A 57,671-nucleotide genomic window follows, 5' to 3' on the forward strand; every position below is an offset into this window, starting at 1 on the left:
CACCGAACATAGTGACGGCTCACAGTTTTCTGCAATGCGTTCCGCGACGACCAGCAGTTCGGGGGTGATTTCCGCAGGCTGCGGTTCAAGATCGTCATCAAGGATGAAATACGCCCATTGTTCGCCTGTGGTCGAGATCATCAACAAACGCAGCCCCGGCCACGCGCGTTTGGGATCGGCAGGGCGCAGGATGGTTAGCGGGTCTTCTACATCGGTGCCACCCCAGCCGGTGCCGGGGTCCGCGACTTGAAAATAGCGCCCGGGGGTCGACCGGCGCCCGTTGATGCGGATACCCGAAGGGGTCATATCCAGCCCCTTGCCGGCCTCATGCTCGCTGAGCACGCCGGTGATGTGGTCGTCGACAACCACGACTTCGTCCACGTGGCCGTACCATTGCTTGGCGAACATCCCAATGGTCGCTGATCCACAGCCAACGCGCATCAGTTTTTCAGGTACGCTGTTGATAACAGGCGCTTTCCCTGCCTCGACCATCATGTTTACGCCGCCGTCAATCGTCATCTCAACGGCCTCGCGATTGCACAGGCGTAGCAACGCATCACAGGTGACGCGGCCCTCTTTCTTGGACCCGCCCGTCAGATGTTCGACCCCGCCCAAGGACAGCATTTTCGACCCGTATTCAGAGGTCATGACATGGCCGATTGCTTCTCCATCGACCCGCACCACGGCGCGTTCGTCGCCAATGTGGCGGTCGGTGTCAATCTTCACCTTGACCCCGCAGTAGGAAAATATCCCTTCGGTCACGACGGTGACCATATCAACGCCCTCGACTTCTTGGCTGACGATAAAGGGGGCCGGCTTATAATCGGGGTAGGTTGTGCCCGCGCCAACGGCGGTCACAAAATCGCGACCGCCTTGGATAACATCGCCGTCCCAATCTTGGGCGTTATTGCCCTGATCCAGAAACGCGACGGCCTTGGCCCCCGACTGGATCACGGTCAGCGGATCAAGACGCACCAACTCGCCCGCATGATTGGCATAGCGGTCACAGGCACCGGATTTGCCTTCGGCGATAAAACACATCACCGGGCAGGCGTCGCAGCGGATTTTCGCGGGCTTGGGGTCGCGCAGATCGTCAGGCATGTCCGGCCTCCTGTAGGGCAGCACGCAGGCGCGTGGGGGTTGCGGGGGCGCGGGTCACTTTTGCGCCCGTCGCGTGATAGATCGCGTTGAATATCGCAGGGGCTGTCGGGATCAACACATGTTCGCCCAACCCTTTGGCCCCGTACGGACCATGGGCATCTGCAATTTCCAATATCAGGGTCTCAATCGGGGGAATATCGCCAATTGTGGGGATCAGATAGTCGTGCAGGTTCTCGGTGCGGCCGGGGATGTACTCCTCCATCAGCGCCATGCCCAGACCTTGGGCGATGCCACCTTGTACCTGTCCTTCGACCAGCAGGGGGTTGATCGCACGCCCCACGTCATGGGCGGCAACAAAGCGCAACGGTTTGCATAGACCCAAGGCTATATCGACCTCGACCACCACCAGATGCGCGGCATATCCGAATTGCGCATAGGGGATTCCCTGCCCGTTTTCATCCAGCGGTTTGATGGGTGGATCATAGGTTTCTTGGGCCATCAGCACATAGCCGTCTGCATTCGGCTCAAGCCGAGATAGATCAAGGGTCTGAACTTGACCTGTATCGGTCACGGTCACTTTGCCGTCTTCAAGCGTGATTGTTGCATCAGGCCCCACATTGGCTTGCAGCAATATCTTGCGGCGTAGCGCCTCGCCCGCTTTCAGGGAGGCATTGCCGGATACAAAGGTTTGCCGTGATGCGGATGTTTTGCCCGCATCTGGCGTAATATCGGTATCGGCACCCAGCACCGTCACCCCGTCAATCGACACGCCGAGCGCCTTGGCAAATATCTGCGGAATGACTGTGTTAGAGCCTTGGCCAATGTCCATCGCCCCTTGGTGCAGCACGACCGTGCCGTCAGGCCGTACCCCGGCCTTGATGGTTGAGGGGTTCGGGAGTGACGTATTCCCGCACCCGTACCACGCGCCGGCAATGCCGACGCCGCGTTTAAAATCACTATGTGTCGCATTGAATTCAGCGCATTCCGCTTTGGCCATTTCCCATGCCGGGCGCAGCGCCTCGAGGCAGGCTTTGATCCCGACACCTTGTTCGAACACCTGTCCGCAGACCGTGGGGACATTGTCGGCCAGTGCGTTTTTCAGGCGGAAATCCAACGCGTCGATCCCCAGCTTTTCAGCAAGCAGATCAAAGGCAGTTTCCTGCGCAATCGCCGATTGCGGCACGCCGAAACCGCGAAACGCGCCAGACGGTGGGCAATGCGTATGAACGGCCCGGCTGCGCGCGCGGTAATCGGTAATGTGGTAAGGGCCAGAGGCATGGACCGGTACACGGTTCGCAACCGTCGGGCCCCAACTGGCGTAAGCGCCAGTATTGAAATCGCCGTCAAACCGTAACCCGGACAAGGTGCCATCAGCCTTGGCACCAACCTTAATCTTGATCTGGGCGGGGTGGCGTTTAGTGGTCGATTGCATCGTTTCATTGCGGGTATAGGTCATGCGCACAGGCCGGCCGGTTTTCATCGCGGCAAGCGCAATAAACGGCTGCAAGGACACATCGATTTTCGACCCGAACCCGCCACCGACTGCGGTCGGGACAATACGGATATCGGCCATCGGCATGTTCATGACCGCGGCCAGTGTTTCGCGGTCCATCCCCGGTGCCTGGGTGCAGGCGTGAACATGCAGGCGGCCATCCACCATTTCGGCAAATCCTGCCTCGGGTTCGATATAGCCATGTTCGACAAAGCTGGTTTTATAGGACGCTTCGACAGTAACATCCGCCGTCTCAAGCGCCGCATCCGCATCGCCGCATTGTACAAAACCGCCGCACATAATGTTGCCTTTGCGGTCTTCAAACAGCAGCGGCGCGTCGGGTGCGATGGCATCATCAATGTCGGATAGCGTCGTTTGCGGGGTCCATTTTACGGGAAAGCTGGTTAGATCCAGCATCGCCATTGCATCCGCATCCCCCACCACGCAAGCGACCGCTTCGCCGCGGAAACGAATGTGGTTAACGGCGAACACAGGTTGGTCGATAAAACCCGGAATAACGCCAAATGCGTTCAGGCCCGGCACGTCTTTTGCTGTCAGAACAGTGTCTACACCGGGGTGATTGGCCTGCCACCCCGCAATATCGCCTAACGTAAAGCTGGCCGATGGATAGGGCGACCGGATCACTCGGGCGACCAGCGCACCGGCGGGGGCGACGTCATCGCCAAATCGCTCGGAACCGTTCACCTTGGCCAATCCATCAAAACGGCGCGCATTATGGCCAAGTTCGGTGGGTGCTTGAACCAGCTGATCGGCGGCATGGGTGCCCACAACGGCGTCGATAATCTTGCGATAGCCCGTACAGCGACACAAAACACCGCCAAGGGCGTCTTGGACCTGCGCATCGCTGGGCTGGGGCACGTCGCGCAGCAACGCCACGGCCGACACCATCATCCCCGGCGTGCAAATCCCGCATTGGGCCGCTTGATGGTGCTGAAAGCTTTCCATTAACGCTTGGGCATCCGGATCGGCTTTGACCAGTCCGGCGAGGGTTTCTACTTTGCGACCCGTCGCCTGTTGCGTGGCCATCAAGCAGGCGCAAACCGGCGCACCATCAACCAATACCGTGCACGCCCCGCAATCGCCCGCATTGCACCCGATCTTGACATCTTTGCGGTCCAGCCGTTCGCGCAACGAATGGGAAAGCCGTTCACCCGGTGTCGGATCGACTTGGACAATTTCACCGTTCAGCACGAACGAAGTCGCCATCGTGGCAGAGGATTTATCCATCATGCGTCCCCTTTCAGGGCAAGGGTAATGGCGCGGCGAATGACCTGTGTTGCTGCCGCTTGGCGATAGTCGGCAGTGGCGCGCACATCCGAAATGGGCGTGAGGCCATGGATCAGATCATCAGTGATCGCATGTGTCAGGCCCTTTGCTGGCAAGCCACGCAAAGCAGTTTCCAACGCCGTCAACCGTTGCGCCACGGGGGATGCTGCACCAATAGCAATGCGGATGTCAGCGACGACACCATCCTTAACCTGCAACACAACCGCCACCATGCAGATCGAGATGACCAGATATTTGCGCGCGCCCAGTTTGACGAAACTCCCCTTGGACCCGTCAGGCAGGTCGGGAATATGGACCGCTGTCAGGATTTCATCCGCAGCGCGGTCGGTTTTACGCACCCCTTGCAGGAAATCACATAGCGCAATCTCGCGCGTGCCTTGGCGCGAGGTCAGCTGGACCGAGGCGTCGAGGGTAAGCAGCGGCGGCACCCCATCGGCAGCGGGCGATGCGTTGCACAGATTGCCCGCAATCGTGCCTGTGTTCTGGATCTGGATCGAACCGACCTCGCGCGCGGCCAGTTTCAGCCCGTCAAATGCAGGGGGTAAGTCGGCCTTTATAATATCCGTCCAGGTGGTCGCCGCTCCGATGCGCCAACCGCTATCTGTTTTGGTCACGCCGCGCAGATCGGCCAGCCGCGAGATATCAACGAGCGTGCCGTCAAAATGACGGTCGCCTTGGGCCGGAAACCAATCGGTCCCCCCGGCGATGATCGACGCAGGCCCCGTGGTCAAAGCCGTCAGCGCATCCTCAAGGGTGGTCGCGGTGATATAGCTCATTGGGGCGTGCTCCTATCTGCCAAAAGTCGTTGGTATGCTAATAAGAATTCGATGCAGTGGATTCTGTCAAATCAATTCGCGCAGGCGCTAGCCGACAAAAGCCTTTTCGACCACAAAAGTGGCGGGCCGGTTGTTGGCACCTTCCTCAAGACCGAACCCTTCGAGCGCCAGCTTTGTATCGGCAAGCATTTCCATCGACCCGCAGATCATTCCGCGATCGGTTTCCGGGTTGATGGGCGGCACACCGAGATCGTCAAAGATTTTGCCCGACGCCATCAGATCGGTCTGGCGCCCCATACGCGGCCAATCTTCACGTGTCAGCGTGTCATATAGGGTCAGCCGTTGGGCAAATTCGCCAATCAACGGATCGCTTTTAAGCGTTTCGACCAGTTCGCGCGAATAGGTCAATTCGCCTGCGGTGCGGCAAGTGTGGCACAAAATCAGGTCATCGAATTTCTCGTATGTTTCAGGGTCGCGGATGATCGACGCAAAAGGTGCGACCCCGGTGCCCGTAGCGAACATCCACAGCCGCTTGCCGGGCAACAGGGCGTCATTCACCAAGGTACCCGTGGGTTTGCGCCGCATCAGGACCGTATCCCCAACCTGCAATTTTTGCAGATGTTCTGTCAGCGGGCCGTAGGGCACCTTGATCGAATAGAACTCCACCTCTTCATCCCATGAAGGTGAGGCGATGGAATAAGCCCTGAACACCGGCTTTTCGGCATTGGGTAGCCCGATCATCACAAACTCACCGGACCGAAAGCGAAAGCTGTCAGGGCGCGTGATACGAAAGCGGAACAGGCTGTCTGTGTAATGCTGCACCTGTGTCACTGTCTGTGCAAAGACGCCCGCAGGTATTGGGAACGGGGTGTCGAGTGTTGCTGCGATCTCCATCGGGGGGTCCTTTTTGCGATTTGTTATATTGTTTGTATACATATGATTATCTGTCAAGTGTTTCATCTTGATTGGTCTGATTTTTCTGTTAGCGTTCAAATGAAACCCAGCTGCTTGAAAGGCGACCCCAATGTCCGACACCCCCGCAAAGCTTGTGATCCGAAATATTGGCATGATCCTGTCTGGTAAGATGGAGGAACCCATCTTTGACGGGGATTGCGTGATCGCAATTGATGGCAAGATCACTGAATGGGGCAAGGAAACGGACATGGATTGCGAGGGGGCGACGACGTTGATCGACGCCCATGGCGCGACCCTTGCGCCGGGATTGATCGACAGCCATGTGCATCCTGTGGTGGGCGATTACACCCCGCGCCAGCAGCAGTTGGGCTGGATTGATTCGACCCTGCACGGCGGTGTGACAACGCTGATTTCAGCGGGCGAAGTCCACATGCCCGGGCGCCCTAACGATCCGGTTGGCACCGTCGCGATGGCGATTGCGGCGCAACGCTGGTACGAAAACTTCCGTCCTTCGGGCGTAAAGGTGCACGCGGGTGCCCCCCTGCTGCAACAAGGGCTGGAGGAGCATCATTTCAAACAAATGGGCGAAGCCGGTGTGGCGCTGATCGGCGAGGTCGGCCTGGGTACCGTCAAAGATGGTAAAACCGCGAACGAGATGGTCGGTTGGGCGCGCAAATACGGCATGCAAAGTACGATCCATACGGGCGGCCCGTCGATCCCGGGATCGGGTTTGATTGATGCTGATATGGTGTTGGAAACCGGTACGGATGTGGTTGGGCATATCAATGGCGGGCATACCGCCCTGCCCGATGATCAGATCATTTGCATCTGCGAAGGCTGCCAAGCCGCGCTTGAGATTGTGCATAACGGCAACGAACGCGCAGCTTTGCTGACGCTGAACACGGCGCGTGAATTGGGCAAGCTGGACCAACTGATATTAGGCACTGATGGGCCTGCAGGCTCTGGTGTGCAGCCCTTGGGCATCATGCGGATGGTGGCGCTGCTGTCGTCACTGGGCGATATCCCGGCTGAGATTGCGTTCTGCTTTGCCAATGGCAACACCGCACGGCAGCGCAAGCTGGACACCGGATTGATCGAGGCGGGCAAAGCCGCTGATTTCGTGATCATGGATCAGGCGCAACATGCGCCGGGCAAGAACCTGCTGGAATCAGTACAGCAAGGCAACCTGCCCGGTGTCGGCATGATGGTGATTGATGGCATCGTACGGAGCATGCGCAGCCGGAATACGCCGCCTGCCACACGTTTGCCCGAGCTGCTGAAAGGAACCGTAGGGGCGTAAGCGCCCCTAGCTGGCCCCCAGCAACCGCATCGCATTTTCCTTGAGGATCAGCGGGCGGACCTCGTCTTTGATCGCGATTTTCTCGAAATCCGCCAACCAGCGTTCGGGCGAGATCATCGGCCAGTCCGACCCGAACAACATCTTTTTCTTGAGGATCGAATTGGCGTAGCGCACCAGAATGTCGGGGAAATACTTCGGCGACCAACCGGACATGTCGATATAGACATTGGGCTTGTGCTGCGCGACCGATAGCGCCTCTTCCTGCCAAGGAAAGCTGGGATGCGCGAGGATGATTTTCAGGTCGGGGAAATCAACAGCAACATCGTCCATATACATCGGGTTTGAATATTTCAGCCGCATGCCGTTGCCACCGGGCATGCCCGACCCAACACCGGTTTGTCCGGTGTGAAACAGCGCGATACCGCCTTCTTCGGCGATGGCTTCGTACAGCGGATAGGCGATGCGATCATTGGGGAAAAACCCTTGCATCGTTGGGTGAAACTTGAACCCTTTGATGCCGAAATCTTTGATCAGGCGCCGTGCCTCGCGCACCCCCATCTTGCCCTTCCAAGGGTCGATCGACGCAAAGGGGATCAACACGTCGTCGTTTTCGGCAGCAATCGCTGCGACCTCTTCGTTTTTATAGCGGCGGTATCCTGTCTCGCGTTCTGCATCGACGGGAAAGATCACGGCTGCGATGTTTTGTTCACGGTAATGCGCTGCGGTTTCTTGTACCGTTGGCGGGTGTTTCCAAGGGGCACCGAAATAGCTGGCCATCGTTGACTGCAAATCGTCATAGCCGTCGTCAGAGTGACAACCACAGGGTTCTTCGGCGTGTGTGTGGAAATCGATGGCACGAATTTTGTCAAAGTCGATCATGAAGGTCGCTCCCTGCTTAGGCTTTGTGCAACTTTGGTACAAAATATATTGCTATTCAATAGAACAATTGTTCTATTCACCTAAATTGAATGTCCCAAGGATAATGCCTCTATGACCCACGCCGTTGCCAACCCCGATGTTCTGAATGTTGACCTGCAGGGTAACATCGCGGTGCTGACCATGACGCGCCCGGACAAGCGTAATGCGATGAATGATGATTTGCTTGGCGCGCTCAAGGCGTTTTTCATGGACCCGCCCAAGGACGCGCGCGCCGTGGTGCTGACCGGGACCGCCGGGCATTATTGTTCGGGGCTGGACCTTAGCGAACATGTCAAACGGTCGACCGAGGAAACGCTGTACCATTCGCGGGGCTGGCACGCTGTGATGGACATGATCCAGTTCGGCGGCTTGCCTGTTGTGTCCGCGATCTTTGGTGCAGCGATTGGCGGCGGGCTGGAACTGGCGACATCGACCCATGTGCGTATCGCCGAACCATCCACGATCTTTCAACTGCCCGAAGGGCGGCGGGGCATCTTTGTTGGGGGCGGCGCGACCGTCCGTGTGGGCCGTATTCTTGGTGCCGACCGGATGACCGAAATGATGCTGACAGGCCGCAAGTTCAACTCCGAACAAGGCGTTCAACTGGGACTGGCACATTATGCCGTTGGCGAAGGGGAATCGCTGGCGATGGCAATGGATCTGGCGGGCAAGATCGCGCGCAATGCACCGATGTCGAATTACATGATGATCAATTCGATCAGCCGGATCGATGATATGTCAAAGGCGGACGGGCTTTATGTCGAAAGCCTGAGCGCGGCGGTGTCGCAATCTGGCCCCGATGCCGACGAAGGGCTGCGCGCGTTCTTGGAAAAGCGGGCCCCGACATTCCGCTAGCAAATTACCGAAATGTCGCGCAACCTGCGACATTACATAAGCAGCGAAAAGCTGCATCATCAACTCTGGGAGGAAACGATGGATAGACGTTCTTTGATTAAAACCGTGGCAGCGGGTGTTTTCGCAAGCGGTATGTTTGCTGGCACGACCGCATCGGCTGAAACAACAACACTACGCCTGCACCAGTTCTTGCCGCCTGTCGCGACTGTGCCCAAGCATATTCTAAAGCCGTGGGCAGAACGCGTTGAAGCCGCATCCAATGGCACCCTGAAAATTGAACATTTCGATGCCATGTCGCTTGGTGGTCGCCCGCCGGAATTGATGGACCAGGCGATTGACGGTGTTGTCGATATGTCGATGACAGTGGTCGGATATACCCCCGGTCGCTATCCCAAGACCGAAGTGTTCGAACTGCCCTTTATGATGACCGATCCGGTCGCAACATCCGAGGCATTCTGGCAGTTGGTCGAGGATGATCTCCAAAACGGCGAATACAAGGACCTGAAAGTTCTCGGCGCATGGGTGCACGGCCCCGGTGTGATCCACACCAAAGACCCGGTGACCAAGCTGGAAGACCTTGCCGGCAAAAAGCTGCGTGGCCCGACACGGGTGATCAACGATATGCTCTCCGAGCTAGGTGCGACGCCGGTGGGCCTGCCCCTGCCCGGCATCCCCGAGGCCTTGTCCAAAGGTGTTGTCGAAGGCACCGTGATCCCATGGGAAGTTACCCCGTCGATCCGTCTGACCGAGCTGGTAACCAACCACACGGAATTCACCGGACCAGAATCGCTTTATACGGCGACAATCGTGCTGGTGATGAACAAGGATAAATACGAATCCCTGTCGGATGAGCAACGCGCCGCAATTGATCAGGAATCCGGTGTTGCACTGAGCAGATTTGCCGCTCAGGTGATGTTTGATTATGACGCGCCCGGTCGTGCGATTGCCGAGAAGAATGGCAATAACATCATTGAACTGGACGCAGCAGAAGTTGCCCGTTTCAAGGACGCTGCGCAGCCGGTGATCCAACGTTGGGTGGCCGAGGCTGAAGGCAAAGGCTTTGACGGGCAGGCGCTGATTGATCACGCCAAGGCATTGATCAAAGCAAAATCAGAAATGTGATAGTGCAGGGGCGGCCCATCTCGGGCCGCCTCATTCGGGCACGGTAATCAGTCTTCGACCAGCTTCAAAAGTATCGCATGCAGGCTGTCACGTTCAGCGTGGCTGATGTTGGCGAATATGCGATCTTCATGGGCAATAATTGCCGCACGCACCCTGTCATGCAGCTGATGCCCTTTTAGCGTGGCGCGCAGCGCATAGGCCCGCCTGTCAGACAGGGCACGTTCACGGCGGATCAAATCCAACCCTTCCAGTTCGTCTACGATAACCACCATCCCTGACCGTTCGATCGACAAGGCGGCGGCTACATCACTTTGGTTAATGTCAGGGTTTCCGATCACGACGGACAGCACAGACATACTGCGCTGGCTTAGATCAAAGCCCAACAGCAATTCACGCAGGTCCCGCTGGATTGTCACCCAACTGCGCTTGATCAGATATCCGGTGAAATCTGGTAGCGCGCTCTTACTGATCGGGGTCAACAGTTCGCCGTTTTGGGCAGTGCCCGTGGAAGTGCGCGCTTGTGTGGTCATTGCCTGCCTGCCTCATTATGTTCTGACACCGAACAGTATTCCGATCCGACGATTTTATGCAAGGCTGATGCAGGGGCTTGTTTGCGGTCGCCCCGCTATTGCATGATCGCTCAAACATCCGCACCGCCAAGGAACCACATGTCCCGTTTACCTGCCCCCGTCCTTCGCCATGTGACCGATCTGACCGTCACATTGGACCCGATCCGACACATGAACCATGGTCGCGCAGGGGTCCGCCGGATTATTCCGATTGTTGGCGGCACCGCAAAAGGGCCGGCAATCAATGGCAAAATCCTGAACGTCGGTGCTGATTGGCAGACACAATTTGCAAGCGGGTTGACCGAACTTGATACCCGCTATGCGATTGAAACCGACGATGGCGCAACGATTGAGATCAAGAATTATGGCTACCGGCACGGCCCTGCCGACGTGCTGGATGCGTTGGTGCGCGGCGAGGAAGTTCCCCCTGACGCCTATTATATGCGCACCCATGCGCGGCTTGAGACCGGCGATGACCGCTATGCTTGGGTGAACCATACCCTGTTTGTCGGAAATGGTGCGCGTCTGAACGGGCTGGTGCAAATGTCGCTCTTTGCGATTGATTGAGTTTACCGTCGAAATTCCCCGTCTGACGTAAAGAAGGGCTTTCTTTCTGGGGACAGGCATGTTCAATTTTGCCTCGTATTGCGCGGATCATAGCATGGGACGGGACCGAAACCCGCCAAATCCTGCCAATTGTCAGTTTGCGGAACTTCGTTCCGTTATGCGGTATTGGCAGATGAGGTTTTAACGCTTAGGCTACGCAAATCAGAGTCGCGGACAATCGTGGAGGAGCGTTCGCAAAGGCTTGTTTAGGGAGGGGTATATATGGCCGAGAAATCGGAAGGACTGCCAATGCGGGGTGGCCGTTTATGACGGGCATGACGATGGAAGAGGCCATTCGCCACACCGTTGCCACCAACCCGACATTCGAGGTTGTTGAGGCAAATGTACGCGGTGTTACATACCGCACCTTCAAGAATATTCCCGGTACTGTGGCCGCATTGGTACAGGCCAGCCGTGAACAACATGACAACGGTGCCGCTGAATTTCTGGTCTATCAGGAAGAACGCTGGACCTATGATGAATTCTGCGCGCAGGTTCATCAAATCTCTCGCGGGTTGCGCGACACGTTAGATATCCAAAAGGGCGACCGCGTTGGCATTGCCATGCGCAACTATCCCGAACTGCTGATGCTGACGCTGGCCATTGCGTCGGCGGGTGCCGTTGTGGTGTTCGTGAATGCGTGGTGGACCACCGAAGAACTGGATTATGCCCTGCAAGACAGCGGCGCGAAAACAATCTTTGCTGATGGGCCCCGATTGGAACGGATGCTGCCGCTCCAAGACAGCCTCGGCCTGCGTTTGATTGGTGTGCGTGATGGCGAGGGGATGACCGATCATTCCGTGACCGCGCTGGCCGCTGATATGCCGGATACTCCCATCGACGGTATCACTTTGGATACGGATGATGATTTTGCCGTGATGTATTCATCTGGCAGCACGGGCAAGCCCAAGGGCGTCGTGCAGACCCACCGCAGCGCAGTTAGTGCTGTGTTTACCTGGCTTATTCAGGCGGTCGCGGCTCCTTTGGTCAACCCGCCCCAACCCGGTGATCCCGAGCCACCCCGCCCCTCGGGGTTGGTGGTCACGCCGCTGTTCCACGTCACTGCCACGCATCCGTTGTTCCTGCTCAGCCTGCCAGCCGGGGCTAAAATCTCGTTGTTGCATAAATGGGATGCAGAGGAAGCCGTTCGCGTGATCAACCGCGAAAAAGTCACGCGTTTTCTGGGCGTGCCCACACAATCTGCCGATCTGCTAGAGGCGGCGAAACGGATGGGGGAAACTCTGCCAACGCTCACTTGGCTGGGTGCTGGTGGTGCCAAACGCCCCGCTGCCCAAGTTGCGCAGTTGCAAGGGCAGTTCCCTGCCGCTGAAATTGCCACCGGCTGGGGCATGACCGAAACCAACGCCCTTGGCATTGGCATGGTCGGCGAAGAATACAACAAACGTCCCGATGCGGCTGGCAAACTGCACCCGCCGCTGCAAGACGTGCGGTTTCTGGATGATAACGGCAACGATGTGCCCGTCGGCCAACTGGGTGAAATCACCGTCAAAAGCCCTGCCAACATGCGCTGTTACCTCAACAAACCAGAAGCCACCGCCGAGACGATGCAAGACGGCTGGCTGCGCACCGGTGATCTGGGTGTGATCGACGAAGAAGGGTTCATCACCATTCTGGACCGCAAGAAAAACATCATCATCCGCGGCGGTGAAAACATTGCTTGTCTGGATGTTGAAGGGGCCTTGCACACACATCCCGACGTGATTGAGGCATGCGCCTTTTCCGTGCCCGACGAACGGCTGGGTGAAGTCGTGGGTGCCGCGATTCAGATGCGCGACGGCAAGGTAATGAGCTGCGATGACATGGCCGCCCATCTGGACGGTCGCCTCGCCAAATTCAAAATACCGCAACAATTGTGGTGCCAAGACGGGCCTTTGACCCGTGGTGCCACCGATAAAATTGACCGCCGTGCGATCCGCGCCGCGTGTCTGGAACTTTAGGCCCTTGGGCCTTTGCTGAAAGGAAGACAGATGAACCACCCCTCAGACGAAGAAATCGGTGCCTATATTGGCGCTGCCGGTAAAGCCGCTTGGGAGGTTCCGGGCCTGCCCGCCGACACCAAACTGCGCGAGATTAAATCGGTGGGCATTATCGGTGCCGGCACCATGGGCGGCGGCATCGCGATGAACTTTGCCACAGCTGGCATTCCGGTGACCATCGTTGAAACCACCCAAGAAGCACTGGACCGTGGCCTGAAGGTCGTGCGCGGCAACTATCAGCGCAGCAGCGACAAGGGCCGTTTCCCCCAAGACGAAGTCGAAGCGCGGATGGACCGTTTCAACGGCCAGCTTGAAATCTCTGCCCTTGCCGATTGCGATCTTGTGATCGAAGCTGTGTTCGAAAACATGGAGCTGAAGCGCAAGATTTTTACCGAGCTTGACCGCGTGATGAAACCCGGTGCCATTCTGGCCACCAATACATCGGCGCTGAACATCGACGAAATCGCCGCGATGACCAAACGCCCCGAAGACGTGATCGGTCTGCACTTCTTTTCGCCTGCGAACGTGATGAAACTGCTCGAAATCGTGCGCGCCAAGCATACTGCAGATGATGTTGTTGCGACGTCGATGGACCTCGCGCAGAAGATCAACAAAATCGCGGCATTGGTTGGCGTTTGCCCCGGCTTTGTTGGCAACCGCATTCTGTTTGCCCGCCAAATTCAGGCGAACAAGCTGTTGGCCAAAGGGTTGATGCCTTGGGATGTTGATGCTGCGTTGAACTCATTCGGGTTCAAGATGGGGCCGTTCCAGATGTCAGATCTTGCAGGTCTGGATATCGGTTGGTCCAAAGGGGCCAAGACCGATAACCCGATCCGTGACGCGCTGTGCGAAATGGATCGTCGGGGCCAGAAAACCAAAGCCGGTTTTTACGACTATGACGAAGCCCGCCGCCCGATCCCGTCGGATGTGGTTGCAGACGTGATCAAAGACATCACCGGCGCTGAATCTTCGTCGATGTCTGCAGATGAAATCATCGAAATCTGCATCTATCCAATGATCAACGAGGCCGTCAAAATCCTCGAGGAAAACAAGGCACAGCGCCCGTCGGATATCGATGTGGTCTGGTTGAACGGCTATGGCTGGCCCGCCGACAAGGGCGGCCCGATGTTCTATGGTGACATGGTCGGCGCCCAAGCCGTGCTGGACGTGATGGAACGCTTGGGCGCAGAAGACCCCGCCTTTGCCCCCGCGCAGTTGCTGCGTGATCTGGCGACAAGCGGCGGAAAATTTACCGAGATTGATACCGGAGGGCTGAAAACATGAGCTATGAATTCATCAAGACCGAGAAAAAAGGTCATATCCTGATCGTCACCATGAACCGGCCCGAAGTGTACAACGCCGTTCATGCCGAAATGCACCAAGAGATGAGCGATTGCTGGGATGCTTTTGCCGCCGACCAAGACCTATGGGTCGCGGTTCTGACCGGTGCGGGCGACAAGGCGTTTACCGCAGGCAATGACCTCAAGGCGACGGCATCGGGCGGCTCAAAGAAAACGCTGGCCCCGACGGGTTTTGCCGGTCTGTCATCGCGCTTTGATCTGGAAAAGCCGATTATCGCGGCCGTGAACGGGTTCGCCATGGGCGGCGGTTTTGAAACGGCGCTGTCTTGCGACATTATCCTAGCCGCCGACACGGCCAAGTTCGCCCTGCCCGAAGTCAAAGTGGGCTTCTTCGCCTCTGCCTCGGGTGTGCAGCGTTTGTCGCGCTATATCGGGCGCCTTGCCGCGCAGGAACTGATGCTGACGGGCCGTACAATTGACGCCGCCGAAGCGTTGAAACTGGGGTGCTGCAACGAAGTGATGCCAGCCGATCAGCTGATGCCACGTGCGATGGAACTGGCGGAGCAGCTATGTTCTGTCTCGCCATCCTCGGTCAAAGCGACCAAGCGGATTTTGAACAGCATGAACGTGGCCGAAGGTCTGCCCGAAAGCCTTGAATACAGCCGTGTCGTCCAAGGCGATCTGGCGCAAACCGAAGACTTCAAAGAAGGCGTTCAGGCCTTTGTCGAGAAACGCAAGCCCAACTGGGTCAACAAATAATAATCGAAATTAACAGCCGGGAGGCACCGAATGTCACATAACGAAGCAATGGCCGGGATGAATAATCTGGAAATGTCCGAAAAGTCCAAGCCGCTTTTGGCCGCCGTGATCAAACATATCCGCGAAAACGTCGATCCGATTACAGAGGAATACTTCCGCTTGGGTGAAGGCCGCGCCGATCGCTGGTCCCATGCACCGGGCCAGCTTGAGCTGCTGGAAACGGCCAAGAAAAAGGCGCGCGAAAGCGGGCTGTGGAACTTCTTTTTGCCCAACGCCGAAACTGGCGAAGGTCTGTCGAACCTCGATTACGCTTACATCGCGGCTGAACTTGGCAAAAGCCCGTTGGCGTCTGAATCGCTGAACTGTTCGGCACCTGACACCGGCAACATGGAAGTGTTGGAGCGGATTGGCACGCAAGAACAAAAAGACACGTGGCTCAAGCCGCTGCTGGCGGGTGAAATCCGGTCGGCATTCGCGATGACCGAACCCGATATGGCGTCTTCGGATGCAAAAAACATCTCCACCTCGGCTGTGCTTGAGAACGGTGAATGGGTCATCAACGGCGAGAAATACTATATCTCGGGTGCCGGTGATCCGCGTTGTAAGATCATGATTACAATGGTTAAAACATCGCCAAACGCTGAACCTTTCCGTCAGCAGTCGCAGATCCTCGTGCCCATCGACACCCCCGGTGTCGAGATCATCGGCCCAATGCATGTGTTTGGTCACGACGATGCACCGCATGGTCACATGCACATCAAATTCACCAACGTCCGCGTACCCGAGGCGAACATGCTTTGGGGTGAAGGCAAAGGTTTTGAAATCTCTCAAGTGCGTCTTGGACCTGGCCGTATTCACCACTGCATGCGGTCCATCGGGGCGGCAGAAAAGGCGTTGGATCTGATGATCGAACGCGGTCTGAGCCGTGAAGCGTTTGGCAAAAAGATCATCGACCTTGGCAAGAACATGGAAACCATTTCCCGCGCCAAAATCGAGATCGAAGCCATGCGCCTGATGGTTCTCAAAGCGGCCAAGGCAATGGACGTTCTGGGCAACAAAGAGGCCCGCATCTGGGTGAGCATGATCAAGGCGATGGTGCCAGAAAAAGTTTGCAACATCATTGACCAAGCAATGCAGGTTCATGGTGCGACCGGTATTTCACAATGGTCGCCGCTGTCCGGCATGTACACGTCGCAGCGCACCTTGCGGTATGCAGATGGTCCCGATGAAGTACACCACCACGTTATCGCCCGGGCTGAGGTCAAGGATTACCAAGAATCGAACCTCCGCACATCCCGCGCCCGCGAAGAAATCGCGACAGGTCGGACACGGGGCGGCGTATGACCCTGTTTAATCTAACCGGAAAGGTGGCGCTGTTAACCGGTGCCTCCAAAGGCATGGGGCTGGCGATGGCCAAAGCCCTTGCCGAGCACGGGGCGACAGTTGTCATTTCGGCGCGTAAGCAGGATCAACTTGATGCTGCTGCCGCTGAAATCAACGCGCTTGGCAAAGGCAAAGCATTCGGCGTGGCGTGCAACGTGGGCTACAAGGAACAGCTGCAAGCATTGGTCGACAAAACCCATGAACTGGCGGGTAAAATCGACATCGTGATCGGGAATGCGGGCGTGAACCCCTATTACGGGCCAACGTCGGAAATCCCCGACGATGCCTATCAGAAAACCATGAACGCCAACGTGCAGTCCAACCTATGGCTGGCGCAGATGGTTGCCCCTGACATGGTCGAAAAAGGCGCGGGATCAATGGCCTTCACGTCCTCCATCGGGGCGTTCAAACCGTCGGTGATGCTGGGCACCTATGGCATGTCCAAGCTGGCCTTGATCGGGCTTGTGCGCAACCTCGCCGCTGAATTCGGGCCCAAAGGCATCCGCTTTAACGCGATTTGCCCCGGACTGGTGAAAACCGAATTCGCGCGCGAATTGTGGGACAATCCCGAAGTTGAGAACCGCATCAAAAACGAGATCCCGCTGCGCCGCTTGGGCGAGGCCGAAGATTTTGCGGGGCTTGCTGTATTCCTGGCCTCTGACGCCAGCCGTTACATGACCGGTCAGGCGCTGACCGTGTGTGGCGGATCAAACATGTGGACGTGAGGGGCTGATATGGAACTGAAGGATAAAATTATCGTCGTCACCGGTGCCGCCAGCGGTATCGGCAAGGCGATGGCAATTCGTTTCGCTGCCGAGGGTGCCAAGAAAGTCGTCTGCGTCGATCTGAACAAAGACGGCGCACAAGAGGTGGCGGACAGCATCGGCGGCGTAGCGTTCGGCGTCAATGTCGGTGTCGAGCAAGAGATCGCGGACATGATCGAAGCGGTCGAAACTGATATCGGCCCCATCGATTTGTTCTGCTCGAACGCGGGGATTTTGACGGCTGGCGGCATGGAAGTGTCCAATGACGATTGGCAGCGGATTTGGGATATCAACGTAATGTCCCATGTCTGGGCCGCGCGTCATCTGGTACCTCGCATGACCGAACGGGGCGGAGGCTATCTGCTGAACACCGCGTCGGCCGCAGGTCTGCTGAACCAGGTCGGATGTGCGCCATATGGTGTGACCAAACACGCGGCTGTTGCCTTGGCCGAATGGTTGGCGATGACGCACGGCGATGACGGGATCAAGGTTTCGGTGCTGTGCCCCCAAGCCGTGCGCAGTGAAATGACCCGTGGTCACGAGGAATCTGTAGCGGCTCTGGATGGCATGTTAGAGCCTGAACCCGTCGCAGAAGCCTGCGTCGAGACGATCCGGAATGAGACGTTCCTTGTGCTTCCACACCCGCAGGTGTTGGATTACATGCGCAAGAAAACCGACAATTATGATCGTTGGATTGGCGGGATGCGCAAGCTGAACCGTCAGTTCGGGGACATCCGCAACCCTAAGAAAGCGCCATCATGATCGGATACACAACAGTCGGCACGACCGATATGGAACGCGCCAAAAAGTTCTATTGCGATCTGTTCGACAGCAAAGGTGCCAAGGTTCTCGTCGATGCGGGACGTATTGCCATGATCGGCACCGGGCGCGGCACCCCGATGATCGCGGTTTGTGAGCCCTACAACAAAGAGGCCCCCACCCCCGGCAACGGTGTGATGGTGGCCTTTACCGCCGAGACAAAACCGGAAGTGGATGAAATCTATGCCCGCGCGATTGAGCTGGGGGCGACCTGCGACGGCCCTCCGGGGCAGCGGGTGCCGGACCGTTTTTATGGTGCGTATATCCGCGACCATGACGGCAACAAGCTGTGCTTTTTCAAGTTCGCCTGACCTAAGACGCTGCCGTCCGCATCATGCGGGCGGCAGATTATAGACGCGCCGCGCCGTACCCGAAAACAGCGCCGTCTTTTCCGCCTCGCTTAGATGCGCTGACATCTTCTTGAACGCATTCCAAATCACCGGATAGCTGACAGCGGTGCGGTCCACGGGAAAGTTGCTTTCGAACATGCAACGGCTTGGCCCGAATACTTCCAACATATGCGCATACCACTTGCCCTGCACGTCGACGATCTCGTCTGATGATGGCGGCAGATCGCGGTGCATATAACCAAACCCGTTGTCCGGCATGCACAGACCGCCCAGCTTAGCCATCACATTGGGGCATTCAGCCAGCTCGGCCATGTGGTCTTTCCACGCTTTGAAAATCTCGTCTCGCTTGCCCTCGAACCGGCCAACGCCCAAGGGTGTGCCAAAATGGTCAAGGATCAGCGTCGTGCCGGGGACAGCGCGGGCCAGATCAAGGAATTCCTGATGCTGGTGGTGATAGTGCCAACTGTCCAGCGTCAGCCCGCGTTCACCCAAGATCGCCGCGCCGCGTCTGAAATCAGGGTCGCCATATTGGTTCGGCACACCGCGCCACGGAATGGCAAGGCTGGCAGGTTCCGGATCGCGCGCCCCGGAATTTCGGATGCCTTTAAACAGACCCTGGCCTGCGTCCTCATGGGCATCCAATGCCTCGTGCAGCCGCGCGGGGTCGAGCACGAGTTCGGTCTGCCCGATTATACCTGCAATCTTGGCCTGCCCGACACCAGCAGTCGCCGCCATCTGCGTTACTTCGCGGGTTTCGGCGACCGATTGCATATGCGCGGGCGCGTCCAAATCCCAGTAGGACCGGCATTCGATATACATGGTCTGCACAACATTGTGGCCTGACCCCGTGTCACGCCACAACGCGTCCATCTCATAGATTGCAGGGTTTTCATCGGTTCCGTGCCGCCAAAGGTGGTGATGCGGATCGACGATTTCACGGTCAGGGTCGATGATAGGTTCCTTGACCAACCCCAGCCAATCGTCACGCAATTCGATACCGGGGTGCCATCCCGGATAGCGGCCACCGGTCTGGGTCATCAGGTCTCTTTCTTTTTATAGGGGCGCATCAGGCCTTCTTGGGCCGTGCTGGCCGCCAACTGGCCATTTTGATTGTAGATCAACCCGCGGTTAAAGCCGCGTGCTCCGCCCGTGAACGGCGCATCAAGTTCGTAAAGATGCCAGTCGGAAAAATCGATGGGCGCGTGAAACCACATGGCGTGGTCAAGGCTGGCGGTCATCACCTTGCCCTGAAACCACGTCAGCCCGTGCGGGCGCAACGAAGATCCCAGCAGGTTCATATCTGACGCATAAGCCAACAAACATTGCTGCATGATCGGGGACTGGCCTTTGGCCGCTTCCATACGGAACCAAAGATAGTTTTTATCGGATGTCTTTTCAGGCTCGAACAGATCGCGCGGATCGACTTCGCGGATTTCGATGGGGCGTTCGCGCAGAAAATCATCGCGGTGCTTTTCGGGGATTTTCTGAATATAAGGTTCACGCAGGTCTGGCCGATCCAGCCAATGTTCGGGGCCTTTCACATCGGGCATTTGATGCTGATAGTCCCAGCCATCTTCTTCCACATGAAAGGACGCAGACAGGTTGAAAATCTGTTTGCCGTGCTGGATCGCGACAACCCGCCGGGTGGTGAAACTGCCACCATCACGGGCCCGGTCGACCTGATAGATTACCGGAATAGACGGATCACCGGGGCGAATGAAATAGGCGTGCAGCGAATGGCACATCCGGTCGGGCACCGTGCGATAGGCGGCCATTAGCGCCTGCGCGATGACATGCCCGCCAAAGATACGCGTGGTGGTTTCGCCGCCCGACCCGATGCCGCGAAACAGATCGACCTCTAGCTGTTCAACGTCGAGCAGTTCAAGCAGTTGGCGGGCTACGTCTGTCATGGGTTAGTCCTTTTGGGTCGCCCGTTTTGCGGCATAGGCGATATAGAAATCAAAGCTGTCCGGGTTGGCCATTGAATCGCGGTTCACGACCTTTTCGGGATCTTGGCCAAGCAACAGCTTTTTCACCGGAACCTCAAGCTTTTTGCCCGAAAGGGTGCGGGGTACTTCTGCGACCTCGATAATCTCGTTCGGGATGAAACGAGCGGATACGTTCTTGCGAATTGCTGCGTTGATCTTGTCCTTGAGCGCATCATCCACCGCCACGCCTTGGGCAGGAACAACGAACAGCGGCATAAAGCTTTCGCGGCCCAAGAATTCGAGATCGACGACAAGGCTGTCCATCACCTCGTCCAGACCTTCGACGGCCTGATAGATTTCGGCACTGCCAAGGCGCAGACCCTTGCGGTTGATCGTAGCATCCGACCGGCCATAAATCACCGATCCGCCTTCGGCGTTAATCTCGATCCAGTCGCCGTGGCGCCAGATGCCGGGATAGGTATCAAAATAGCTGTCGTGCAGGCGGCTGCCATCGTCGTCACCCCAGAAGAACAACGGCATTGACGGCAGCGGTTCGGTACAAACCAGTTCGCCGACGACGCCGGTCAATTCATTGCCGTCTTCGTCATAGGCCCGCACCGCATTGCCAAGCGCGCGACACTGCATTTCGCCGGCGCGCACAGGCATGCCCGGATGGCCCAGAACAAACGCCCCCGCCAGATCGGTGCCGCCCGAAATCGGTGCAAGCCAGAGGTCTTCGTTAACGTCGCGGTAAATCCAGTCATAGGCATCAGAGCTAAGCGGCGACCCAGTGGAGCCAAGCGATTTCAGCGCGCTTAGATCAACGTCCTCTCGCGGCTTAATGCCCGCCTTCATGCAGCCGCTAAAGAACGCAGCCCCTGCGCCAAAGAAATCCAGCTTTTCATCCGCGACGAACCGCCAGATCACGCCCATATCAGGATGGTTCGGTGCCCCGTCGAACATCGCGACAGTGGTACCTTGGCCAAGCGCGGTGAACTGCGAATTCCACATGATCCAACCGGATGATGTGAGCCAGCAATAGCGCCCGCCGCGTTTGAAATCATGGTGCAGCGATTGCTTGGCCGATTCCAGAATGATGCCGCCATGACCATGCACGATCGGTTTCGGGTTGCCCGTGGTCCCCGACGAATAAACGATCCATAGTGGATGATCGAAGGGCACTTGGGTCGAGGTATAATCGACCTTGTCATGCAGCAAATCATCCCACGCGATATGCCCCGCTGGCAGGTCTCCGGCAAACGGTACGGTCACGCATTGGATCAGGCTGGGCAGTTCCGCTTCGATCCCCGCCAAAATCTCGCGGCGGTCGATGGTTTTGCCTGCGTGAACATAGCCGTCTTGGGCGATCAGCACTTTGGGTTCGATCTGTTTGAAGCGGTCAAGGATCGCAACATGGCCCATATCAGGTGCGCATAGGGACCAGATGGCACCGATGCTGGCCGTCGCAAGAAAGGCGATCATCGCGGTTTCGGTATTGGGGAGCACGGCAACCACGCGGTCGCCTTTTTCAACGCCCATGCCGCGCAGACGTGCCGCAACACTGGCCACCTGCGCCCGCAGATCGGACCACGACAGTACCTTGCGGCCAAAGGTTTCGGACTGCACGATCAGCGCATCGCCATCCGGCTGGCTGTCGACATGTTTCATGATCTGATCGGTGAAATTCAGCATCGCGCCGGGGCACCATTCGGCACCGGGCATCTGACGTTTCGCCATCACTTTGGTGTAGGGTGCGCTGGCCTGAACGTCGAAGAATTCCCAGATCGCACCCCAAAAGGCATCCAGATCATCGACGCTCCACCGCCACATGGCGTTGTAATCGTCAAAGCTGAGCCCCTTGGTATCTTTCAAGAACCTTTCGAACCCGGCCATGGTTGATGCGTCATAGCGGTCATTCGCTGGTTCCCACAAGATTTCGTTCATGTCATTGCTCCGTGGATCAGCGCCTTGAGTTGGGGGCGCGCAGGATAGGAACTGGACGGTGCCAGTTGCGTGAAAAAGACGACGGATAGATCCAGCACCGGATCGACCCAAAAGAAGGTTGAGGCCATTCCGCCCCAGCTGAAATCACCGACGCTGGACGGCACGCGCACGCGACCCGGGTCCAGCACAACGGCCCCGCCAAGGCCAAAGCCCATCCCTTCCATCGGTTGTTCGGCAAAGCTGGCCGGACCCATCGATGCGATATCGCCGGGCAAGTGGTTGCGCATCATAAAGTCGAGCGTTTTGGGCGAAATCAGCCCTGCCCCGCCGGTGCGCAGCATTTCGGTAAACTTGAGGTAATCATCAATTGTGCCAACCAATCCACCACCACCAGAATGCATTTGCGCATTCAGAAACGGAGATTCTTCGGGTCGGTCAACGCAACGCAACGTGGGCTCTGCCGGTTTCGCTTCGTTCATGGCATAGGCACTGCCGGCAAGCGGCGTATAGAGCGCGGCAAATCGGTCTTCGGTGCCTTTAGGTACAGAAAACCGTGTCTCGTCCATGTTCAATGGCCCAAGGATTTCATCAACCAAGAACTGTTCAAGCGTCTTGCCCGATACCACCTCGACCACGCGGCCCAGCACATCGATGCTGACCGAATATTCCCAGCGACTGCCGGGTTGGAACGCCAGCGGCAATTCAGCCAAGCGGTCGGTCATTTCGGACAATGATCCCTGATCGGCGCGGAACAGAATATCGTGCTCATCCATCGCTTTGGCCAACACCCCGGGGTTGAACGGATAGCTTAGGCCCGATGTGTGTGTCAGCAGGTGGTGCAATGTTGGCGTCTGGCAAGGTTCGGTCTGGTCAATGCTGGTTGCCCCCGGAACAAGGCAGCGCATATCGGAAAAGGCAGGGATGAAATCGGACAATGGCGCATCAAGGTGAAACAACCCGCGTTCGGCCAGCATCATAATCGCGACCGACGTGATCGGCTTGGTCATCGAATAGATGCGCGCAATCGTGTCGCGTTTAAACGGCTTACCTGTCTCGACGTCGCGCTGGCCGGTAGCGTTAAAATACACCTCGCGGCCTGCTTGCGCGACCAACACGGAACACCCCGCAAATCGGTTGCGCGCCACATAGCTGTCCATCCAGTCGCCAATGCGGCCCAATCTATTGCTATCAAAACCCATAAAAAATCCTCCTAGGGCGCATCAGCGCCTCAGGAGGATGAGGCCGCCAATAGCGACGTTTTTAAACTTAGCTGAATTGCGCCGAGGATCAGACCTCGAGCCATTCCTTGCGCACATCATCGCGGGCTTTGAGATCAGCAGGCGTGCCTTCGAACACCACCTGACCGTGGCCCATTACATAGACACGATCCGCGATATCCATGGCAATCGAAAGCTTTTGTTCGACCAGCAATGTTGAAATACCGCGGTTTGCGATTTCTTTCAGCACCTCGGCGACCTTTTGAACCATCTGTGGGGAAAGCCCCTCGGTCGGTTCGTCAATCATCACCAGATCAGGGTCGCCCATCAGGGTGCGGCACATGGTCAGCATCTGCTGTTCACCACCCGACAGAACTGACGCTTCGACGTCAGCCCGACGATCAAGGTTTTCAAACATCTCGAACATGGCCTGCATCGACCAGCGACCTGCGCCGTCCTTTTGGCCCGGTTTCAGGCCCAGCGTCAGGTTTTGCCGTGTGGTAAGGCCGGGAAAGATATCGCGGTTTTCAGGCACATAACCGATGCCCATGTTGGCGATTTGAAACGCCTTCTTACCAGCGATTTCCTGACCCTGAAACTTGACCGATCCTTGCGGTTCGACTTCGCCCATGATGGCTTTGCAGGTGGTGGAACGGCCCACCCCGTTGCGCCCCAAAAGGGCGACGATTTCGCCCTCTTTTACATTCAGGTTCACACCCTGAAGGATGTGAGATTTGCCATAGTAGGCATGCATATCGGTGACTTCGAGCATCATTAGTGTTCTGCCTCCAATGCGGCGCCTAAGTAGGCTTCTTGAACGCGTGCGTCTGCGCGCACGTCTGCGGGTGCCCCGGTGGCGATGATTTCGCCGTAAACCAGCACCGAAATACGGTCGGCCAGACCAAAGACAACGCCCATGTCATGTTCAACCATGATCAACGTCTTACCAGCCGTCACCTTGAGGATCAGATCGGTGATGTAATCCGTCTCGGTGTTGCTCATCCCCGCTGTGGGTTCATCAAGCATGATGACATCGGCACCGCCAGCAATGGTAATCCCGATCTCGAGCGCGCGCTGTTCAGCATAGGACAACGTCCCGGCTGGCAGGTTGCGCCGTTCCAGCAGGTTGATCTGATCCAAAATGGCCTCGGCCCCTTCGGTCAGGTCGCGCTTGCTGTTGACCAGATGCCAAAAGCTGTACTTGTACCCCTGCGCCCAAAGCAAAGCGCAGCGTACGTTTTCAAACACGGTCATCGCCGGAAAGATGTTCGTGATCTGGAAAGACCGGCTTAGGCCTTTGCGGTTGATCTGGAAGGGTTCCAGCCCCGCCAGATTTTCACCATGCAGCTTTACCGTCCCTGCCGTCGGTGCAAACCGCGCGGTGATCAGGTTGAACAGTGTCGATTTACCGGCCCCGTTCGGGCCGATGATGGCGTGACGTTCGGCCTTACCGATGCTCAGATCAATGCCGCGAATAATCTCGGCTTTGCCAAAGCTTTTCTTGAGGCCGGTTAGTTCAAGGGCTGGTGTGCTCATGACGCGCCTCCTGCTGTGTTTGCTTCGTTCCACGCTTCCTTGAGGGAGGGTGCTGTGACCTTGGCGATGCCAAGCCCGATCACCGTAACGGCCCCTGCAATGATCCATGGAAGAACTTCGTGGCTGTTAAATGTCGTCCAAAAGAGCGTCATTTCGACGTCACCGGTGGCTGCGTGCCTGAAATGGAATGTCATTTCAACCAAAGCCGCCAAGCCCAAAAGCCCAATCGCGCCCGGTAGCAACGTCTTGATATAAGGCATCACGAGACCACTGGCCTTGCCCAGCTTGAACGCGGGTACGTGCATCATGATCAGTCCGGCCAAACCGCCCGGAAAGAACATCACCGTCGCCACGAAAAGCGTACCTGCATAAAACGCCCACAGCTCTGTCGAGAGGCTGAGAACCGTCTGCAGCAAGGTAAAGGCAATCGCACCGATAATCGGCCCGAAGAAGAAGCCAACGCCCCCCAAGAAGGTCACCAACAAGATCACACCCGAGGATGCGGTGTTCAGGTTCTCTTCGGTCAGGATTTCATAGTTGATCGCGAACAGACCCCCTGCAATGCCGCAGAAAAAGCCGGACGCGATGAAGCTATAGTAGCGGACCCATCGAGCAGAATATCCCAAGAACTGTGCCCGTTCCGGGTTGTCGCGGACGGCGTTTGCCATACGGCCAACGGGTGTGCGGCTCCACAGGTACATAAGTGCTGCAGAAATCACGAGCCATGCGATGGTGAGGTAGTACACTTCGATCTGCTGAAGGAATTCGACACCAAAGAACGGTTGCGCGTAAGTACGGTCGCCGCTGATCCCTTCTTCGCCGCCAAAGAAGGCCACGATGATAACCGAACAGGCCGCGATCAGTTCACCCACACCCAGCGAGATCATGGCGAACACTGTGCCCGCCGACCGCGTTGAAAACGAGCCTACAATCATCGCAAGGCCCATGCCGAACAAACCACCAAAGACAGGCAGGATAACCAGTGGAATTGTCTCAAAGAAATCCGACATGTTCATGATGTGCATACAGGCAAACCCGCCCACACCCGCATAAACCGCGTGACCAAAGGACAACATGCCCCCCTGCCCCAGCAGCATATTATAGGCCAGCGCGAACACGATGGTGATCGACATCTGGTTCATAATTGTCAGCGTAGAGTTATTTGTGAAAAACATCGGCAAGAAGATCAGAACAACAGTCGCGATCACCCAAGGGGCCAGCGTCAGTGTCATGGAACCTGCCCGCATTCTTTCGGACGGGTTGGATGGATCAGTGGTAATCTGATCTTTCTCGCGCGCGCCTTCCGGAACGTCGTGTTTAGGATCTGAAACTGTCATGACTGGCGCTTTCCGAAAAGACCTGCTGGGCGGAAGATAAGGATCAGCACCATCAGGATATAAGGTAGGATGTCAGCGATCTGCGGGCTTGTGAGGCTCCAGAAATCGCGAAAGACGCTGTCGCTCAGGTTTTCGGGCGTCGAAATCCCGATAGAGTTCAGCACGTCTTCCATTTCGATATTATACGATTTGGCAAAGGTCGTGATCCAACCGATCAGAAGGGACGCCACCAAAGCCCCCCAAAGGGACCCAAGCCCGCCGATGACGATGGTCACAAACACGATAGACCCAAGCACAAAGGCCATCCCCGGGAAGGTACCCAGAACAGGGCCGGCAATGACACCCGCCAGACCGGCCAGCGCCGTCCCGACACCAAACACACCCATAAAGATAAGCGGTACGTTATGGCCCAACGCCTCGACCGTGCGGGGATAGCTAAGAGCGGCCTGAATGATCATACCGACGCGGGTCTTGGTCAGAATATAAAGCAGCCCGATAAAGATCGCGATCGAGGTGAAGATCATAAAGATTTTATACGCCGGGATGGAGTTCCCTGAGATCGCGAAGGCGGTAAAGTTCAGCACTTCGGGAACCGAATAGGCCATCTGGTTTTTGCCCCAGACGAATTGAACCATTTCTTCAATCAGCAGGGCCAGCCCGAAGGTAAAGATCAGTTCGGGTACGTGGCCATATTGGTGGACGCGGCGCAGGCCATAGCGTTCAACACCGGCACCCAGAACACCCACCACAATCGGAGCGATCAAAAGCCCCATCCAGAAGCCAAGCGCGAGGCTGATCTGATAGGCGAAATACGCGCCAAGCATGTAAAAGCTGGCATGGGCAAAGTTAAGAACACCCATCATCGAGAAAATTAGGGTCAGACCGGCGGAAAGCATAAACAAAAGCAATCCTGTAACCAGCCCGTCGATCAGATTGACGAGAATGAGGTCCATTAGGCCCCTCCAGTAGAGTGGTGGTAAATGTAAGAGAAAATCGGCCCGTCAGGATATACCAAACGGGCCGGGAAAACGCGGGTTAAGGGCGCTTCATCTCGCATGTTGTTGCGCTGTCCATCGACGCCATTTCAACCGTGGATTCCGTCACAACGCCGAAGCCGGAGTTGTCATAGTCGAAATCAAGGTTCTCATCGGTGTGAACCGCAACGTGCATGTCTTGGATCGCTTGGTGATCCTGTGGGCGCATAAAGATCTTGCCGCCCCACATGCTGTCATACTCCATACCTTCCAGCTGGCCCGCAACAGCTACAACATCAGTTGCAGTACCTGCGGCAGTGATCGCTTTGGAAAGCATGCCGATAACGTTGAAGATGCGGCTTTGGTCAATGTTGCCTTCGGGGTATTTCGCCTCGAACGCTTCATATGTTGCGCGTGCTTCGTCGGATGCGATTGGGTTGATACCACCTTGGGAAATCAAACGAATGCGACCCTTGCCGCTTTCACCAAACGCACCAGTGATGCCGGAACCAGCTGCATAGTAAGTATAGATCGGACCGTTAAAGCCGTTTTCAATGACAGACTTACCCAGACCCAGCATGTCTGCGCCCCAGTTACCTGTGATGACCGCGTCGGCACCCGAAGATACGATTTTGCGTGCGTAAGGGGTAAAGTCTTTAACCTTGCCGATCGGGTGCAGTTCGTCGCCAACGATCTCGATGTCCGGGCGTTTTTCACCCAAGAACTGGTTCGCGGCAGCCGAAACAGCTTTACCAAAGGAATAGTCCTGACCAATCAGGTAGACCTTCTTGATGCCTTCATCAGCAGCAATAACATCGGTCAACGCGTCCATTTTGATGTCGGCGTTGGCGTCAAAGCGGAAGTGCCAGAAGTTACACTTTTCGTTTGTCAGAGCCGGATCAACAGCAGCGTAGTTCAAGAACAGAACGCGGCTGTCTGGGTTGCGGCGGTTATGCTTGTCGACGGCTTCGGTCAGCGCGTTCGCAACACCCGAGGAGTTACCCTGTACGATGTAGTGGATGCCTTGGTCGATTGCGACCTGCAACTGGATCAGCGATTCTTTCGGGCTGATCTTGTTGTCAAAGGCGACGATTTCCACTTGTTGGCCATCCAATAGGCCGCCATTCGCATTGACCATGTAGTCAGCGGCGAATTCGAACTGGTGCAGACCGTTTGTGCCGGTGCTTGCGAACGGGCCAGACAATGGGTCAATGAATGCAATTTTGATGTTTTCGGCAAAGGCAGCGCTTGCGCCCAAGACCAAAGAAAGCGCAGATACAGCGCCCAGTTTAGTGATGTTTTTCATTTTAATCCTCCCAAGGACGGCCCGGCGCTTTGATGCTTTTTATAGAATGCCAAGCCTTGGCCGGAGCCTTGCATAATGGCTTCCTTTGTCAAGCGACTCTATTCAAAAGTTGCGGCCAGAAGGGGCAGTTTATGTCATATGTTGCGCAATAAAATCCTTGCTCAATTTATGATCAAATTCACCGTTGTCGCCCAGTTTTTACGCGGCAAAGTCGTTAAGCTTTTGTTATTTATATCGTTTCCGCTGTCCCCGAAATTTGAGGCTCTGCAAACAAATTGGACAGCATCCTGACAAATGTCCGCCTGACGGATGAGCGAACTTTTTTTGCACTAAGGTCACTTTTTTTCATTGGTACGAATTGGGCGCGGTCAAAACCGCTATGGTATTCGCAACATGACACAATTTTCGCCGAAAGCGCGAAACCGCGCCAGGTTTTTCCCTTGATTCTAGTATAGGATACCAACGCGATCAGGTCCGGTTAAATCCGGATGCTGATAGCCTCTGCCGCCTTGATCAGACGTTTTGCATAGACTGTCTCAAGCTGCTTCTTTTTGACGTGAAAAGCAGGTCCGCCGATGTTCAGGCCATAGACAAAAGATCCGTTAGGCGAAAACACGGGCACAGCGATCCCGTTCACATCCGGGCGCCAGTCCCCATAGCTTGAGCAGAACCCTTTTTCCGCGAATTCCGTCACCGCCGCTGCATAGCTTTCGCGCCCACGCGTTTCCAGTGCAGCATCGGTTTGGGCAGCGATCGCAAAGGCCCGTTCTCGCATGGTATCGTCCATACCCACCATAATGGCGCGGCCAATCGCGGAATCGAACAATGGCAAACGTGACCCGACGCGCATCTGTAATGCGACGTCTTCGCGGGATCGTTTGGTGCAAATATAAACGACGTCCAGCCGATACGGTTCACCAATAGCGACCGTGATATAAGAGTTTGTCCCGTCCCGCAGCGCCTTCATCTCGTCGGCGGCGCGGTCGCCAATTTCCATGCTCGACAACACGCCAAAGCCCAGTTGCAGCACCCCCGCACCCAAACGGTAGGTGCCCGTGCGCGGATCGGCGACCAGATAGTCAAGTTCGCACAATGTGTGGGTCAATCTGGACACCGTCGCCTTGGGCAATCCGGTGCGTTCGGAAAAGTCGGTATTTGTCAGCGCGGATTCATTTTGGCGAAAGCATCGCAATACATCGAGCCCGCGCGCCAAAGCCGTGACAAAGTTTCTATCCTTTGTCTCTGACGGGTCGGTTGCGAACTCGTGGTTTGCCATTTTACTTTCTTTCCAACGCTTTCAATCCATTAGCGGCAAAGACGGGCACGTAGGCACCTACCTTCATCGCGCGTTCAGGGTTTGACGCGTTGCCATCCAGCGCCCGTTTTAGCACGCCCTGAATGATGCCCGCCATGCGGAAAAAGCAAAACGCCAGATAGAAACCAAAGTTATCGATCCCGTCCAATCCCCGACGTTCACAATATTTGGCGATGAATTCCTCGTCCGTCGGCACGCCCAGTGCGCGGCGATCTGCGCCGCCAAAACCGCGCCCTTCGGTGCCTGCTGGCATTTGCCACTGCATGATAACGGCGGCAAGGTCGGCATAGGGATGGCCGATCGTGGACAGCTCCCAATCCAACACCGCCAGGCATTTGGTGCCGTCTTTCTCGAACATCATGTTGTCGATGCGGTAATCACCATGCACCAGCGTGCGCTGGCCGTCATCGGCTGGAATGCTGGCTGTCAGACGGTCGATCAGCTCGTTCATTGCGGGCTGGTCTTCGGTCTCGGACGCGCGGTATTGCTTGGTCCAGCGGGCGATCTGGCGCTCGTAATAGTTTCCAGGGGGGCCATAATCCGCCAGCCCGACAGCATTGATGTCGACATCATGCAGCGCCGCCAGAACACGGTTCATTTCATCCATGATCCCGGCGCGCACTTCGTTGGTTTCTTCCGGCATGCGGGGGTCCATGAAATTGCGCCCGTTGATGTGGTCCATGATATAGAATGCCGACCCGATCACATCGTCGTCTTCGCACAGCAAATGCATCTTTGACACGGGCACATCCGTATCCTGCAACGCTTTTTGGACGCGGAACTCGCGGTCAACTGCGTGGGCAGATTTCAGCAAAACCCCCGGTGGCTTGCGGCGCAGCACGAAATTGCGGCTAGGTGTCTTCAAAAGGAACGTCGGGTTGGACTGGCCAGCCTGAAACTTCGACACCTCAAGCGGGCCTTCAAAGCCTTCAAGGTGTTCTTCCAGATAGGCAATGACCTTTGGAATATCGAGCGTTTGTGTATCGGTACTCATGAGTTCATCCCTTAACTATAGGTCAGCATGCCAGCGGCGTCGCCGGACATCATATGTGGTGTCGCGTTGAATTCGTGCAGGAAAAACGCCGAGTTTGTGAAAACGAATTTGGTGATCGACGTATTCTTGATCTGCAGGTTCAGGGTCATCATCATCTTATCCGGCGCGGCCAGTGAGGCCGCCGTCAATTGCCCGATCACCCCGCCCGAACTGACAGCCAATACGCGGTCGGCCCCGGTCGCACAGGCGGCAAGCCGCGCCGCTTCGACGCGGCCGGTGAACGTGCCCCAACTTTCGGTGGGGTTTTCGATCTCGTCTGCCTGCCATTGAAATACTGTCTCGCGCAGGGTGCGGAAATGAACCTTGCGGTCACCTTTGACCAGATCCGGTACTTCGCCTTTGTAGCGGGCGTTCAACAGGTCCTGAAAGTCGTATTCGTTGAACCCTGCGTGTTCTTCGCCCGCCTCGAAACCCATCGAGGCAAGCGTTTCTTTTTGGCGGGTCAGGGTGCCGGTGATCGTGCGATCCGGCACCCATCCCATATCACGAAGGGCCTGACCAACCGCCGCAGATTGCCGGTGTCCAAGGTCCGACAACTTGTCATAGTTGTCAGCCCCGAAAGACGCCTGTCCGTGGCGGATGACCAAAAGCTCTCCCATAGCTGTTTACAGAACCTCGAACAGGCCAGCAGCACCCATGCCGCCGCCAACACACATGGTGCAGACAACGTATTTGGCACCGCGGCGCTTGCCTTCGATCAGCGCGTGGCCAACCATGCGTGCGCCCGACATGCCGTAGGGGTGACCGATCGAAATCGCGCCGCCGTTTACGTTCAGCAATTCGTCAGGGATGCCCAGCTTGTCGCGGCAATACAGAACTTGCGACGCAAAAGCTTCGTTCAGTTCCCACAGGCCGATGTCGCTCATCTTCAGGCCATGCGCTTCGAGCAGCTTTGGCACAGCGAAAACCGGACCGATGCCCATTTCGTCTGGCTCACAACCAGCGGCCATTACACCAACGTAACGACCCAGCGGGTTCAGACCCTGCTGTTCAGCCAGTTTGGCCTCCATGATCACCGAGGCAGACGAGCCGTCAGACAGCTGCGATGCGTTACCGGCGGTGATGAATTTGCCCTCTTTGACAACCAGACCGTCTTTGAACACGGGCTGCAAACCACCAAGGCTTTCTTTGGACGTGCCGGGGCGGTTGCCTTCATCCTTGGCCAACGTGACCTCGTGGGACGAGATTTCTTTTGTCTCGCGGTCTTGGGTCATCATCGTTGTGGTCATCGCGACGATTTCATCGTCGAACTTGCCAGCCTGTTGCGCCTGATGGGTCAGCTCTTGGCTGCGCGCGGCGTATTCGTCTTGGGCTTCACGGCTGATGCCGTAACGCGATGCAACGTTTTCAGCTGTCTCAAGCATGGTAACGTACAGGTCAGGCATGTTTTCCTTAAGGAAAGGGTCTGCCTTGACGCGCATTTCGGGCGTTTGCACCATGGAAATGCTTTCGACACCACCACCGATTACGATGTCCATACCGTCCATCACGACCTGCTTGGCGGCTGTGGCGATTGCCATCATGCCAGACGCACATTGACGGTCCAGGGACATACCACCGACCGTGACGGGCAGGCCTGCGCGCATGGCAGCCTGACGAGCGATGTTGCCCGCAGAATGACCCTGCTGCAATGCCGCGCCAAACACGCAATCGCTGATTTGGTCAGGGTCAACGCCTGCGCGCTCAACGGCGTGCTGGATGGCATGACCGCCAAGAGCCTGAGGTGTGGTGGCATTAAATGCACCGCGATAGGCTTTGCCAATCGGGGTACGGGCTGTGGATACGATTACTGCGTCACGCATGGTGATCTCCCTTTAAATTTAGTCTCTTAGCTCCAATCCAGATCAAGACCTTGGGCCTTGGCTGCATTGAGTGCGTATTTCTTGGTTTGGCTAAAGGCATCGGTCAGCTCTTGCTGGCCTGCCGCGTCGGTAATTTGGTCAAAGGCCGCTGCAACACCTTCGGGGGTGTTGTCATCTCCGGTCAGCGTCACGCCTTCGGTCTCGTAGACGCGCGTTTGGGCAAAGCTGCCCGCCCCCGCGCCAAGGATGACCCGGCTGGGGCCGTCTTCGCTGACCAGATACAGCAGGCCCGGAGTGATGGTTTCAGGTGCCAGCAAAGCCTGTGCCTGTTCGGGCAGCAGGTCGGCGGTCATGCGGGTTGCCGCAGTGGGTGCCAGCGTGTTGACGCGGATATTGTCGCGCGCGCCTTCCAGATGCAGCACGTTCATCAGCCCCATCATCGCCGCCTTGGCCGCACCATAGTTGGACTGGCCAAAGTTGCCATAAAGGCCCGACGCCGACGATGTCAGCACGATGCGTCCGTATTTCTGTTGGCGCATGATCGGCCAGCATGCGTGGGTCACATTGGCAGAGCCAATCAGATGCACGTCAATGACCTTGCGGAAATCAGACATCTCCATCTTGGAGAACGTCTTGTCGCGCAAGATACCAGCGTTGTTGACCACGATATCAATGCGGCCCCATGCTTCCATGACCTTGGCGACCATATCGGCCACGCCAACCTCGTCCGACACATCGCAACCATGTGCCATCGCCTCGCCACCCGCATCGCGGATTTCTTGTGCCACGGCTTCGGCGGCGGTGGATGATGCCCCCTGCCCGTCTGTTGTCACGCCAAGGTCGTTAACCATGACGCGCGCGCCACGTGCAGCCAGCCCCAAGGCGTGACTGCGGCCAAGACCGGTACCAGCGCCTGTGACAATCGCCACGCGGTTATCAAATCGGATGTCCATCATAGGCCCCTTAATGCAGCGCTTGTTCAAAAATGTTCGGCCCGCTCATCACGTTGATGCCACCGCTCACCGGAATAACGGCACCCGTGATATAGGCCCCGCCGATACCGCATAGAAACAGCATACAGCCCGCGATGTCAGTATCCGTACCCACGCGACGTAGCGGCACATCTTCGCCGACCTTGCTGCGCATACCTTCGTCATGGGTGGCAAAGGCGGTCATGCGCGACACGAACGGCCCCGGTGCCAAAGCGTTCACGGTGATCGCATCGCCGGCCAGTTCCTTGGCCAGAATTTTGCTCAGGTGGATCACGGCGGCCTTGGATGCGGAATAGCTGTAGGCACCGTCGCCCATCTCGCGTTCACCCATGACCGAGCCGACATTCACAACCCGCGCAGGGTCTTCGATGGTCGCGTGTTTCTTGAGCATTGGAAGCAGCTTTTGTGTCAGGTCGAACAGACCGGCCACATTGACGTTCATCACCTTTTCCCACGCCTTGAAGGGGAAATCGCCCAGCGGTGCCCCCCAAGTGATCCCCGCGTTGTTCATCAGGATATCAAGGCGATCAGTGCGCGCTTTCACCGCTTCCACCATCGCATCCACACCTTCTTCGGTGCCGACATCGCCAGCAAACCCGATGGCTTTGCCACTGGCACCCATCGCGTTCAGCTCTTTTGCAACAGCCTCGCAAGCGTCGCCTTTGCGGCTGGCGATCAGGACAGTCGCGCCTGCGCGGACCAGCGCTTCGGCAGCCATGCGGCCAATGCCTGTGGCACCGCCGGTGACTAGGGCGGTTTTACCCTCAAGCCCGAAAAGTGTATTGATATCCATAGTTTAAAATCCTCTGTGCTTGGCGACTTGGTTCGCGTGATAACCATAATCACCCAGCCATTCAGCGCCCACACGGGCGCGTTTCATATAAAATCCGATGTCATAAGCGTCGGTCATGCCGATACCCCCATGCATCTGAACACCCTCTTGCACCGCCAGTTGCGCCGTCGAAGTGGCACGTGCCTTGGCGAGTGAGACTGCCATGGTGGCGTTGTCAGGGTCTTCGTCCAGCATGCGGCCCGCGTTCATGATTGCTGATGCTGTCACTTCGATCTCGCACCACAGATGGGCGGCGCGGTGCTGCAAGGCTTGGAAGTTGCCAATGACAGTACCGAATTGCTTGCGCTCTTTCAGGTAAGCCACAGTCATCCCGAACGCACCAGCAGACAGCCCTGCCATCTCGGCGGCAAGCGCTGCCTGGCCTGCTTCTAGCGCGGGCTTCAACACGCTCATCGCGCTATCCACTTGACCCATGACATCCTCGCCTGTGGCTTCGACATTGTCGAAATCGATACGCGCGGAATCCCGTGCGTCGATCATGTTTTGTGCATTGCGGGTGATACCTGCGCGGTCGGCCGGAATATCGAACAGCGTCAGACCATCATCGGTCTTGGCCAACACCAGCAAACGACCTGCCAGCGCACCATCCACGACGAATGTTTTCTTACCACTCAGGCGGAAACCGTTGCCTTCGCGGGTTGCAACCATCGATGTTGCTTCGGGGTTGAACTTTGACGCTTCATCAACAGCAAGCGCATAGGTCACATCACCCGTGGCAATCGCGGCCAAAGCCTTTTGCGCGCGTGCATCGCTGACATTGCGCAGCGCCGTCGCGGCGATCACAGCGGTCGACAAAAACGGGCTGACGACCAAGGTCTTGCCCATTTCATGCGCCAGAACGCCTGCCGCGGCGTGGCCCATGTCGGACCCGCCAGCAGATTCAGGCACCAGCACACCGGCCCAGCCCATGTCAGCCATTTCTTTCCACATCTTCGCATCGTGGGTTTTTCCCGCGTCCCGCAGATCGCGGAACGCTTTGACAGGGGCGGATTTATCAAGGAAACCGCGCGCGGCGTCGGCCAGCATGGTTTCGTCTTCGGTCATTACCAGATTTGCCATGATTTATGCCCCCAGCCCAAGAACGCGGCGCGATACGATGCTTAGCATCACCTCGGATGTGCCGCCTTCGATAGAATTCGCTTTGGTACGCAACCAATCGGCTGGCCGGTTGCCCAAAGGCCCGTCCCATTCCAGCGCATCACTGCCGCCCGCAGCCATCAGCAATTCATGGCGCTGTTTGTTCAGCTCGGTGCCCATGTATTTCAACATCGCGGACGCATCACCTGCGCCAGTTCCCGCTTCGGCCTGATCCTTGTAGCGTTCGAGTGTCAGCCCAATCGCCAGCGCATCCACCTCGCAGCGCATCGCGTCGGCGCGCAGGGTGGTCTCCATTTCCTGACCTTCGCCAAGGGATTCGTTCAAAACCGCCCCCAAAGCACGCCCGCCAGACAGACCCTGCCCCCCGCCCGAGATCATCTCGCGTTCATGCGTCAGCAGGTATTTCGCCACGTCCCAACCGCGGTTTTCGGTGCCGACGATCTGGTGTTTCGGCACCTTCACATCGGTAAAGAAGGTTTCGCAAAATACCGACGCGCCCGAGATCAGTTTGATCGGGCGGGTTTCAACGCCTGCGTCTTCCATGTTGATCAGCAGGAACGAAATACCCTTGTGTTTGGGCGCTTCACGGTCGGTGCGGATCAGCGCGAAAATCCAGTCGGCTTTGTCAGCATAAGACGTCCAGATTTTCTGACCGTTGACCAACCAGTGATCGCCCTTGTCTTCGCCCTTGGTCTGAACACTGGCCAGATCGGACCCGGCACCCGGCTCGGAATAGCCTTGGCACCAGCGGATTTCACCGCGTGCAATCGGGGGCAAATAATGCAGTTTTTGTTCGTGCGATCCAAAGTGCAGCAAGGCTGGCCCAAGCATCCAGATGCCAAAGCTGTCCAGCGGACTGCGGGCACCGATACGGTCCATTTCCTCTTTGAAAATCTTTTCTTGCGAACGGTTTAGCCCGGCACCGCCGTATTCGACCGGCCACGTGGGCACGGTGTACCCCTTAGATGCAGCGCGTCCCATCCAGTCGCGTTGCGCGTCTGTTTCGAACTTAAAATTCTTGCCACCCCAACAGATGGATGCTTCACTGGCCTCGCCACCACGCATTTCGGCCGGGCAATTTGCCTCCAGCCAATCGCGCAGTTCAACTCGGAAACCCTCCAGTTCCTGATTGGACTGCATCGTATTCTCCCCCCTCGATTTTGCGGATAACAATTCCGCACTGCAAAATTGCATTTCGAAATTCGATTGACAAGACAGTTTCTGAACGCACCTATTGCTTTGCAAATTCTTGAGGAGGAATGTCGAAATGAAAGCCATGCTAAGCACCGCACCCGGTGGCCCGGAAACCCTGGAGCTGACAGAGCTGCCGCAACCCGAACCCAAAAAAGGCGAGGTCCGCATTCGGGTCCGTGCTGCTGGTCTAAATTTCCCTGACACGTTGATTATTCAGGATCTTTACCAGATGAAACCACCCCGCCCCTTTGCCCCGGGTGGCGAGGTTGCAGGTGATATCGACGCGGTTGGTGAAGGCGTCACAAACGTTGCTGTCGGTGACCGTGTTCTGGCGATGACGGGCTTTGGCGGCTTTGCCACTGACATGTGTATTGATGCCGGTCGGGTCATGAAAATACCCGATGCGATGCCATATGACGAAGCGTCATGTTTGGTGCTGACCTATGGCACGTCGCATCACGCGTTGAAAAACCGCGCTGAAATCAAGGCGGGCGAATCCTTGCTGATCCTTGGTGCTGCGGGTGGTGTGGGTGCTGCTGCGATCGAGTTGGGCAAAGCCGCCGGTGCAAAAGTCATCGCTGCCGTATCGTCCGAGGAAAAGGCGCAGTTCTGTCGTGATTTAGGTGCAGACGAAACAATCGTCTACAGCCGCGATATGGATGACCGCGCCACACAAAAAGAGTTCTCGAACGAGATCAAAAAGCTTGCAGGCGGTGACGGTGTTGATGTCGTCTATGACGCCGTTGGCGGTGCATATGCAGAACCCGCCGTGCGCGCGCTAGCGTGGAAAGGCCGCTATCTGGTTGTCGGTTTCCCCGCTGGTATCCCGAAGATTCCGCTGAACCTGACACTGCTAAAGGGGTGCCAGATCGTTGGCGTCTTTTGGGGCGCACACACGGTCCGCGAACCCCAAGCCCATGCCGAAAACATGGCCGATCTGTTTCGCATGTACGCAAGCGGCCAGATCAAACCGCGTATCTCTGCCCGTTTCCCGTTGGAAAAGGCAGCCGATGCGTTGACCCTGATGCAGGACCGCAAGGTTCTGGGCAAAGTCGTTCTTGACGTTGATTGAGCCTGAAAGGAAAGCAACATGACAAACCGACAAATCGTTATCGCCGAACTGCCGACCGATGCCCTGACGCCCGCACATTTCACAGAAACCACAACCGATATGCCCACAGCGGGCGACGGTCAGGTGGTGCTCAAGGTCATTTTGATGTCCATCGACGCGGCAAACCGGTCTTGGATGAAGGGCGCGACATACCGCGCTGCTGTGAATGCCGGCGACGCAATGCCGACATATGCAATCTGCGAAGTCACCGAAAGCAAATCAGACCGTCTGGCCGTTGGTGATATCGTCGCCGCCGAAGCAACTTGGTCAAATTACATCGTCGCCGAGGCACGCAAATGCGAAAAGCTGCCCAAAGTACCGGAACTGTCCAACCTGATGTCTGTCTATGGCATTGCGGGCAAGACCGCATTTCACGGGCTGATTTCCGTTGGCCAACCCATTGCAGGCGAAACCGTGCTGGTATCGGCGGCGGCGGGGTCGGTCGGCGGCTACGTTGGGCAAATCGCCAAGGCGCTTGGGTGCCGTGTTGTCGGCATCGCCGGTGGCGCTGAAAAATGCAAATGGGTCAAAGAAGAGCTCGGCTTTGACGAGTGTCTTGATTACCGCGCACCGGGCTTGGGCAAAGCATTGCGCGCCGCCTGCCCTGATGGGGTCGATGTGTATTTCGACAATGTCGGCGGCGCTGTGTTGGAAACCGCGCTGTTCAGCATGAACGAAAAGGGCCGGATCGTCTGCTGCGGCGCGATCAGCCAGTATGATACCGAAACACCAACCGGCCCGCGCAACCTGCCCGGTCTTGTTGTTGTTAAACGGCTGCGCATGGAAGGCTTCATTGTGATGGACTGGGCCCATGACGATGCCAAAGCCCTGCGCGCGCTGCAGACATGGGTCGCGAATGGTCAGATCAAAGTGACCGAAGACATTGTCGAAGGCCTTGAGAACGCGCCGCAAGCGTTGATTGGCCTTTTGGCAGGCGACAACAAAGGCAAGCGTATGGTGCGCGTTGCCGCTGATCCAGCATAGGAGGAAACCACCATGTCTTCATTGAAAAAGGCGGTTGAGCACAGCGAAACCCTGATCGGGACCGAAGTCGGGGTATCCGACTGGATCACCGTTGACCAAGAAATGATCGATCAATTCGCGAAAACGACTCATGATATGCAATGGATCCACATCGATCCAGAACGCGCCGCCGCAGAAACCCCGTTCGGGGGCACGATTGCCCATGGTTTCCTGACATTGTCGCTGGCCAGCCGCTTTGCCTATGATTGCTTTAGCATGATGCCGGGTCAGGTGATGGGCATTAACTATGGCATGAACAAACTGCGCTTTTTACGGCCTGTGCCTGCCGGATCGCGTCTGCGTGGGCGGTTCACCTTGCAAAAAGTCACAGCCCGCAACGCAACAGACATGCTGCGGGAAAACCTGCTAACGATCGAGATTGAAGGCGAGGAAACCCCTGCCCTGATCTGCGAATGGCTGGGGCTTGCCGTCTTTAAAGACTAAACCGTTCTGCATTTGACACAAAGGTCGCCTTGCACTGGGCGGCCTTTGGTATTTCCGGCACGCCAAGGGTACCTGCCTATTTGTCGGGGGCTGTCACGGGGCTGGATTGCGCAGCCAACGGACCGCATTGCGCCGGCGATTGATCAGGCAGCGGTTTGGCAACAGCCGGACCCAGCCTGTGATACCATGCAAACGCAATACACGCGACAATACCCATGATCGGGATCAAGGTGCCCATCGCAACAACTGCATCTCCCATCAAGGCACCCAGCGACCCCATCAACAGTCCTGACCCCATCTGAATAAAGCCCAACATCGATGCAGCGGCACCAGCGGCACGCCCAAATGGCGCAAGGGCGGCTGTCGACATTGCCGGCATCACAAATGCAATCCCGAAGGAATAAACGGCCACGGGGATCATCACATGCAAGAAGCTGGGCGACCACATCAGCAGCGTCAATGTCCCCATGCTGCCCAACGCGATAAACACCAGGCCAGGGGCAACCAAAGCATTCGCGCCATATCTTTTCATAAGAGTGCGACAGATCAGGGAGGCCGCGAAAAAGCTGCCTGATTGCGCCAGCATCGAGGCCCCGAATTGCGCAGGTGACAGGCCGACCTCATTCATCAGGATGAACGGCAAAAACGTCGCCTGTGCGTAAACAGCACCCAATGCACCCCCCATGACCAACGACGCTGAAATAAAGTGCTTGTTGGTCAAGAGCATCTTGTAAGTGCGCCCAAGCGCTGGAAAATTTAGCCGCGATCGGTCGGTGACAACCGTTTCCTTCAACGCGAAAATGACGACCGCGATAATACCGGCACCAAACACCGTCATTAACAAAAAGATCGACCGCCAGCCAAACAACGGCAGCATCAGCCCACCGATTGTTGGGGCCAGCGCAGGCCCAAGCGCCAGAATAATACCAATCAGATTCATGATCCGCGACGACTGGTCATCGGTGAACAGATCGCGCACCAACGCCCGTGAAATCGCCACACCAACCGACGCGCCGATCCCTTGGACAAAGCGCGCGCCCATCAGAACCTCGACCGACGGGGATAACATCGCTGCCAGACTTGCAACGCAATACAAAGCCATGAATGCAATCGTTACCGGACGCCGACCCAATGCGTCAGACAGCGGCCCCGCAACCAATTGCGCGCAGGCAAAACCGCCGAAATATAGCGTCAGGGTCAGCTTGATGACCGATTCAGTTGACCCGAAATGGCGCACCAGCTCGGTCATGGCGGGGGTGTATAAGGCCATAGAAACCGGCCCGATGGCCACCAACATCGCGCCAATGATACTGACCCTGCGTTCGGTCATTAAGGGGGCGGTCATAATGTGTCTTCCGCTTTCGAAGCAGCAACGCGCGGGCCATCGATATTGGCGCGCAGCTTGCGCGCGGTCTCAAGGAATGTTTTCCATTCCTCGGGGCAGAGTCCGTTTGAGATCAGATTTTCCGTCCGCTCACCCGCTTGGGCGATCTGCGCCAACGTATCCGCCGCTTTCGGTGTGAGGGTTACGATCTTGGCCCGGCGGTCTTTTGGATCAGCTTCCCGCGCGACCAAACCGTCTGTCTCAAGCCGGTCAAGAAAGCCGGTCAGGCTCATGGGGGTCATGCCAAGGCTTTCGGCCAATAGATGTTGGCGGGTGGGACCACACCGGGCCATATGCGCCAAAACGCGGGCCTCGGCCGCTGTAACCGTCAGTTGACCCGCTTCGATTTCACGGGCAAACACGCCACGGGTGATCCGCGCAATATCATTAAACAAAAATCCAAAACTATCGGTATCAATCGTTGTACGCATCAAGGGTCCATTATTCTCTTTGTAAGCCTGCCTTACTATATAGCAAGACCTAGCATTTATCCGCCCCCTGTCAAATTTTTATCGTTGAATAATTGGCATCAAATGCGCTGCATCCCTACCCTGCGCGGTATTTAGTCAGCGCAAATCTGAAACCACAAACCGGGCGCGGCTCACAAAGGTATCCCCGGCTTTCAGAAAGCTGGACGGAAAGCTGGGTTGATTGGGTGTATCCGGCCAGAATTGCGGCTCAATCGCAAGCCCCGCGCAAGGGCGATACGGCGTGCCAAGATGCCCGTTAACCGGCGCGGTATCGATATGAAGCCCATTATAAACTTGAATGCCCGGTTGGTTGGTCTGAACCTCTAACACGATACCCGACGCTTCCAACCGGCAAACCGTCTGCATCGGAGCGTTAGAGGCATCAAGGCAGAAATTATGATCCAAAACGGCACCGACATGACGTGGTTGCCGATAATCGAATGCCGTGCCCGCCACCCGTTCGGGCGAACCGACGGGGATTTGGTCGGCATCGACGGGTAAATACGTATCAGCCAGAACGGTCAGCATGTGATGCGAAAGGTCGGCCTGACCGGACAGGTTCCAGTATCCATGGAACGCGGGGCTGAAATACATGTCCGCATCCGACCGCCCTGTAATCTCGATCTCCAACGTGCCCGAGGCGGTCAGACGGTAAACTGCGGTCGCAACGATATTTCCGGGAAATCCACCCAGCCGATCAGGGTGTTCAAGAGTTAATTCGCACGCGTCCTCAGACACTTGGGTAAAGGTCCAGTTCCGGTCACTAAAGCCAGCGCATCCGCTGTGCAGCGTCGTGCAACCGTTTTCGTTCTTGTCCAGATCGAACAATTTACCATTAATCTGCATCCGGCCCTTGGCGATCCGATTTGCAACCGGCCCAACTATGGCCCCGAAATAGCGCATCTGACCCAGATACGAATCGAGGGTTTCGCCACCCAGAACCAGGCTGTGCTTAATACCCGCCACCCTATAATCCTGAAGTGTGGCACCCCAAGATAGAACCCGCGCGACGGCCCCACCAGCGCGCAATTCACACGCGTGGACCAGTGTACCATCGAGAAAAACATCAAACTTTTCTACCATTTAACCACTTATCCTGCTCTTGAGGTCGGCAGGAATTTTGTTCGTATACACAGAGATTCCCTGATAATGTATCAATATTGCCCATATTTTGACACGTTTCCCTTACACCTTGTTAACAGATTTAGCGGGGCGTTGATGCTCTGCATGTTAATATTTGGTGGGGCTAGGTAAATGAAAATTCTTGCGGTTGATGACGATCCAATCATCCTTGAACTGCTCGCGCATTTCATCGAGACAATGACAGAACACAAGCTGGTTATGGCCTCAAGTGCTGATGAAGCCATTGAAACGATCAGATCGAATGCGCGTGCGCCTTTCGATTGCTTCTTGCTTGATATCCAAATGCCCGGAACAGATGGCATCGCCCTTGCTGGCAAAATCCGCGACATGGATAACTATGTCGATACGCCTATCCTGATGCTTACCGCGATGTCAGAAAAAGATTACATCGATGCAGCCTTTGCTGCCGGCGCGACGGATTATGTGACCAAACCCTTTGAGATGTTCGAACTCAAGGCGCGGCTGGCGCTTGTTGAGCGTGCTTTTTCTGAACGCGAAGCGCGCCCGACCAAGATTTTCGCGGCCCAGAAAGTGAACCCCAACCAAGGTCGGGGCACACCGCCAATTGATCTGCATAACCCTGTCGCGATCCACGACATCGAAAACCTGATCGATTTCATGGCGTTCGAAAACTATATCCGCCAGCTTAGCCGGAACGATCTGTTCGGTTCGACCGCCTTTGCCTTTACGATCCGCGGGATTGCACATTATCACGCCACCATGTCGCCGTTCGAATTCTATTCCGTGCTGACAGATGTTGCTGAAATCATTTCGGACACACTGGGCGACGGCCAGTTCCTGATGTCCTATGCGGGAAACGGTACATTCGTTTGCATCACCGAAGCCGGCTGGCAGCCCGATATGAAGGCGCTTGGCCTTAGCGTGAACCTGACCCTTGCCAAGACTGAACTTTTTGACAACCAAGGCGAGCGGATTGAACCGCGGGTTTGCGCAGGTAATGCGATTAGGTTAATGTGGAAGACGAGCGCGACCGTTATGGACGCAATTTCCGCAGCACATGCCTCGTCCGAGGAATCCGTTGCTGCTCATGAACATGCACATAAAAACGCATGGCAAATTGGTCTGACTGCATGATGCACCAAAAACTCAAACTGCCAGGAATCGACCGGATCAGAAGTCGGTTTCTTGAGATGTTGAAAACCCGACAGGTTTCAATTGCCGAATATGCACTCGTTGCATGGGAAAGCTATGAACTCGAAGAGGTCAACGGTAGTTTGACGCTGGCGCGGACGTTGCTGCATCAGATCGCTGGCACTGCCGGTTCTCTTGGTTTTGAGGAACTGGGAAATGAGGCGCGGAGCGTAGAGACCGAGATTGATGACCATCTAAACGGCCCTGATGCCGACCTAGCCATCTGCCCCGGCCCTTTGTTTTTTCACCTAGATAGCTTTGTGCAACTTTGCCAAACCGTGCTTGATGCACAGCCGGAAACTGTCGATCCGTCTTAACCCGGACCGTCAGCCCACCACGGCTCTGATCTGATCCCCCAATGTGATGGGAACAAAAAGGCTTGCTGATCACATCAACCGCCCCGATCTGACGCAATTCGTCCATCTCGTTTGGTTGCGCGCGCGCTGTCATAAAGATCGCAGGGATCTCTGCAAATTCGGGCCGTTCACGCAGCCGTTCCAATGTCTGACGACCCGTCAACCCGGGCATCATCATATCAAGCAGTAAAACGTCAGGAATATAATCAAGCGCCCGCGCAAGAGCGTCTTCACCACTGTCACATTGGACAACCTCAAAACCGCCCGCCATCTCTAGCGCCAGCTCTACGATTTCGCGGATCGACTCGTCATCCTCAACGTGAAGAATTTTTATCACCATTACCCTCCCAAGTAAAAAAACGTTTGTTATCTAGGGTAAAGCACCGCAATTTGGCTAGGCTTACAACCCACAGCTTCATTAGACTATGCCCCGTTTTCGGCAAAATTTATAACGCAATCGATGATACGATTCATGTCAGCATGCGATTTCACCATATGCTCGCTGACGCGCTCATCTTTTGCGCGTACGGCATCAGACGTAAGCACGACGATACGTGCATTCGGTTGTTTCTCTTTTATCTCATCCAGCAAACCGGACGCGTCCCCGTCTGGGACAGTCCAATCCAGTATGATGACATCCCAAGCTTCGTCCGACAGCAAGCCACGCGTATTTCTGATCCGCGTGACATTATGCACATCCGCATAAGCGCTAATTCCCGCGCGGATGACTTCGGCAAAATCTTCGTCATCCTCAAGGTGGAGAACCTTTAGCCGCTTGCCCGGGACAGGGCGCGGTAACTTCTCAGCCGCGGGGACTTGCCCCTCGGAGAGTTGCGCAATCGGGCAGGTGAACCAAAATATCGTCGGCCCCTCGGGCGTGCTCTCAAATCCGATTTCACCGCCGTGCCGCCAGACGATCTCGCGGGTGATGTTCAAACCCAGACCTGTCCCGCCTTTGGCACGTGTATCTGATCCGTCCGCTTGCGAGAAACGTTGGAAAATACGCCCTTTGAACGATTCAGGTACGCCTGGCCCGATGTTTTGAACATAGACGACGGCGACATCGTCCCGCTTTTCGACGGTCACAGTCACATCTGTATCTTCATACGAATACTTGCACGCATTCGAAATCAAGTTGGCCATAACCTGCATCATACGCCCGGAATCCGCGGCGATGTGCAGCTCGTCTTTGGGCAAAACGAGCTCGAGCTTTGTCTTATGCGTGACAGCGAACGGCATCATTTCGCTTTGCGCAGATTGCACCAGCGCGCAAAGATCGACATCCACCATGCTAAAGCTGATCTCGCCCGAAGAAATCTTTTCGAGGTCCAGAATATCGTTCACGATATCCGTCAGCCGGTCGGAATTGGATTGTGCAATCTGCACCAATCGCAAGGCAGATGGGGGCAGCTTGTCGCGTGCTGCCAGTTCAATCAGGCCCAACGCCCCCTTGATAGATGTAAGCGGCGTGCGCAATTCATGGCTGACCGTTGAAACAAATTCGCTCTTGATCTGCTCCATCTTCTTTTTGTCGGTAATATCGACGACCTGCGCGATATAAACATAGGACCCTATGTTCTTGTCGTAATTCCACGTGATGTTGAACAAGCCCCAACGGTGCCCGCCGCTCTTGTGGCGGATCCTGAACTCCTCGCGATAAACATCTTGGTTACCCGCGCGCACCGTACTCAATACCGCTGCGATCATCCGGTCCATGTCGTCTTTGGGGATGATCCTGTCCAAATTGAAATCCTTGAGCATTTCAATATCGGAATAGCCTGTCAGCTCGGTCAATGCGGGGTTCACACCGATGAAATACCCACCACTGTTAAGCGTTGCCATCCCCACCGGAGCTGCCTCAAGCACGACGCGGAAACGCTTTTCGCTTGCTTCAAGGGCATTGCGGGAATGTCGCAGTTCGGTCACGTCGGTCTGCGTGCCGACCATACGCAAAGCATTGCCATCGTCATCGCGCTGCACAACAACGGCATCGGACCGCATCCAGCGCCAGTTGGTGCCAAACGCCACCCGGTATTCCGCGATAGAACGGACCGTTTCACCCCTGATGCACCGACGGTCGGCTTCTAATAGCATCGTCATATCTTCTGGGTGGATCCGCTCCATAAAGATGTCTTGGGGGTTTTCGACATCTTGCTTGATATCCATGATGTCGCGCCATGTGTGCGAGACGACAGATCTGCCGGTCTTAAGATCAATCTCGAACACACCAATTTGCGAACCGGACAACGCCGCATCAAAGCGCTGTTTGGTGATCACCAGTTCATTCGCAATTTCGACATCTGTCGTCACATCACGCAAAATCACGGTCGTGCGACGCTTGCCAGAGGACGTAACCCACCCGTTTGTATGCAAATCAATGAACAATTCGCGCCCGGTCATCGTGTGACCTAACCCATTATAGTTTGGCCGCGATTCATCTTCGGAAAGCTCCGTAACGAAATCCGAAAAAGACAACCCATGCAGCCCGTCCCGCTTGCCATCAAAACAACTGGTCGCCGCATGGTTGGCAAATACGATCTTGCGATCTGAGTCCAAAATCATCACGGCGACGACCGTATTCTCGACCAAAGACCGGTTTTCTTCTTCCCGTGCACTGATCTTTTTCTTCCGTAACGTCGCGATCTCGCGCAGGCTTTCGTTGCGCATTCGCAGGGCACGCATTGCGAATGCCAACATCAAAGAAAGCAGCAGCCCGCCGACCAGAACCAAAAATGGCGTGCGTGTGGTAAAGGTTTCGTTGAAAAGTTCCGTGCTGTGATAGTGGAGTGTCCACTGCCGGCCGAACATTTCCACGGTATAATCCGCACTATAAAGCGTATCCGTATATTCGTGTTCATGGCTGCTATAGATCAAAGCATCGTTGTGAGCTGCGATCCCATCATAAACTTCGAAGTCAAACAGCCTCCCCTCCTCGGGGTTCAATCCTTCCAGCAGATTACGACCGACAAAAGGCGCGTATACCCAACCCTTCAGGTCATCCCCCTCAAAGTACGGCTGCAGCAAAAGGAAGCCAGGCTGTGCTGTGTCATCCTGCACCAACAAAGTACGCGGAGTGAGCTGCGGCAATCCTGTTTCCCGCGCACGGTCTGCAGTTTCGCGGCGACCTCGCTCAAAGCTGATATCAAGGCCAACCGCCGCGGCGTTAATGTCCATTGGCGCGATATACTTGATAATGTATTTTATATCGCTTTCGGTTTCAGGATGCACAGTGAAACTCTGAATGCCCGCTTCACGCATACCCGCTACAAATTCCGGCACCTCATCCGCAGGAACAGGCTCGATAAAGCCAATTCCGTTTATACCGGGCAAGCTCTCTTTCACATTCAAGCTGCTCGCAAACATTTCGAAATCATCAGCCTCAGTATTTTCTGACGCGCGCATCATGCCCGCAGCGCCGTTGAGACTTTGTAAATAGACATCCAAACGGGTTTTAAGCTTCTGAAGAGCTACGTCGGTAATCCGCTGGAACTCTGCATTGGCCGCGGCTTTGCTCATCCGCGAACTCTCCGCGAACACCCCGAAGGTCACCAATACACACAAGATCACCAGAATTATATCAAGACGTTTGAACAACCACTAAACCCATTTAAACTTGTGCCGGGCACCTAGCGCTTTCGCATCGTTGGTGCAGCAAGGGAGACCTTATTCATTTATAGGTTGTGCTAAACTCTCAAACAACCCAAAAGCCCGCGAACCGTCAGATATTGTTGCAGATGATGAAACAATGAGAGCGATTGAAGCATCCCATATGCTTGCTAAGCCTTGGGGTACACCAATATCGCCCGAAAATCGTTTACATTTGTGAGGGTTGGGCCGGTAATGATCTGACCGTCCACCCGTTTGAAAAACCCGTGCGCATCGTTAGCTGCCAATGCTTTAGCCGGGTCAATTGCTTCGGCTTTAGCAGTGGTCAGGGTGTTGGGTCCGATGCATGCGCCGGCAACTTCGTCCGCACCGTCCACGCCATCCGTATCACAGGCCAGCGCCCAAAGATTCGGCGCGCCGTCCAACGCCAGGGCCAATGCCAGGCAGTATTCCGCATTTGGGCCACCGATACCGTCCCCGCGCCGTGTCACAGTCAATTCGCCGCCCGACAACATCACAACAGGCGGATCGCCCGCGTTCAGCTTGGCTTGTGTGGCTAGGGCAAGTTTTGCGTGCTCTTGTGCGACATCACGCGCCTCGCCTTCCAGGTCATTACCTAACCGGATAACATCCAAACTCACCGACCGGGCGTGCTGTTCTGCAGCATCCAGTGATTGCTTGGGGGCCGCATATATCTGGTTGGTCACGCGCGATAAACGCTGGTCGCCCGGCGCAATCACTTGCGACCCTTGGGCAAGCGCTGCGTTGACCGACGGCGGCACCGAAATCTTCCACTTGTCCAATATCGCCTGCACATCCGTGACCGTGCTTGCATCACCGACCGTGGGGCCCGATCCGATCATCGCCATATCATCACCTGGCACGTCCGAAATCATCAGGGCCAACATCTGCGCAGGATAGGTCGCCGCAGCCAGTTGCCCGCCTTTGACACGGGAAAGATGCTTGCGCACCACGTTCATCTTCTGGATCGGCGCACCGGACGACAGCAACTCTTGGTTAACGGATTGTTTCTCGGAGAGGGTTATTTCACCCAAAGGGGCCACCAGCAAAGCAGATGCCCCGCCTGAGATCAACGCCAGCACTAAATCGTCCTCGCTCAACCCCTCAACCAAGGCAATCATACGTTGTGTGGCAGTAACCCCGGCCTGATCCGGAACAGGGTGCGCCGCCTCGACGATCTCGATCCCCTGACAGGGCCGCGCGTACCCATAGCGGGTGATCACCAGCCCCTCGCAAGGGCCCCATTCGGCCTCGACCGCCTCGGCCATGCGTGCGCTGGCCTTGCCGGCACCGATCACCACGACCCGACCCGCAGGCCGCGCCGGCAGGAACCGCGCCAAACTTTGCATCGGGTCCGCAACTTCGACAGCGACATCAAACAAATTGCGCAGCAGCGTTTCAGGATCGATGGATGCCATAGTTATCTACCCTGCCTAAAACCCGACCGCACAGCCGTCTTTGCGGTGATCCGATCCGGCCACATATCCATCACCTTGCCGCGCAATCAGCTGTGCGCCGCCAAAGCCAAACGCATTATCAGGCGCTTCGCGGGTGATCTTGTGGCCTATATTTTCCAGCGCTGCGACGGTTTCGTCCGGCATGGTACTTTCCACGGCCACCTCAACCCCCGACACAAAACGCCAGCGCGGCGCATCACTGGCGGCTTGCGGCGATTGCCCGTGCACCATCATCCGGGTCACCATTTGCACATGGCCCTGCGCCTGCATCGGTCCGCCCATGACGCCAAAGCTCATCAAGGGGGCACCATCTTGCATGACAAAGCCCGGAATAATCGTCTGGAACGGGCGCTTGCTTGGGCCGATCTGGTTCGCGTGACCCGGGGTTTCTACAAACCCCGCGCCACGGTTTTGCAGGCTGATCCCTGTATCAGGCACAACAACCCCTGATCCGAAACCCATATAGTTCGACTGGATCAACGACACCATTTTGCCCGACGCATCCGCCGCTGTGATATAAACCGTGCCGCCATGTTTCGGCGCGCCTTCAACAGCGATTTTCGCCTTTTCGGGGTCGATTTCTGCCGCCCGCCGCGCCAAATACGCCGGGTTCAGCATCTCGCTTGGCGTGACGTCCATATGGGCTGGATCCGCGACAAACGCCTCTGCGTCAGCGAGGCCCAGCTTGATCGCTTCGATCTGCAAATGCAGTGCTTGCGGGCTGTCAGGGGCGTGGCTGGCAAGATCAAAGTGACCCAGAATACCAAGCGCGCTTAGCGCGGCGATGCCTTGCCCATTTGGCGGAATTTCATGCAGGGCCACGGCCGCATAATCCTGACTTAGGGTGCCGCACCAATCGGGACTGTGGTCGGCCAAATCCGACATTGACAAGGCTGACCCATGGCGCGCCGCATCTGCCACGATCTGTTCAGCCAGCACACCAGTATAGAAAGCGGTGCCTTTGGTTTCGGCAATCAACCTGAGTGATTTCGCCTGCGCAGGGTTGCGAAAAACCTCGCCTGCTTTGGGCGCGCGGCCATTTGGCAAAAAGCAATCGGCGAAACCCGGTTGCTGGCCCAAAGTCTTGCCGGCAATTTCCCAAAGCCGCGCGATAATCGGCGACACAGGGAACCCGTTTTCGGCATAATCGATTGCGGGGCCGAACAGTGTCTCGAATGGCAACGCGCCAAACCGGTCCGACAGCGCGACCCAGCCCGATACCGCCCCCGGAACCGTAACGCTGCCCCAGCCACGTTCTGTGACTTCGGTCGCGGTCAATCCTGCTGGCGATCTGCCCGATGCGTTTAACCCATGCAACGCGTCACCGTCCCACAAAATAGCGAATGCATCACTACCAAGGCCGTTGCCAGACGGTTCAACAACCGTCAGCGTAATCGCCGCTGCAAGGGCTGCATCAATGGCGTTTCCGCCTTTGTACAACATCGAAAGTCCGGCTTGCGCAGCCAGAGGTTGCGAGGTTGCGACCACATTACGGGCCAGCAAAGGACCGCGACGAATATCATAGGGTGTATCAAATTTCATGCGGCATCCTGCGACCGGAATTAAGCCGGACGCAAGCAGATAAATTGCATCTTATGGCAATTTACAAACAGGGCAGTGCGCCCACAGCCAACTTAGGCAGTCTGATCAAACAGACGTTTGCGTGCTGCCGCATATTCGACCGCAAGACGCTCAACCAACTCGGCTGCAGGCATCACCGATTTCACCGCGCCAATGCCCTGGCCCGCGCCCCAAATCTCTTTCCAGGTTTTGGGTTTTTCACGGTCCGTACCGAAATTCATATTCGACGGGTCTGACCGCTCTAGGTTATTGGGGTCCATGCCTTGCGCCTCGATCGACGGCTTTAGGTAGTTGCCCCAGACACCGGTAAACAGATCGGAATAGACGATATCCGATGCGCCCGAATCCGCGATCATCTGCTTGTAACGCTCATCCGCATTGGCTTCCTTGGTCGCGATAAACGCCGACCCGGCATAGCCGCCATCAGCCCCCATAGCCTGTGCCGCCAGCAAACTTGCACCGCTTGCGATCGCACCCGACAAGAACAACGGCCCATCAAACCATTCGCGAATTTCCTGAATCAACGCCAACGGGGATAGCGCACCAGCATGCCCCCCTGCCCCGGCGGCCACAGCGATCAGGCCATCAGCCCCTTTTTCAATCGCCTTATGCGCAAACCGGTTGTTGATCACATCGTGCAACACCACGCCACCCGCGCCATGCGCTGCATCGTTCAGCCAGTTTTGCGCACCCAGCGACGTGATCCACAAAGGCACCTCGTGCTTCACGCAAATCTCGACGTCCCGTTCCAGCCGTGCGTTCGATTTATGCACAATCTGGTTCACCGCATAGGGCGCTGCCGGATTGTCGGGGTTCGCTTGGTTGTGGCGGTCCAGCTCTTCTTTGATGCGGGTCAGCCAACGATCCAGCTCGATCGGTTCGCCTTCGGCCTCGCGGGCATTCAGCGCGGGGAAACTGCCAACGATCCCGGCCTTACACTGCGCAATAACCAGATCAGGATTCGAGATGATAAACAAAGGGCTGCCAATCAGCGGAATGCGCAAATTGTCAAAAAGGGCTGGTAGCGTCATGGGTTCCTCCGGGAAGCGTTCTTTTGCCTGCAACTTGTCAGGATGCTGAAGATTTGGGAATGACAAACGTTGCGTCCGTTATTCCCTAGTGCATTATTTGGGGCCCTAGACTGCCTCGATGATTGTGACGTTAGCGATACCGCCGCCCTCGCACATTGTTTGCAACCCGTATTTCTTGCCCTGTGCATGCAGGCTGTGCACCAGCGTCGTCATCAAGCGCGCGCCAGACGCCCCCAACGGATGGCCAAGCGCAATAGCGCCGCCATTTACGTTCAGCTTTTCAGGATCGGCACCCGTGTGCTTGAGCCAAGCCATCGGGATCGGCGCAAAGGCTTCGTTCACCTCGAACAGATCAATATCGCCGATCTTCAGTCCCGCACGTTCCAATGCGCGGTCGGTGGCAGGCAGTGGCTCTTCCAGCATGATGACAGGATCACCGGCGGTCACCGTCAGGTTTACGATCCGCGCCTTGGGGGTCAGGTTGTATTTCTTTAACGCCGCCTCGGACACCACCAGCACACCCGCCGCGCCATCACAAATCTGCGACGCATTCGCCGCCGAGATCATACCGTTCGGATCCAGCAGTTTTACGCTTGAAATAGTCTCTAGCGTTGCATCATCGCGAATGCCTTCGTCGCGGGTGTGCATACCGCCTTCGATTGCCAGCGGTACGATTTCAGCATCAAACGCACCTGCATTGCTGGCGACCGTGGCACGGCGGTGGCTTTCCAAGGCATAGCTGTCCAGCTCTTCGCGGTTAAACCCGTGCTTTTGCGCGACCATCTCGGCCCCGATAAACTGGCTAAAGTTCTTGGTGCCATAGCGTTCCGCGATACGGTCGCTAAACGGCCCCTCGCCCAGCCCCGCCTTGGCGTGCAAGGTCACGTTCGACATCATCGGCACGCGCGTCATGCTTTCGACACCCATGGCGACAACCACATCTTGCGTTCCCGACATCACCGCTTGGGCCGCGAATTGTACCGCTTGTTGCGAGCTGCCACATTGCCGGTCGATCGTTACGGCAGGCACCGATTGCGGCAGGTTTGACGCCAAGACGCAATTGCGCCCGAACGCAAACGACTGCTCGCCCGCTTGGGTCACACAGCCAACGATCACATCGTCGATGATTGCCCCGTCAATGCCACTGCGCGCGACCAGTGCATTCAGCACCTCGGCCCCTAAATCCGCCGGGTGCCAGTCACGCAAAGCACCCCCGCGTCGCCCGCCAGCCGTGCGAACTGTTTCTACAATATATGCGTCAGCCATGGTTTTCCCCTCCCGGAAAGATCGTTACTTCGGTGCCATACGGATCGCGCCATCAAGGCGGATTGTTTCGCCGTTCAGCATGGGGTTGTCGATAATTGCGCCAACCATCTTGGCGTATTCCGACGGGTCCCCCAACCGGCTTGGGAACGGCACTTGCGCACCCAGCGATGTTTGCGCTTCTTCTGGCAAGCTGGCCAAAAGCGGCGTCAGGAACAGACCCGGTGCGATTGTCATCACGCGGATGCCATAGCGCGCAAGCTCGCGGGCGATCGGCAAGGTCATGCCCACAATACCGCCCTTGGACGCGGCATAGGCCGCCTGCCCGATCTGCCCGTCAAACGCCGCAACCGATGCGGTGTTGATGATCACGCCACGCTCTTCCCTGATGGGGTCGGCCTTGTGCAATGCTGCGGCGAATTTCGATAATACGTTGAAAGACCCCAAAAGGTTGACGTTGATCACCCCGGCAAAGCTTTCCAACGGCAGCGCGTCGCCTTCGCGGCTGACGACTTTGGCTGGTGGTCCGATGCCTGCACAGTTCACCAAGATGCGCGCCTTGCCATGCACACCTTCGGCATCTGCAATTGCAGTGGCGACAGCGTTTTCATCCGTCACGTTCACCTTGAAAAATTTACCACCGATTTCGGCGGCTTTGGCCTCGCCCATGTCTGCATTCATGTCAAAGATCGCGACCTTGGCACCGGCCTTGGCCAGCATTTCAGCTGTCGCACCCCCCAAACCAGATGCGCCGCCGGTTACAATCGCGGCTTGTCCTTGAAGTTCCATAGTCTGTCTTCCCCCTGGCAGCCTACGCCGCCCCCTTATTTGAATTTCACGGGAATGTTGCGCGGGGCGCGGGGGAATTCAATCGAAAAGCCGGAAAGATGCAGAATAATACGCAGCCCGTTACTCGGGCACCTTGGCCCCTTGGGCAATCGTCGGCGGTGCGTTGTTCAGCTGTTCAATCGCAAAACCGGCGGCGGCTTTGTAGCGGGCCATAAAGGCATTGCGTTCTTCCTCAGGGACCACATCATTGATGTCGGTAAATTCCCCTGCACACCGATCGTTCACCATGTTCAAAAGGCCAAATGGCCCTGCCCCACGGTTGCGCAAGATCAGCTCTGATACAGGTCCGCACAGCGCGTCGTCATACGCGTGCAAAGCGGCAGGCGTCACACCATGCTTCAACATAGACGCGCCGATGGTGCGTGCATCGATGATCGCCTGGCTGGCCCCGTTTGACCCGGTCGGATACATCGCATGCGCCGCATCCCCCATCAAAGCCACAGATCCTTCGACCCAAGTATCAACCGGATCACGGTCGATCATCGGGTTTTCATAGGCAATTTCGGCACCGTTCAGCAAGGCAGGCACATCTAGCCAATCATAGGTCCAACCTTCGAAATGATGGATAAAATCGGACACTTTGGCAGGTTTGTACCAGCCGCTTTTGCGGTCTTCGGTTTCGTCTAACGTTACTTCGGCGATCCAGTTGATATCGGCATAGCCCTGATCATCCACCTGCGAAATCGGATAGATCACCATGCGTTGCAGATGCGTGCCCAACCCAATAAAGGACGATCCCGTCCGGCTGGGTTTTGCCCGCGTCGTGCCGCGCCACATCAATGCACCGCCCCAATGGATCGGCGGCTGATCGGGGTGCATCTGCGCGCGGATCGCCGAATGAATACCGTCTGCGCCAATCAACAACGTACCAATTTCAACGGCCTTGCGGCCATCGGCGTGGGCAATCTGCGCGCTGACTGTCCCGTCGGCGTTCTGGACATACCCCGTGACCTTTGCACCCAGCTGCACCGCGTTACTGCCTGCGCGTTCAATCAGCGTATCATACATCAACATATGCAGCTTGCCCCGGTGTGCTGCGTATTGTGGCCAGTTATAGCCAGCTTCGGTCCCGCGCGGTTCAGCGTATATTTCCTGCCCCTGCTGCCCGACCAAAGCCCATTCGCGCGCGGGCACTCCGACCTTGTCCAGATCGGCAGCGGTGATGCCCAGATCAAACAGTTCGCGCACGGCGTTTGGCTGGATGTTGATCCCGACCCCCAAAGGTTTCAATTCGCGCACCGATTCAAAAACGGTGCAGCGCACGCCAATCTGATCAAGCGTCAAGGCAAGGGCCAACCCACCAATGCCACCACCAGCAATCAAGACATGGGGTTTGGACATAATTTTTACCGCCTTTGAAGAAATTTAAGATGTGTTAGCAGATCACCGAAGCGGGTCAAACCCATCCTCAAGGCCAACCGCCTTGCTGGCCAATGCGATGAACTGCGCGCGCTCTGCGTCCGAAAGCCCGCTCAGGATGTCACTTTGCAAGGCGCTGACGATTGGCGCGGCCTTGTGCAAAACCTCCCGCCCCTGCGCGGTTAGCGTGACGTGCCGGGCGCGTTTGTCGTCGGGGTTAATGCTGCGGATGACCCAGGTTTTACGTTCAAGCCGATCAACAACGCCCCCGATGGTCGCGCGGTCATACGCAATGTGATGCGCAAGGCGGGCCTGATCCAGGCCGGGGGTATCGTTGATGGTCTGCAAGGCTGCAAACTGGACCGACGTCATATCAATACCCGCAGCTTTCATCTGCTCGGAAAACGTGGCGGTCGAAAGCTGGTGCAATCGCCGGATCAAATGGCCGGGCATAGCGTTTAAGGGCATGTGTCACCTCTAATTGGTATGCATACTTACCATATTGACGCCGCCATGAAAGACCCGTTATGGTAAGTGCACTTATTAACTAAGGGCGTAAGATGCAGTACCACCTGAACGGATTTCGCGCGGGCAGCCCGGATATCGCGGCATCCACCGGCCCGGACCATCCCGCCGCGCCGCCTGCGCAAGTGGACGTGCTGATCGTTGGGTGCGGCCCAGCCGGATTGACGCTTGCCGCGCACCTGTCTGCCTTTGGTGATATATCAACCTGCATCATCGACCAGAAATCCGGCCCGCTGCAGATCGGTCAGGCGGACGGCATAGCCTGCCGGTCGGTCGAGATGTTCGAAGCTTTTGGGTTTTCCAAACGGGTGCTGCGCGAAGCCTATTGGGTGAATGAAACGACGTTCTGGAAACCTGATCCTGCGCGGCCCGATCACATCGCCCGCAGTGGCCGTATCCAAGACACCGAAGACGGGCTATCGGAAATGCCCCACGTAATCCTGAGCCAAGCGCGGGTGCATGATTTCTATCTTGATGTGATGCGGCAAGGCCCCCGGCGGTTAGAGCCGCATTACGATCGCACGTTCATCAGCCTGACGCGCGATGACAGCGCCGATTATCCCATCACAGTTACCATTGAACATAAGCCTGACGGCGCGGCCCCCCTCTCCGAGACAATCCATGCCCGTTATGTCATCGGTTGCGATGGCGCGCGCAGTGGGGTGCGCCGCGCGATAGGTCGCGATCTGGTTGGGGATGCCGCCAATCAGGCGTGGGGTGTCATGGATGTGCTGGTCGAAACAGACTTTCCCGATATCCGGCTGAAATCCGTGATCCATTCAGCGGCCCAAGGCTCCGTTCTAATCATTCCGCGCGAAGGTGGCTATCTCGTGCGCCTGTATATCGAGTTGGACAAACTGAACCCGGATGAACGCATATCGCAGAAAAACATCACCGCCCCCCAATTGATCGCGGCAGCACAGCGGATCATCGCCCCCTACACACTAGACGTAAAGGAAATCGCGTGGTGGTCCGTGTACGAAATCGGCCAACGTCTGTGCGACCAGTTTGATGATGCAGAAAACGGCGCCGACCCAAGGGTATTTATCGCAGGCGATGCCGGCCACACCCACAGCCCCAAAGCCGGGCAAGGCATGAATGTATCGATGGGTGATGCTTTCAATCTGGGCTGGAAACTGGCCGCTGTCCTGCGCGGGCAATCTGCGCCATCGCTTTTGCACAGCTATTCGGCCGAGCGTCAGGCCATCGCGCATGAGTTGATCGATTTTGATCGTGCCTTTGCCAAGATGTTCAGCGCGCGACCCAAAACGGCACAGGATGCAGGACAAGACACCATAGATCCCTCAGAATTCCAGCGCTACTTCCAAAAGCAAGGGCGCTTTACGGCGGGTACATCTGTGCACTACGGCCCGTCCCTTTTGGTTGGCGATGCGCGACACCAGCATCTGGCAAAAGGGTTGGTTGTGGGCATGCGTTTTCATTCAGCGCCCGTGATCCGCGTTGCAGATGCAAAACCGGTGCACTTGGGGCATGTTTTAAAGGCTGATGGCCGGTGGCGTATTCTGGCATTTGCTGGCGAAGACAACGACCTTCGGCCCCTATGCCGCTATTTAGGGTCGAAATCATCGCCCATCGTCAAAATAACGCCTAACGGTGCCGACGCCGATGCCGTCATTGATTTTCGGGCAGTTTATCAAACCCCGCACCGCGACATCGACCTGCGCGCCCTGCCCTCTTTGCTGCTCCCTAAAAAGGGGAAACATCAGCTGACCGATTACGAAAAGATATTTAGCGCCGATCCAGCGTCAGATATTTTCGATCTGCGCGACATCGACAGGGCAAGCGGATGTATCGTGATCGTGCGGCCAGATCAGTATATCGCCGACGTTCTACCCTTGGACGCACATAGCGCGGTGTCGGAATTCTTTGAAAGCGTTCTGACCGCTTAGGTTCATCAAGCCGGTTTCTGCGCCAATTGCCATTTGATCCGGACGAAACCCATCTGAAGCGCAAGACCGACAAAAACAAACGCCATATCAAAGATCCAAGG

The 57,671-nt window shown here is 56.5% G+C and carries 52 protein-coding genes and 1 pseudogene (2 of these 53 cut by a window edge); 17 read left to right on the forward strand and 36 right to left on the reverse strand.

Annotation, left to right across the window (positions count from 1 at the left end):
- The 4 genes from KZZ06_RS15655 to KZZ06_RS15670 all read right to left on the reverse strand — a co-directional run.
- A protein-coding gene (locus KZZ06_RS15655) for a 6-hydroxynicotinate reductase (protein ID WP_219581059.1) crosses the window boundary here: on the reverse strand, positions 1-1,101 show its 5' portion. Its footprint begins 387 nt before the window's first position; 1,101 of the gene's 1,488 nt are visible here — the first part of the coding sequence; its start codon is at positions 1,099-1,101; its stop codon lies beyond the left edge, outside the window.
- Positions 1,094-3,841, reverse strand: coding sequence for a molybdopterin cofactor-binding domain-containing protein (locus KZZ06_RS15660; RefSeq protein ID WP_219581146.1), 2,748 nt, complete (start codon positions 3,839-3,841; stop codon positions 1,094-1,096). Before KZZ06_RS15660 ends, KZZ06_RS15655 begins: the two co-directional genes overlap by 8 nt.
- A complete protein-coding gene (locus tag KZZ06_RS15665; protein ID WP_219581060.1) occupies positions 3,841-4,677 on the reverse strand; it encodes a xanthine dehydrogenase family protein subunit M in 837 nt (278 codons plus the stop codon). The genes KZZ06_RS15660 and KZZ06_RS15665 overlap by 1 nt, the downstream gene beginning before the upstream one ends.
- Positions 4,678-4,764: 87 nt before the next feature.
- Positions 4,765-5,571, reverse strand: coding sequence for a ferredoxin--NADP reductase (locus tag KZZ06_RS15670; protein WP_219581061.1), 807 nt, complete (start codon positions 5,569-5,571; stop codon positions 4,765-4,767).
- 130 nt (positions 5,572-5,701) lie between these two features.
- Here KZZ06_RS15670 and KZZ06_RS15675 point away from each other — a divergent pair, with 130 nt between their 5' ends.
- Positions 5,702-6,892, forward strand: coding sequence for an amidohydrolase family protein (locus KZZ06_RS15675; RefSeq protein WP_219581062.1), 1,191 nt, complete (start codon positions 5,702-5,704; stop codon positions 6,890-6,892).
- A 6-nt stretch (positions 6,893-6,898) separates the two neighbouring features.
- Here KZZ06_RS15675 and KZZ06_RS15680 read toward each other — a convergent pair whose 3' ends face one another.
- Entirely contained in the window at positions 6,899-7,771 is an 873-nt protein-coding gene (locus tag KZZ06_RS15680) for an amidohydrolase family protein (protein ID WP_176248706.1), read from the reverse strand.
- Positions 7,772-7,882: 111 nt separating this feature from the next.
- Between KZZ06_RS15680 and KZZ06_RS15685 the strand changes: the two genes are divergently transcribed.
- Both KZZ06_RS15685 and KZZ06_RS15690 read left to right on the forward strand, forming a co-directional pair.
- Positions 7,883-8,665 carry a crotonase/enoyl-CoA hydratase family protein gene (locus KZZ06_RS15685; RefSeq protein WP_219581063.1) on the forward strand — a complete coding sequence of 261 codons (783 nt, stop codon included), beginning with the start codon at positions 7,883-7,885 and terminating at the stop codon, positions 8,663-8,665.
- Between the two features lie 78 nt (positions 8,666-8,743).
- Positions 8,744-9,787 carry a TRAP transporter substrate-binding protein gene (locus KZZ06_RS15690; RefSeq protein WP_257884402.1) on the forward strand — a complete coding sequence of 348 codons (1,044 nt, stop codon included), beginning with the start codon at positions 8,744-8,746 and terminating at the stop codon, positions 9,785-9,787.
- Between the two features lie 47 nt (positions 9,788-9,834).
- Here the strand turns inward: KZZ06_RS15690 and KZZ06_RS15695 are convergent, their stop codons facing one another.
- Positions 9,835-10,317 (reverse strand): MarR family winged helix-turn-helix transcriptional regulator, encoded by a 483-nt coding sequence (locus tag KZZ06_RS15695; protein WP_219581065.1) that lies wholly within the window; start codon positions 10,315-10,317, stop codon positions 9,835-9,837.
- A 138-nt stretch (positions 10,318-10,455) separates the two neighbouring features.
- Between KZZ06_RS15695 and KZZ06_RS15700 the strand changes: the two genes are divergently transcribed.
- The 8 genes from KZZ06_RS15700 (at position 10,456) to KZZ06_RS15735 (ending at position 18,296) form a co-directional block, all read left to right on the forward strand.
- Positions 10,456-10,923: a DUF3237 domain-containing protein gene (locus tag KZZ06_RS15700; RefSeq protein ID WP_219581066.1), complete on the forward strand. Its 468-nt coding sequence runs from the start codon at positions 10,456-10,458 to the stop codon at positions 10,921-10,923.
- Between the two features lie 305 nt (positions 10,924-11,228).
- The gene (locus tag KZZ06_RS15705; RefSeq protein WP_219581067.1) at positions 11,229-12,920 is read left to right on the forward strand and encodes a class I adenylate-forming enzyme family protein; all 1,692 of its coding nucleotides are present in this window, start codon (positions 11,229-11,231) and stop codon (positions 12,918-12,920) included.
- A gap of 30 nt (positions 12,921-12,950) precedes the next feature.
- Positions 12,951-14,243 (forward strand): 3-hydroxyacyl-CoA dehydrogenase, encoded by a 1,293-nt coding sequence (locus KZZ06_RS15710; protein ID WP_219581068.1) that lies wholly within the window; start codon positions 12,951-12,953, stop codon positions 14,241-14,243.
- Positions 14,240-15,019, forward strand: coding sequence for an enoyl-CoA hydratase-related protein (locus KZZ06_RS15715; RefSeq protein ID WP_219581069.1), 780 nt, complete (start codon positions 14,240-14,242; stop codon positions 15,017-15,019). The genes KZZ06_RS15710 and KZZ06_RS15715 overlap by 4 nt, the downstream gene beginning before the upstream one ends.
- A gap of 57 nt (positions 15,020-15,076) precedes the next feature.
- Positions 15,077-16,363, forward strand: a complete 1,287-nt coding sequence (locus KZZ06_RS15720; protein WP_219581147.1) for an acyl-CoA dehydrogenase family protein — start codon at positions 15,077-15,079, stop codon at positions 16,361-16,363.
- Positions 16,360-17,127: an SDR family NAD(P)-dependent oxidoreductase gene (locus tag KZZ06_RS15725; protein WP_219581070.1), complete on the forward strand. Its 768-nt coding sequence runs from the start codon at positions 16,360-16,362 to the stop codon at positions 17,125-17,127. Before KZZ06_RS15720 ends, KZZ06_RS15725 begins: the two co-directional genes overlap by 4 nt.
- Positions 17,128-17,136: 9 nt before the next feature.
- Positions 17,137-17,928 (forward strand): SDR family oxidoreductase, encoded by a 792-nt coding sequence (locus tag KZZ06_RS15730; RefSeq protein WP_219581071.1) that lies wholly within the window; start codon positions 17,137-17,139, stop codon positions 17,926-17,928.
- Positions 17,925-18,296 carry a VOC family protein gene (locus KZZ06_RS15735; protein ID WP_219581072.1) on the forward strand — a complete coding sequence of 124 codons (372 nt, stop codon included), beginning with the start codon at positions 17,925-17,927 and terminating at the stop codon, positions 18,294-18,296. Before KZZ06_RS15730 ends, KZZ06_RS15735 begins: the two co-directional genes overlap by 4 nt.
- 21 nt (positions 18,297-18,317) lie before the next feature.
- Here the strand turns inward: KZZ06_RS15735 and KZZ06_RS15740 are convergent, their stop codons facing one another.
- The 17 genes from KZZ06_RS15740 to KZZ06_RS15820 all read right to left on the reverse strand — a co-directional run bounded on the left by KZZ06_RS15740 (position 18,318) and on the right by KZZ06_RS15820 (position 36,831).
- Positions 18,318-19,373 carry an amidohydrolase gene (locus tag KZZ06_RS15740; protein ID WP_219581073.1) on the reverse strand — a complete coding sequence of 352 codons (1,056 nt, stop codon included), beginning with the start codon at positions 19,371-19,373 and terminating at the stop codon, positions 18,318-18,320.
- Entirely contained in the window at positions 19,373-20,245 is an 873-nt protein-coding gene (locus tag KZZ06_RS15745) for an acyl-CoA thioesterase II (protein WP_219581074.1), read from the reverse strand. The genes KZZ06_RS15740 and KZZ06_RS15745 overlap by 1 nt, the downstream gene beginning before the upstream one ends.
- Before the next feature lie 3 nt (positions 20,246-20,248).
- Positions 20,249-22,207 carry an acetoacetate--CoA ligase gene (locus KZZ06_RS15750; RefSeq protein WP_219581075.1) on the reverse strand — a complete coding sequence of 653 codons (1,959 nt, stop codon included), beginning with the start codon at positions 22,205-22,207 and terminating at the stop codon, positions 20,249-20,251.
- Positions 22,204-23,406, reverse strand: a complete 1,203-nt coding sequence (locus tag KZZ06_RS15755; RefSeq protein WP_219581076.1) for a serine hydrolase — start codon at positions 23,404-23,406, stop codon at positions 22,204-22,206. The genes KZZ06_RS15750 and KZZ06_RS15755 overlap by 4 nt, the downstream gene beginning before the upstream one ends.
- Before the next feature lie 88 nt (positions 23,407-23,494).
- Entirely contained in the window at positions 23,495-24,199 is a 705-nt protein-coding gene (locus tag KZZ06_RS15760) for an ABC transporter ATP-binding protein (RefSeq protein WP_219581077.1), read from the reverse strand.
- Positions 24,199-24,960, reverse strand: a complete 762-nt coding sequence (locus KZZ06_RS15765) for an ABC transporter ATP-binding protein (protein WP_219581078.1) — start codon at positions 24,958-24,960, stop codon at positions 24,199-24,201. The genes KZZ06_RS15760 and KZZ06_RS15765 overlap by 1 nt, the downstream gene beginning before the upstream one ends.
- Complete coding sequence (locus KZZ06_RS15770) at positions 24,957-26,297, reverse strand: branched-chain amino acid ABC transporter permease (RefSeq protein WP_219581079.1); 1,341 nt, start codon at positions 26,295-26,297, stop codon at positions 24,957-24,959. The genes KZZ06_RS15765 and KZZ06_RS15770 overlap by 4 nt, the downstream gene beginning before the upstream one ends.
- Positions 26,294-27,250, reverse strand: a complete 957-nt coding sequence (locus KZZ06_RS15775; protein ID WP_219581080.1) for a branched-chain amino acid ABC transporter permease — start codon at positions 27,248-27,250, stop codon at positions 26,294-26,296. Before KZZ06_RS15775 ends, KZZ06_RS15770 begins: the two co-directional genes overlap by 4 nt.
- An 82-nt stretch (positions 27,251-27,332) precedes the next feature.
- Entirely contained in the window at positions 27,333-28,577 is a 1,245-nt protein-coding gene (locus KZZ06_RS15780) for a branched-chain amino acid ABC transporter substrate-binding protein (protein ID WP_219581081.1), read from the reverse strand.
- Between the two features lie 478 nt (positions 28,578-29,055).
- A complete protein-coding gene (locus tag KZZ06_RS15785) occupies positions 29,056-29,853 on the reverse strand; it encodes an IclR family transcriptional regulator (RefSeq protein ID WP_219581082.1) in 798 nt (265 codons plus the stop codon).
- Between the two features lies 1 nt (position 29,854).
- Entirely contained in the window at positions 29,855-30,886 is a 1,032-nt protein-coding gene (locus KZZ06_RS15790; RefSeq protein WP_219581083.1) for a phosphotransferase family protein, read from the reverse strand.
- Between the two features lie 11 nt (positions 30,887-30,897).
- Positions 30,898-31,545: a histidine phosphatase family protein gene (locus KZZ06_RS15795; RefSeq protein WP_219581084.1), complete on the reverse strand. Its 648-nt coding sequence runs from the start codon at positions 31,543-31,545 to the stop codon at positions 30,898-30,900.
- A 6-nt stretch (positions 31,546-31,551) separates the two neighbouring features.
- On the reverse strand, positions 31,552-32,748 hold the full coding sequence (locus tag KZZ06_RS15800; RefSeq protein ID WP_219581085.1) for an acetyl-CoA C-acyltransferase: 1,197 nt from the start codon (positions 32,746-32,748) through the stop codon (positions 31,552-31,554).
- A 26-nt stretch (positions 32,749-32,774) separates the two neighbouring features.
- The gene (locus KZZ06_RS15805) at positions 32,775-33,701 is read right to left on the reverse strand and encodes an SDR family NAD(P)-dependent oxidoreductase (protein WP_219581086.1); all 927 of its coding nucleotides are present in this window, start codon (positions 33,699-33,701) and stop codon (positions 32,775-32,777) included.
- Between the two features lie 10 nt (positions 33,702-33,711).
- Positions 33,712-34,533, reverse strand: coding sequence for an SDR family NAD(P)-dependent oxidoreductase (locus KZZ06_RS15810; RefSeq protein ID WP_219581087.1), 822 nt, complete (start codon positions 34,531-34,533; stop codon positions 33,712-33,714).
- 3 nt (positions 34,534-34,536) lie between these two features.
- Positions 34,537-35,652 (reverse strand): acyl-CoA dehydrogenase family protein, encoded by a 1,116-nt coding sequence (locus KZZ06_RS15815; protein ID WP_219581088.1) that lies wholly within the window; start codon positions 35,650-35,652, stop codon positions 34,537-34,539.
- Positions 35,653-35,655: 3 nt separating this feature from the next.
- A complete protein-coding gene (locus KZZ06_RS15820) occupies positions 35,656-36,831 on the reverse strand; it encodes an acyl-CoA dehydrogenase family protein (protein ID WP_219581089.1) in 1,176 nt (391 codons plus the stop codon).
- A gap of 127 nt (positions 36,832-36,958) precedes the next feature.
- Here KZZ06_RS15820 and KZZ06_RS15825 point away from each other — a divergent pair, with 127 nt between their 5' ends.
- The 3 genes from KZZ06_RS15825 to KZZ06_RS15835 are packed head-to-tail and all read left to right on the forward strand — an operon-like array spanning position 36,959 to position 39,463.
- The gene (locus KZZ06_RS15825; protein ID WP_219581090.1) at positions 36,959-37,957 is read left to right on the forward strand and encodes an NADPH:quinone oxidoreductase family protein; all 999 of its coding nucleotides are present in this window, start codon (positions 36,959-36,961) and stop codon (positions 37,955-37,957) included.
- Positions 37,958-37,975: 18 nt separating this feature from the next.
- Positions 37,976-38,980, forward strand: coding sequence for an NADP-dependent oxidoreductase (locus KZZ06_RS15830; protein ID WP_219581091.1), 1,005 nt, complete (start codon positions 37,976-37,978; stop codon positions 38,978-38,980).
- A 12-nt stretch (positions 38,981-38,992) separates the two neighbouring features.
- Positions 38,993-39,463, forward strand: coding sequence for a MaoC family dehydratase (locus KZZ06_RS15835; RefSeq protein ID WP_219581092.1), 471 nt, complete (start codon positions 38,993-38,995; stop codon positions 39,461-39,463).
- A gap of 76 nt (positions 39,464-39,539) precedes the next feature.
- Here the strand turns inward: KZZ06_RS15835 and KZZ06_RS15840 are convergent, their stop codons facing one another.
- From KZZ06_RS15840 to KZZ06_RS15850, 3 genes are all read right to left on the reverse strand, one after another.
- Positions 39,540-40,808 carry a multidrug effflux MFS transporter gene (locus KZZ06_RS15840; RefSeq protein WP_219581093.1) on the reverse strand — a complete coding sequence of 423 codons (1,269 nt, stop codon included), beginning with the start codon at positions 40,806-40,808 and terminating at the stop codon, positions 39,540-39,542.
- Positions 40,805-41,278 (reverse strand): MarR family winged helix-turn-helix transcriptional regulator, encoded by a 474-nt coding sequence (locus tag KZZ06_RS15845; protein WP_219581094.1) that lies wholly within the window; start codon positions 41,276-41,278, stop codon positions 40,805-40,807. The genes KZZ06_RS15840 and KZZ06_RS15845 overlap by 4 nt, the downstream gene beginning before the upstream one ends.
- Before the next feature lie 135 nt (positions 41,279-41,413).
- Positions 41,414-42,400 (reverse strand): aldose epimerase family protein, encoded by a 987-nt coding sequence (locus tag KZZ06_RS15850; protein WP_219581095.1) that lies wholly within the window; start codon positions 42,398-42,400, stop codon positions 41,414-41,416.
- A gap of 171 nt (positions 42,401-42,571) precedes the next feature.
- Between KZZ06_RS15850 and KZZ06_RS15855 the strand changes: the two genes are divergently transcribed.
- A complete protein-coding gene (locus KZZ06_RS15855) occupies positions 42,572-43,555 on the forward strand; it encodes a PleD family two-component system response regulator (protein WP_219581096.1) in 984 nt (327 codons plus the stop codon).
- Entirely contained in the window at positions 43,552-43,929 is a 378-nt protein-coding gene (locus tag KZZ06_RS15860; protein ID WP_219581097.1) for an Hpt domain-containing protein, read from the forward strand. The genes KZZ06_RS15855 and KZZ06_RS15860 overlap by 4 nt, the downstream gene beginning before the upstream one ends.
- A 109-nt stretch (positions 43,930-44,038) precedes the next feature.
- Here KZZ06_RS15860 and KZZ06_RS22545 read toward each other — a convergent pair.
- From KZZ06_RS22545 to KZZ06_RS15905, 9 genes and pseudogenes are all read right to left on the reverse strand, one after another.
- Positions 44,039-44,308 (reverse strand): annotated as a pseudogene (locus tag KZZ06_RS22545) (response regulator); the annotation flags it as partial.
- An 83-nt stretch (positions 44,309-44,391) separates the two neighbouring features.
- Positions 44,392-47,484 (reverse strand): CHASE domain-containing protein, encoded by a 3,093-nt coding sequence (locus tag KZZ06_RS15870; RefSeq protein ID WP_257884403.1) that lies wholly within the window; start codon positions 47,482-47,484, stop codon positions 44,392-44,394.
- A gap of 260 nt (positions 47,485-47,744) precedes the next feature.
- A complete protein-coding gene (locus KZZ06_RS15875; protein WP_219581099.1) occupies positions 47,745-49,013 on the reverse strand; it encodes a glycerate kinase in 1,269 nt (422 codons plus the stop codon).
- A gap of 15 nt (positions 49,014-49,028) precedes the next feature.
- Positions 49,029-50,594, reverse strand: coding sequence for a gamma-glutamyltransferase family protein (locus KZZ06_RS15880; protein WP_219581100.1), 1,566 nt, complete (start codon positions 50,592-50,594; stop codon positions 49,029-49,031).
- Between the two features lie 92 nt (positions 50,595-50,686).
- Positions 50,687-51,664 (reverse strand): nitronate monooxygenase family protein, encoded by a 978-nt coding sequence (locus KZZ06_RS15885; RefSeq protein WP_219581101.1) that lies wholly within the window; start codon positions 51,662-51,664, stop codon positions 50,687-50,689.
- Between the two features lie 105 nt (positions 51,665-51,769).
- Positions 51,770-52,930 carry an acetyl-CoA C-acetyltransferase gene (locus KZZ06_RS15890; RefSeq protein WP_219581102.1) on the reverse strand — a complete coding sequence of 387 codons (1,161 nt, stop codon included), beginning with the start codon at positions 52,928-52,930 and terminating at the stop codon, positions 51,770-51,772.
- Between the two features lie 24 nt (positions 52,931-52,954).
- On the reverse strand, positions 52,955-53,716 hold the full coding sequence (locus KZZ06_RS15895) for an SDR family NAD(P)-dependent oxidoreductase (RefSeq protein ID WP_219581103.1): 762 nt from the start codon (positions 53,714-53,716) through the stop codon (positions 52,955-52,957).
- A gap of 120 nt (positions 53,717-53,836) precedes the next feature.
- Positions 53,837-55,117, reverse strand: coding sequence for a flavin-dependent oxidoreductase (locus KZZ06_RS15900; protein ID WP_219581104.1), 1,281 nt, complete (start codon positions 55,115-55,117; stop codon positions 53,837-53,839).
- A gap of 42 nt (positions 55,118-55,159) precedes the next feature.
- Positions 55,160-55,603, reverse strand: a complete 444-nt coding sequence (locus KZZ06_RS15905) for a MarR family winged helix-turn-helix transcriptional regulator (protein WP_219581105.1) — start codon at positions 55,601-55,603, stop codon at positions 55,160-55,162.
- Between the two features lie 92 nt (positions 55,604-55,695).
- Between KZZ06_RS15905 and KZZ06_RS15910 the strand changes: the two genes are divergently transcribed.
- Entirely contained in the window at positions 55,696-57,570 is a 1,875-nt protein-coding gene (locus KZZ06_RS15910) for an FAD-binding monooxygenase (protein ID WP_219581106.1), read from the forward strand.
- 5 nt (positions 57,571-57,575) lie between these two features.
- Here KZZ06_RS15910 and KZZ06_RS15915 read toward each other — a convergent pair whose 3' ends face one another.
- Positions 57,576-57,671, reverse strand: the 3' end of a protein-coding gene (locus tag KZZ06_RS15915; RefSeq protein ID WP_219581107.1) for an OpgC family protein. The gene runs 1,035 nt beyond the window's last position; 96 of the gene's 1,131 nt are visible here — the last part of the coding sequence; its start codon lies beyond the right edge, outside the window; it ends in the stop codon at positions 57,576-57,578.

The sequence above is a fragment of the Sulfitobacter sp. CW3 genome, assembly GCF_019392245.1.
Classification (GTDB): Bacteria; Pseudomonadota; Alphaproteobacteria; order Rhodobacterales; family Rhodobacteraceae; genus Sulfitobacter.

What these genes read in the sequence shown, in the direction of transcription:
- KZZ06_RS15660 (WP_219581146.1), bottom strand. Translation starts at nt 3,841, where the DNA reads ATGGATAAATCCTCTGCCACGATGGCGACTTCGTTCGTGCTGAACGGT.
- KZZ06_RS15665 (WP_219581060.1), bottom strand. Translation starts at nt 4,677, where the DNA reads ATGAGCTATATCACCGCGACCACCCTTGAGGATGCGCTGACGGCTTTG.
- KZZ06_RS15670 (WP_219581061.1), bottom strand. Translation starts at nt 5,571, where the DNA reads ATGGAGATCGCAGCAACACTCGACACCCCGTTCCCAATACCTGCGGGC.
- KZZ06_RS15675 (WP_219581062.1), top strand. Translation starts at nt 5,702, where the DNA reads ATGTCCGACACCCCCGCAAAGCTTGTGATCCGAAATATTGGCATGATC.
- KZZ06_RS15680 (WP_176248706.1), bottom strand. Translation starts at nt 7,771, where the DNA reads ATGATCGACTTTGACAAAATTCGTGCCATCGATTTCCACACACACGCC.
- KZZ06_RS15685 (WP_219581063.1), top strand. Translation starts at nt 7,883, where the DNA reads ATGACCCACGCCGTTGCCAACCCCGATGTTCTGAATGTTGACCTGCAG.
- KZZ06_RS15690 (WP_257884402.1), top strand. Translation starts at nt 8,744, where the DNA reads ATGGATAGACGTTCTTTGATTAAAACCGTGGCAGCGGGTGTTTTCGCA.
- KZZ06_RS15695 (WP_219581065.1), bottom strand. Translation starts at nt 10,317, where the DNA reads ATGACCACACAAGCGCGCACTTCCACGGGCACTGCCCAAAACGGCGAA.
- KZZ06_RS15700 (WP_219581066.1), top strand. Translation starts at nt 10,456, where the DNA reads ATGTCCCGTTTACCTGCCCCCGTCCTTCGCCATGTGACCGATCTGACC.
- KZZ06_RS15705 (WP_219581067.1), top strand. Translation starts at nt 11,229, where the DNA reads ATGACGGGCATGACGATGGAAGAGGCCATTCGCCACACCGTTGCCACC.
- KZZ06_RS15710 (WP_219581068.1), top strand. Translation starts at nt 12,951, where the DNA reads ATGAACCACCCCTCAGACGAAGAAATCGGTGCCTATATTGGCGCTGCC.
- KZZ06_RS15715 (WP_219581069.1), top strand. Translation starts at nt 14,240, where the DNA reads ATGAGCTATGAATTCATCAAGACCGAGAAAAAAGGTCATATCCTGATC.
- KZZ06_RS15720 (WP_219581147.1), top strand. Translation starts at nt 15,077, where the DNA reads ATGAATAATCTGGAAATGTCCGAAAAGTCCAAGCCGCTTTTGGCCGCC.
- KZZ06_RS15725 (WP_219581070.1), top strand. Translation starts at nt 16,360, where the DNA reads ATGACCCTGTTTAATCTAACCGGAAAGGTGGCGCTGTTAACCGGTGCC.
- KZZ06_RS15730 (WP_219581071.1), top strand. Translation starts at nt 17,137, where the DNA reads ATGGAACTGAAGGATAAAATTATCGTCGTCACCGGTGCCGCCAGCGGT.
- KZZ06_RS15735 (WP_219581072.1), top strand. Translation starts at nt 17,925, where the DNA reads ATGATCGGATACACAACAGTCGGCACGACCGATATGGAACGCGCCAAA.
- KZZ06_RS15740 (WP_219581073.1), bottom strand. Translation starts at nt 19,373, where the DNA reads ATGACCCAGACCGGTGGCCGCTATCCGGGATGGCACCCCGGTATCGAA.
- KZZ06_RS15745 (WP_219581074.1), bottom strand. Translation starts at nt 20,245, where the DNA reads ATGACAGACGTAGCCCGCCAACTGCTTGAACTGCTCGACGTTGAACAG.
- KZZ06_RS15750 (WP_219581075.1), bottom strand. Translation starts at nt 22,207, where the DNA reads ATGAACGAAATCTTGTGGGAACCAGCGAATGACCGCTATGACGCATCA.
- KZZ06_RS15755 (WP_219581076.1), bottom strand. Translation starts at nt 23,406, where the DNA reads ATGGGTTTTGATAGCAATAGATTGGGCCGCATTGGCGACTGGATGGAC.
- KZZ06_RS15760 (WP_219581077.1), bottom strand. Translation starts at nt 24,199, where the DNA reads ATGATGCTCGAAGTCACCGATATGCATGCCTACTATGGCAAATCTCAC.
- KZZ06_RS15765 (WP_219581078.1), bottom strand. Translation starts at nt 24,960, where the DNA reads ATGAGCACACCAGCCCTTGAACTAACCGGCCTCAAGAAAAGCTTTGGC.
- KZZ06_RS15770 (WP_219581079.1), bottom strand. Translation starts at nt 26,297, where the DNA reads ATGACAGTTTCAGATCCTAAACACGACGTTCCGGAAGGCGCGCGCGAG.
- KZZ06_RS15775 (WP_219581080.1), bottom strand. Translation starts at nt 27,250, where the DNA reads ATGGACCTCATTCTCGTCAATCTGATCGACGGGCTGGTTACAGGATTG.
- KZZ06_RS15780 (WP_219581081.1), bottom strand. Translation starts at nt 28,577, where the DNA reads ATGAAAAACATCACTAAACTGGGCGCTGTATCTGCGCTTTCTTTGGTC.
- KZZ06_RS15785 (WP_219581082.1), bottom strand. Translation starts at nt 29,853, where the DNA reads ATGGCAAACCACGAGTTCGCAACCGACCCGTCAGAGACAAAGGATAGA.
- KZZ06_RS15790 (WP_219581083.1), bottom strand. Translation starts at nt 30,886, where the DNA reads ATGAGTACCGATACACAAACGCTCGATATTCCAAAGGTCATTGCCTAT.
- KZZ06_RS15795 (WP_219581084.1), bottom strand. Translation starts at nt 31,545, where the DNA reads ATGGGAGAGCTTTTGGTCATCCGCCACGGACAGGCGTCTTTCGGGGCT.
- KZZ06_RS15800 (WP_219581085.1), bottom strand. Translation starts at nt 32,748, where the DNA reads ATGCGTGACGCAGTAATCGTATCCACAGCCCGTACCCCGATTGGCAAA.
- KZZ06_RS15805 (WP_219581086.1), bottom strand. Translation starts at nt 33,701, where the DNA reads ATGGACATCCGATTTGATAACCGCGTGGCGATTGTCACAGGCGCTGGT.
- KZZ06_RS15810 (WP_219581087.1), bottom strand. Translation starts at nt 34,533, where the DNA reads ATGGATATCAATACACTTTTCGGGCTTGAGGGTAAAACCGCCCTAGTC.
- KZZ06_RS15815 (WP_219581088.1), bottom strand. Translation starts at nt 35,652, where the DNA reads ATGGCAAATCTGGTAATGACCGAAGACGAAACCATGCTGGCCGACGCC.
- KZZ06_RS15820 (WP_219581089.1), bottom strand. Translation starts at nt 36,831, where the DNA reads ATGCAGTCCAATCAGGAACTGGAGGGTTTCCGAGTTGAACTGCGCGAT.
- KZZ06_RS15825 (WP_219581090.1), top strand. Translation starts at nt 36,959, where the DNA reads ATGAAAGCCATGCTAAGCACCGCACCCGGTGGCCCGGAAACCCTGGAG.
- KZZ06_RS15830 (WP_219581091.1), top strand. Translation starts at nt 37,976, where the DNA reads ATGACAAACCGACAAATCGTTATCGCCGAACTGCCGACCGATGCCCTG.
- KZZ06_RS15835 (WP_219581092.1), top strand. Translation starts at nt 38,993, where the DNA reads ATGTCTTCATTGAAAAAGGCGGTTGAGCACAGCGAAACCCTGATCGGG.
- KZZ06_RS15840 (WP_219581093.1), bottom strand. Translation starts at nt 40,808, where the DNA reads ATGACCGCCCCCTTAATGACCGAACGCAGGGTCAGTATCATTGGCGCG.
- KZZ06_RS15845 (WP_219581094.1), bottom strand. Translation starts at nt 41,278, where the DNA reads ATGCGTACAACGATTGATACCGATAGTTTTGGATTTTTGTTTAATGAT.
- KZZ06_RS15850 (WP_219581095.1), bottom strand. Translation starts at nt 42,400, where the DNA reads ATGGTAGAAAAGTTTGATGTTTTTCTCGATGGTACACTGGTCCACGCG.
- KZZ06_RS15855 (WP_219581096.1), top strand. Translation starts at nt 42,572, where the DNA reads ATGAAAATTCTTGCGGTTGATGACGATCCAATCATCCTTGAACTGCTC.
- KZZ06_RS15860 (WP_219581097.1), top strand. Translation starts at nt 43,552, where the DNA reads ATGATGCACCAAAAACTCAAACTGCCAGGAATCGACCGGATCAGAAGT.
- KZZ06_RS15870 (WP_257884403.1), bottom strand. Translation starts at nt 47,484, where the DNA reads ATGAGCAAAGCCGCGGCCAATGCAGAGTTCCAGCGGATTACCGACGTA.
- KZZ06_RS15875 (WP_219581099.1), bottom strand. Translation starts at nt 49,013, where the DNA reads ATGGCATCCATCGATCCTGAAACGCTGCTGCGCAATTTGTTTGATGTC.
- KZZ06_RS15880 (WP_219581100.1), bottom strand. Translation starts at nt 50,594, where the DNA reads ATGAAATTTGATACACCCTATGATATTCGTCGCGGTCCTTTGCTGGCC.
- KZZ06_RS15885 (WP_219581101.1), bottom strand. Translation starts at nt 51,664, where the DNA reads ATGACGCTACCAGCCCTTTTTGACAATTTGCGCATTCCGCTGATTGGC.
- KZZ06_RS15890 (WP_219581102.1), bottom strand. Translation starts at nt 52,930, where the DNA reads ATGGCTGACGCATATATTGTAGAAACAGTTCGCACGGCTGGCGGGCGA.
- KZZ06_RS15895 (WP_219581103.1), bottom strand. Translation starts at nt 53,716, where the DNA reads ATGGAACTTCAAGGACAAGCCGCGATTGTAACCGGCGGCGCATCTGGT.
- KZZ06_RS15900 (WP_219581104.1), bottom strand. Translation starts at nt 55,117, where the DNA reads ATGTCCAAACCCCATGTCTTGATTGCTGGTGGTGGCATTGGTGGGTTG.
- KZZ06_RS15905 (WP_219581105.1), bottom strand. Translation starts at nt 55,603, where the DNA reads ATGCCCTTAAACGCTATGCCCGGCCATTTGATCCGGCGATTGCACCAG.
- KZZ06_RS15910 (WP_219581106.1), top strand. Translation starts at nt 55,696, where the DNA reads ATGCAGTACCACCTGAACGGATTTCGCGCGGGCAGCCCGGATATCGCG.